The organism is Azospirillum sp. UENF 112521, from assembly GCF_058780665.1.
The window spans coordinates 292,922-347,706 of sequence record NZ_JBSNCI010000001.1 but is presented as its reverse complement, the minus strand read 5'-3'; the positions used below and the strand labels follow the sequence as shown (position 1 = coordinate 347,706).

At 67.7% G+C, this 54,785-nt stretch carries 53 protein-coding genes and 1 tRNA gene (1 of these 54 cut by a window edge); 35 read left to right on the top strand and 19 right to left on the bottom strand.

Annotated elements, in window-relative coordinates:
* Positions 1–196 precede the first annotated feature (196 nt).
* Positions 197–625, bottom strand: a complete 429-nt coding sequence (locus ACWPN8_RS01515) for a YqaA family protein (protein WP_492239669.1) — start codon at positions 623–625, stop codon at positions 197–199.
* Between the two features lie 279 nt (positions 626–904).
* Between ACWPN8_RS01515 and ACWPN8_RS01510 the strand changes: the two genes are divergently transcribed.
* Positions 905–2,776 (top strand): PAS-domain containing protein, encoded by a 1,872-nt coding sequence (locus ACWPN8_RS01510; RefSeq protein ID WP_492239668.1) that lies wholly within the window; start codon positions 905–907, stop codon positions 2,774–2,776.
* An 8-nt stretch (positions 2,777–2,784) separates the two neighbouring features.
* Here the strand turns inward: ACWPN8_RS01510 and ACWPN8_RS01505 are convergent, their stop codons facing one another.
* The gene (locus ACWPN8_RS01505) at positions 2,785–3,699 is read right to left on the bottom strand and encodes a LysR substrate-binding domain-containing protein (RefSeq protein WP_492239667.1); all 915 of its coding nucleotides are present in this window, start codon (positions 3,697–3,699) and stop codon (positions 2,785–2,787) included.
* A 109-nt stretch (positions 3,700–3,808) separates the two neighbouring features.
* On the opposite strand from ACWPN8_RS01505, the gene ACWPN8_RS01500 reads away from it, so the two are divergent.
* The 3 genes from ACWPN8_RS01500 to ACWPN8_RS01490 are packed head-to-tail and all read left to right on the top strand — an operon-like array spanning position 3,809 to position 5,204.
* Positions 3,809–4,210 carry a tautomerase family protein gene (locus ACWPN8_RS01500; protein WP_492239666.1) on the top strand — a complete coding sequence of 134 codons (402 nt, stop codon included), beginning with the start codon at positions 3,809–3,811 and terminating at the stop codon, positions 4,208–4,210.
* Positions 4,207–4,641, top strand: a complete 435-nt coding sequence (locus ACWPN8_RS01495; RefSeq protein ID WP_492239665.1) for a cupin domain-containing protein — start codon at positions 4,207–4,209, stop codon at positions 4,639–4,641. Before ACWPN8_RS01500 ends, ACWPN8_RS01495 begins: the two co-directional genes overlap by 4 nt.
* The gene (locus ACWPN8_RS01490; protein ID WP_492239664.1) at positions 4,638–5,204 is read left to right on the top strand and encodes a DUF4865 family protein; all 567 of its coding nucleotides are present in this window, start codon (positions 4,638–4,640) and stop codon (positions 5,202–5,204) included. The genes ACWPN8_RS01495 and ACWPN8_RS01490 overlap by 4 nt, the downstream gene beginning before the upstream one ends.
* A 101-nt stretch (positions 5,205–5,305) precedes the next feature.
* On the opposite strand, the gene ACWPN8_RS01485 is transcribed toward ACWPN8_RS01490, so the two are convergent.
* Together ACWPN8_RS01485 and ACWPN8_RS01480 are read right to left on the bottom strand one after the other, a co-directional pair.
* A tRNA-Tyr gene (locus ACWPN8_RS01485) sits at positions 5,306–5,391 on the bottom strand.
* Positions 5,392–5,560: 169 nt separating this feature from the next.
* Positions 5,561–6,421 (bottom strand): hypothetical protein, encoded by an 861-nt coding sequence (locus tag ACWPN8_RS01480; protein WP_492239663.1) that lies wholly within the window; start codon positions 6,419–6,421, stop codon positions 5,561–5,563.
* A 486-nt stretch (positions 6,422–6,907) separates the two neighbouring features.
* Here ACWPN8_RS01480 and ACWPN8_RS01475 point away from each other — a divergent pair, with 486 nt between their 5' ends.
* The 5 genes from ACWPN8_RS01475 (at position 6,908) to ACWPN8_RS01455 (ending at position 12,063) form a co-directional block, all read left to right on the top strand.
* Positions 6,908–8,524: a DegQ family serine endoprotease gene (locus ACWPN8_RS01475; RefSeq protein WP_492239662.1), complete on the top strand. Its 1,617-nt coding sequence runs from the start codon at positions 6,908–6,910 to the stop codon at positions 8,522–8,524.
* 114 nt (positions 8,525–8,638) lie between these two features.
* Positions 8,639–9,400 carry a glycosyltransferase family 2 protein gene (locus ACWPN8_RS01470; protein WP_492239661.1) on the top strand — a complete coding sequence of 254 codons (762 nt, stop codon included), beginning with the start codon at positions 8,639–8,641 and terminating at the stop codon, positions 9,398–9,400.
* A 54-nt stretch (positions 9,401–9,454) separates the two neighbouring features.
* Positions 9,455–9,790 (top strand): lipid-A-disaccharide synthase N-terminal domain-containing protein, encoded by a 336-nt coding sequence (locus ACWPN8_RS01465; RefSeq protein WP_109448431.1) that lies wholly within the window; start codon positions 9,455–9,457, stop codon positions 9,788–9,790.
* On the top strand, positions 9,787–11,493 hold the full coding sequence (locus ACWPN8_RS01460) for an ArnT family glycosyltransferase (protein WP_492239660.1): 1,707 nt from the start codon (positions 9,787–9,789) through the stop codon (positions 11,491–11,493). Before ACWPN8_RS01465 ends, ACWPN8_RS01460 begins: the two co-directional genes overlap by 4 nt.
* Positions 11,494–11,664: 171 nt before the next feature.
* Positions 11,665–12,063, top strand: a complete 399-nt coding sequence (locus ACWPN8_RS01455) for a hypothetical protein (protein ID WP_109448435.1) — start codon at positions 11,665–11,667, stop codon at positions 12,061–12,063.
* 7 nt (positions 12,064–12,070) lie between these two features.
* Here ACWPN8_RS01455 and ACWPN8_RS01450 read toward each other — a convergent pair whose 3' ends face one another.
* The gene (locus tag ACWPN8_RS01450) at positions 12,071–13,075 is read right to left on the bottom strand and encodes an ROK family protein (protein WP_492239659.1); all 1,005 of its coding nucleotides are present in this window, start codon (positions 13,073–13,075) and stop codon (positions 12,071–12,073) included.
* A 264-nt stretch (positions 13,076–13,339) separates the two neighbouring features.
* Here ACWPN8_RS01450 and ACWPN8_RS01445 point away from each other — a divergent pair, with 264 nt between their 5' ends.
* The 7 genes from ACWPN8_RS01445 to ACWPN8_RS01415 all read left to right on the top strand — a co-directional run bounded on the left by ACWPN8_RS01445 (position 13,340) and on the right by ACWPN8_RS01415 (position 20,160).
* On the top strand, positions 13,340–14,104 hold the full coding sequence (locus tag ACWPN8_RS01445; protein WP_492239658.1) for a hypothetical protein: 765 nt from the start codon (positions 13,340–13,342) through the stop codon (positions 14,102–14,104).
* Between the two features lie 396 nt (positions 14,105–14,500).
* Positions 14,501–15,406, top strand: a complete 906-nt coding sequence (locus tag ACWPN8_RS01440) for an ABC transporter permease subunit (protein ID WP_109491242.1) — start codon at positions 14,501–14,503, stop codon at positions 15,404–15,406.
* Positions 15,407–15,411: 5 nt separating this feature from the next.
* Complete coding sequence (gene livM / locus ACWPN8_RS01435; RefSeq protein ID WP_492239657.1) at positions 15,412–16,896, top strand: high-affinity branched-chain amino acid ABC transporter permease LivM; 1,485 nt, start codon at positions 15,412–15,414, stop codon at positions 16,894–16,896.
* A complete protein-coding gene (locus ACWPN8_RS01430; protein WP_492239656.1) occupies positions 16,893–17,789 on the top strand; it encodes an ABC transporter ATP-binding protein in 897 nt (298 codons plus the stop codon). The genes livM and ACWPN8_RS01430 overlap by 4 nt, the downstream gene beginning before the upstream one ends.
* 3 nt (positions 17,790–17,792) lie before the next feature.
* Positions 17,793–18,503, top strand: a complete 711-nt coding sequence (locus ACWPN8_RS01425) for an ABC transporter ATP-binding protein (protein ID WP_014189439.1) — start codon at positions 17,793–17,795, stop codon at positions 18,501–18,503.
* A gap of 1 nt (position 18,504) precedes the next feature.
* The gene (locus ACWPN8_RS01420) at positions 18,505–18,858 is read left to right on the top strand and encodes a DUF6867 family protein (protein WP_492239655.1); all 354 of its coding nucleotides are present in this window, start codon (positions 18,505–18,507) and stop codon (positions 18,856–18,858) included.
* Positions 18,859–19,059: 201 nt separating this feature from the next.
* Positions 19,060–20,160: a branched-chain amino acid ABC transporter substrate-binding protein gene (locus ACWPN8_RS01415; protein ID WP_109096193.1), complete on the top strand. Its 1,101-nt coding sequence runs from the start codon at positions 19,060–19,062 to the stop codon at positions 20,158–20,160.
* A gap of 99 nt (positions 20,161–20,259) precedes the next feature.
* On the opposite strand, the gene ACWPN8_RS01410 is transcribed toward ACWPN8_RS01415, so the two are convergent.
* Positions 20,260–20,541, bottom strand: a complete 282-nt coding sequence (locus tag ACWPN8_RS01410; RefSeq protein WP_109096194.1) for a hypothetical protein — start codon at positions 20,539–20,541, stop codon at positions 20,260–20,262.
* Positions 20,542–20,769: 228 nt separating this feature from the next.
* Between ACWPN8_RS01410 and ACWPN8_RS01405 the strand changes: the two genes are divergently transcribed.
* A complete protein-coding gene (locus ACWPN8_RS01405) occupies positions 20,770–20,976 on the top strand; it encodes a hypothetical protein (RefSeq protein ID WP_042696427.1) in 207 nt (68 codons plus the stop codon).
* A gap of 6 nt (positions 20,977–20,982) precedes the next feature.
* Here the strand turns inward: ACWPN8_RS01405 and ACWPN8_RS01400 are convergent, their stop codons facing one another.
* Positions 20,983–22,074, bottom strand: coding sequence for an MBL fold metallo-hydrolase (locus ACWPN8_RS01400; RefSeq protein WP_492239654.1), 1,092 nt, complete (start codon positions 22,072–22,074; stop codon positions 20,983–20,985).
* 213 nt (positions 22,075–22,287) lie between these two features.
* Here ACWPN8_RS01400 and ACWPN8_RS01395 point away from each other — a divergent pair, with 213 nt between their 5' ends.
* Together ACWPN8_RS01395 and ACWPN8_RS01390 are read left to right on the top strand one after the other, a co-directional pair.
* Positions 22,288–23,331: an OmpA family protein gene (locus tag ACWPN8_RS01395; RefSeq protein ID WP_109452392.1), complete on the top strand. Its 1,044-nt coding sequence runs from the start codon at positions 22,288–22,290 to the stop codon at positions 23,329–23,331.
* A gap of 169 nt (positions 23,332–23,500) precedes the next feature.
* Complete coding sequence (locus ACWPN8_RS01390; RefSeq protein ID WP_492239653.1) at positions 23,501–24,169, top strand: response regulator transcription factor; 669 nt, start codon at positions 23,501–23,503, stop codon at positions 24,167–24,169.
* A gap of 12 nt (positions 24,170–24,181) precedes the next feature.
* On the opposite strand, the gene ACWPN8_RS01385 is transcribed toward ACWPN8_RS01390, so the two are convergent.
* Both ACWPN8_RS01385 and ACWPN8_RS01380 read right to left on the bottom strand, forming a co-directional pair.
* Complete coding sequence (locus ACWPN8_RS01385; RefSeq protein ID WP_109096197.1) at positions 24,182–24,901, bottom strand: hypothetical protein; 720 nt, start codon at positions 24,899–24,901, stop codon at positions 24,182–24,184.
* Between the two features lie 198 nt (positions 24,902–25,099).
* On the bottom strand, positions 25,100–26,506 hold the full coding sequence (locus tag ACWPN8_RS01380) for an aminotransferase-like domain-containing protein (RefSeq protein WP_109096198.1): 1,407 nt from the start codon (positions 26,504–26,506) through the stop codon (positions 25,100–25,102).
* A gap of 204 nt (positions 26,507–26,710) precedes the next feature.
* Between ACWPN8_RS01380 and ACWPN8_RS01375 the strand changes: the two genes are divergently transcribed.
* Positions 26,711–27,406 (top strand): response regulator, encoded by a 696-nt coding sequence (locus tag ACWPN8_RS01375; protein ID WP_109096199.1) that lies wholly within the window; start codon positions 26,711–26,713, stop codon positions 27,404–27,406.
* Here ACWPN8_RS01375 and ACWPN8_RS01370 read toward each other — a convergent pair whose 3' ends face one another.
* The 4 genes from ACWPN8_RS01370 to msrB form a co-directional block, all read right to left on the bottom strand.
* Positions 27,407–28,237 carry an alpha/beta hydrolase gene (locus tag ACWPN8_RS01370; RefSeq protein WP_492239652.1) on the bottom strand — a complete coding sequence of 277 codons (831 nt, stop codon included), beginning with the start codon at positions 28,235–28,237 and terminating at the stop codon, positions 27,407–27,409. It lies immediately after the preceding gene.
* Between the two features lie 126 nt (positions 28,238–28,363).
* A complete protein-coding gene (locus tag ACWPN8_RS01365; RefSeq protein ID WP_492239651.1) occupies positions 28,364–28,993 on the bottom strand; it encodes a hypothetical protein in 630 nt (209 codons plus the stop codon).
* A 28-nt stretch (positions 28,994–29,021) separates the two neighbouring features.
* Positions 29,022–29,585 (bottom strand): hypothetical protein, encoded by a 564-nt coding sequence (locus ACWPN8_RS01360; RefSeq protein WP_109096202.1) that lies wholly within the window; start codon positions 29,583–29,585, stop codon positions 29,022–29,024.
* Between the two features lie 241 nt (positions 29,586–29,826).
* Complete coding sequence (gene msrB, locus ACWPN8_RS01355) at positions 29,827–30,243, bottom strand: peptide-methionine (R)-S-oxide reductase MsrB (protein ID WP_376965428.1); 417 nt, start codon at positions 30,241–30,243, stop codon at positions 29,827–29,829.
* A gap of 279 nt (positions 30,244–30,522) precedes the next feature.
* On the opposite strand from msrB, the gene ACWPN8_RS01350 reads away from it, so the two are divergent.
* Positions 30,523–31,716 (top strand): pentapeptide repeat-containing protein, encoded by a 1,194-nt coding sequence (locus tag ACWPN8_RS01350; RefSeq protein ID WP_492239650.1) that lies wholly within the window; start codon positions 30,523–30,525, stop codon positions 31,714–31,716.
* A 7-nt stretch (positions 31,717–31,723) separates the two neighbouring features.
* Here the strand turns inward: ACWPN8_RS01350 and ACWPN8_RS01345 are convergent, their stop codons facing one another.
* Entirely contained in the window at positions 31,724–32,740 is a 1,017-nt protein-coding gene (locus tag ACWPN8_RS01345) for a BMP family lipoprotein (RefSeq protein WP_492239649.1), read from the bottom strand.
* Positions 32,741–32,998: 258 nt separating this feature from the next.
* On the opposite strand from ACWPN8_RS01345, the gene ACWPN8_RS01340 reads away from it, so the two are divergent.
* The 3 genes from ACWPN8_RS01340 (at position 32,999) to ACWPN8_RS01330 (ending at position 35,734) form a co-directional block, all read left to right on the top strand.
* Positions 32,999–34,225 (top strand): Bcr/CflA family multidrug efflux MFS transporter, encoded by a 1,227-nt coding sequence (locus tag ACWPN8_RS01340; protein WP_109096206.1) that lies wholly within the window; start codon positions 32,999–33,001, stop codon positions 34,223–34,225.
* Between the two features lie 109 nt (positions 34,226–34,334).
* Entirely contained in the window at positions 34,335–35,411 is a 1,077-nt protein-coding gene (locus tag ACWPN8_RS01335; RefSeq protein WP_109096207.1) for an ABC transporter substrate-binding protein, read from the top strand.
* Positions 35,412–35,416: 5 nt separating this feature from the next.
* Complete coding sequence (locus tag ACWPN8_RS01330; RefSeq protein WP_199237502.1) at positions 35,417–35,734, top strand: DsrE family protein; 318 nt, start codon at positions 35,417–35,419, stop codon at positions 35,732–35,734.
* A 7-nt stretch (positions 35,735–35,741) separates the two neighbouring features.
* Here ACWPN8_RS01330 and ACWPN8_RS01325 read toward each other — a convergent pair whose 3' ends face one another.
* Entirely contained in the window at positions 35,742–36,782 is a 1,041-nt protein-coding gene (locus ACWPN8_RS01325; protein WP_492239648.1) for a 4-(cytidine 5'-diphospho)-2-C-methyl-D-erythritol kinase, read from the bottom strand.
* A 74-nt stretch (positions 36,783–36,856) separates the two neighbouring features.
* A complete protein-coding gene (locus tag ACWPN8_RS01320) occupies positions 36,857–37,405 on the bottom strand; it encodes an RBBP9/YdeN family alpha/beta hydrolase (protein WP_492239647.1) in 549 nt (182 codons plus the stop codon).
* Positions 37,406–37,573: 168 nt separating this feature from the next.
* On the opposite strand from ACWPN8_RS01320, the gene ACWPN8_RS01315 reads away from it, so the two are divergent.
* The gene (locus ACWPN8_RS01315; protein WP_492239646.1) at positions 37,574–38,800 is read left to right on the top strand and encodes a methyl-accepting chemotaxis protein; all 1,227 of its coding nucleotides are present in this window, start codon (positions 37,574–37,576) and stop codon (positions 38,798–38,800) included.
* Here the strand turns inward: ACWPN8_RS01315 and ACWPN8_RS01310 are convergent.
* Positions 38,785–39,594 (bottom strand): methyltransferase domain-containing protein, encoded by an 810-nt coding sequence (locus tag ACWPN8_RS01310; protein ID WP_109096212.1) that lies wholly within the window; start codon positions 39,592–39,594, stop codon positions 38,785–38,787. The two genes, ACWPN8_RS01315 and ACWPN8_RS01310, sit on opposite strands and share 16 nt — an antisense overlap.
* 54 nt (positions 39,595–39,648) lie before the next feature.
* On the opposite strand from ACWPN8_RS01310, the gene gloB reads away from it, so the two are divergent.
* The 10 genes from gloB (at position 39,649) to ACWPN8_RS01260 (ending at position 54,133) form a co-directional block, all read left to right on the top strand.
* A complete protein-coding gene (gene gloB, locus ACWPN8_RS01305) occupies positions 39,649–40,416 on the top strand; it encodes a hydroxyacylglutathione hydrolase (protein WP_492239645.1) in 768 nt (255 codons plus the stop codon).
* Positions 40,417–40,454: 38 nt separating this feature from the next.
* Positions 40,455–41,060: a glutathione S-transferase N-terminal domain-containing protein gene (locus ACWPN8_RS01300; RefSeq protein ID WP_199237504.1), complete on the top strand. Its 606-nt coding sequence runs from the start codon at positions 40,455–40,457 to the stop codon at positions 41,058–41,060.
* A gap of 283 nt (positions 41,061–41,343) precedes the next feature.
* On the top strand, positions 41,344–43,953 hold the full coding sequence (locus ACWPN8_RS01295; protein ID WP_492239644.1) for a methyl-accepting chemotaxis protein: 2,610 nt from the start codon (positions 41,344–41,346) through the stop codon (positions 43,951–43,953).
* A gap of 200 nt (positions 43,954–44,153) precedes the next feature.
* On the top strand, positions 44,154–45,221 hold the full coding sequence (pstS, locus tag ACWPN8_RS01290; RefSeq protein ID WP_109096215.1) for a phosphate ABC transporter substrate-binding protein PstS: 1,068 nt from the start codon (positions 44,154–44,156) through the stop codon (positions 45,219–45,221).
* A gap of 108 nt (positions 45,222–45,329) precedes the next feature.
* Positions 45,330–46,313, top strand: coding sequence for a phosphate ABC transporter permease subunit PstC (pstC, locus tag ACWPN8_RS01285; protein ID WP_109096216.1), 984 nt, complete (start codon positions 45,330–45,332; stop codon positions 46,311–46,313).
* Between the two features lie 5 nt (positions 46,314–46,318).
* Entirely contained in the window at positions 46,319–47,200 is an 882-nt protein-coding gene (gene pstA, locus ACWPN8_RS01280; protein ID WP_109096217.1) for a phosphate ABC transporter permease PstA, read from the top strand.
* A 2-nt stretch (positions 47,201–47,202) separates the two neighbouring features.
* The gene (pstB, locus tag ACWPN8_RS01275) at positions 47,203–48,066 is read left to right on the top strand and encodes a phosphate ABC transporter ATP-binding protein PstB (RefSeq protein WP_282188099.1); all 864 of its coding nucleotides are present in this window, start codon (positions 47,203–47,205) and stop codon (positions 48,064–48,066) included.
* 368 nt (positions 48,067–48,434) lie between these two features.
* Entirely contained in the window at positions 48,435–49,679 is a 1,245-nt protein-coding gene (locus ACWPN8_RS01270; protein WP_492239643.1) for a TCR/Tet family MFS transporter, read from the top strand.
* Between the two features lie 242 nt (positions 49,680–49,921).
* Complete coding sequence (locus ACWPN8_RS01265) at positions 49,922–52,051, top strand: YgiQ family radical SAM protein (protein WP_492239642.1); 2,130 nt, start codon at positions 49,922–49,924, stop codon at positions 52,049–52,051.
* A gap of 273 nt (positions 52,052–52,324) precedes the next feature.
* Entirely contained in the window at positions 52,325–54,133 is a 1,809-nt protein-coding gene (locus ACWPN8_RS01260) for an ABC transporter ATP-binding protein (RefSeq protein WP_492239641.1), read from the top strand.
* Between the two features lie 45 nt (positions 54,134–54,178).
* Here the strand turns inward: ACWPN8_RS01260 and ACWPN8_RS01255 are convergent, their stop codons facing one another.
* Positions 54,179–54,580: a response regulator gene (locus ACWPN8_RS01255; RefSeq protein ID WP_492239640.1), complete on the bottom strand. Its 402-nt coding sequence runs from the start codon at positions 54,578–54,580 to the stop codon at positions 54,179–54,181.
* Positions 54,577–54,785, bottom strand: the 3' portion of a protein-coding gene (locus ACWPN8_RS01250) for a sensor histidine kinase (protein WP_492239639.1). It continues 1,687 nt past the right edge of the window; the window shows 209 of its 1,896 coding nt (coding positions 1,688–1,896); its start codon lies off the right edge, out of view — the gene reads right to left on this strand; its stop codon occupies positions 54,577–54,579. The genes ACWPN8_RS01255 and ACWPN8_RS01250 overlap by 4 nt, the downstream gene beginning before the upstream one ends.

Here is a 54,785-nt window from a genome sequence, read left to right as displayed (position 1 = left end):
CGACCGCCGATGCGGCGCGTTTGACCTCTGTCAAACAACGTCGATATTCCGAAAAGCCCCGTCAGGTCCGAGGCTTTCCACCGGTTCGAGGGATCCGCGTTTCGGGGTCCGTTAATACTGTGCCGGCCGTCCCGTTCACAAGCTCATTGTTGTCTGATTTCAGCGGTATCACGCACAATGCTTCTACTACACTGTGCTATATTGCAACAATCAGTGCAACGTATCGTCCCAGCTTGCCGACGGTGACCAGCAGCAGAAAGAGGCGCAGGTCGACGCGCAGGATGCCGGCGACGAGCGTCAGCGGATCGCCGATCACGGGTACCCACGCCAGCAGCAGCGACCAGACGCCGAAACGCTGGTACCATCCGGTCGCCCGTTCGACCAGCGGGCGGGAAACCGGGAACCAGCGGCGGTCCTGAAAATGCATCAGATAGCGGCCGAGCGCCCAGTTGATCGTGGAACCGGCGACATTTCCGACGGTCGCCACCAGAATCAGCAGGCCATCGTGATAGTTGCCGGATGCATGCAGCCCGGCGAGCAGAAGCTCGGACTGGGCGGGAAAAATCGTCGCGGCCACCAGCGCCACCAGGAACAGGCTGCCATAGGCCGCGACATCCCCCATCATGCAAATCCTTTTCCCGCCAACGGCTTGACTGTCGCACCCCACGACAGGCGCTGGATTAGGCTTCGTGGTCGCGCAAAATCAAGAGGTCTGTCCGCCGGATTTCTCGGGAGGCATCCCGCAATGGCACTTGCCCGGCAACTTCAGAGATATAAGAATGCGAGAAACTAATCTTTTTTTGCGTTAGAATTTATGAGTATTCCCGTAATCAATGCTATTTGAATTGGGGTCTTCGCGCAAATTTGGTGGCTGGTGGACCGAGCGGAGGGAGTAGGCACGGGCATGGGGGAAACCGGGTTCGCCCGCTTCGACGCCGACGAACGTCTGGTGTGGGCCAATGCCGCCTTCGCGGCCCGGTTCGCCGTGGCCGGCAACACGACGCTGGACGGTCTGTTCGGCAGCCTGCTGGGCGGTGCCATGGCCGATCTGCGCCGTGGCCGGCCGATGACGTCCGCGCTTCCCGACGGCAGCGCCGTCACATTGGCGCTGGGGAGCGGCGGGGCGGGCGAGTGGCTGCTGACGGCGGTCGAGGCGGCCGTTGCCGGCATCCCGGCGGAGCATGGACCGTGGGCGAAGACCAGTTCGGTGCTCGACTGCCTCAGCCAGGGGGTGATGGCCTTCGACCGCGACCTCCGGCTGGTCGCCTGGAACCGGCGCGTGCTGGAGCTGCTCTACATCGATCCCGGATTCCCGCGCTACGCCCAGCCTTACGAGGCGGTGGTCCGCCACATCGCCGAACAGGGCGGCTACGGCCGCGGCAATGTCGACGATCTGGTGGCGCAGCGACTGCACCATATCCGCAAGGCGCCCTGGCCCTTCTATAACGAGCGTGTCCGGCCCGACGGCGTAATCATCGAGACGGTGACCCTGCCGCTGCCCGACGGTGGATTCGTCACCACCTACACCGACATCACCCGCCGCAAGCAGGCGGAGCGGGAACTGGCCTCCAGCCGGGACTTGCTGGAACAGGCGATCCGGGCGGCGCGAGAGGGCATCTCGCAATGGGACCTGCACAGCGGGGAGGTGTGGTTTTCCCCGCAATGGTGGGGCCTGCTGGGATATTCCGAAACGGAAATGGACAACAGCCGCCGCCGCTGGGAGGAGCTGCTCCATCCGCAGGACCGCGATGCAGCGCTGGAGATGGTGGAGGAACTGGCGACCGGCCGCCGGTCGGAAAGCCGCCAGCTCCAGCGTTTCCGCCACCGGTCCGGACAGACGGTCTTCCTGGAAACCCGCGTGCTCGCCGTGGCGGGGAATGACGGCCGGATCGCCCGCATCGTCGGCGCCCACACCGACGTCACCGAAAGCGTCCATGCGGCCGAGGCGGTGCGCGCCGCCAGGGATGAAGCCGAGCGGGCCCTGCAGGATTTGAAGGAGGCGCAGGTCCAGCTGATCCAGGCGGAGAAGATGGCGGCCCTGGGATCGCTGGTGGCCGGGGTGACGCACGAGATCAACACGCCGGTCGGCATTGCCCTGACCGGCGCCTCGCTGTTGGCGGAGAAGACCCGTGCCTTGCGGCATCTCTTTGAAGCCGGCAGCCTGCGGCGCGGCGATTTCGCGGACTACATCGACATCGCCGACGAGGCGACGCAGCTGATGCTGCTGAACATCGAGCACGCGACCCGCCTGATCCAGAGCTTCAAGCAGATCGCCGTCGATCAGGCCAGCGAGGAACGCCGCGTCTTCGAGCTGAACCAGTACATCCACGAGATTCTGCGCAGCCTTGGCATGCGCATCCGCCGCAGCGGGCATTCGGTCGAGGTGCGTTGCCCGGATGGTCTGACGCTCGACAGCTACCCCGGCGCTTTCAGCCAGATCCTGACCAATTTCGTCATCAACTCGCTCCTGCACGGCTATGAGCCTGGCGTCCGCGGCCGGCTGACCGTGACCGTCACGGCGACCGGTGGGGAGGTGGAACTGGTCTATGCCGACGACGGGCGCGGCATTCCGGCTGACCTGCACGGTAAAATCTTCGAGCCCTTCTTCACCACCAGCCGCGACCGCGGCGGCAGCGGGCTGGGCTTGAACATCGTCTACACGCTGGTCACGCGCACCCTGCGCGGGCTGCTGCGGCTGGAGAGCGAGCCGGGGGCGGGGACCGCCTTCACGCTGCGCTTCCCGCGGGTGACGCCGGCCGATCCGCTGCCGCTCTGAGGCCGGCGTCAGCCGGCGTCCGGTGTTTCCGGCATCCAGCCGGCCGGCAGTGTTTCGCGCAAAGCCTGCCGGATGATGGTGGCAAGATGATCGCCAATCGGGTTCGGCCCCCTGTCCGACCGCAAGAGCCGGAGGCCGAGCGACGGAAGTTGCGGCAAGCCGCCGGCGACGGGATCGAGCACGCGGACCGCCGCCGGCCGGCCCACCGGCGTCCTCAGGGCGATGCCGAGCCCCGCCGCCGTCGCCGCCCAGAGGCCGCCAAGACTCGGGCTGACGAAGGCGATGCGCCAGGCAATCCCATGCCGGTCCAGATGGTCGCAGGCGATGGTGCGCAGCAGGCATGGCGCCTCCAATGCGGCGAGCGGCAACGGCTCGGTCCCGCCGGCCCGCCAGACCGGCGCCTCCTCCGCCGCGGTCAGCCAGCACAACGGCAATGACGCGATCCGTTCGGTGGCCGATGCACTGCCGTCGTCCCATGCCAGGGCCAGATCGAGATGGCCGGAGGCGATTTTCTCGGACAGCTCGCTGTTGCGGGCGATGCGCCCCTCGATCCGGACCTTGGGGTGGGCGCGGGCAAAGCGGCCGAGGACCTGCGGCAACACGGTCTCGCCGAAATCCTCCTGGATTCCCAGACGGACCCACCCCTCCAGCCCCGCGCCGCGCACGGCGCTCATCGCCTCGTCATTCAGGTTCAACAGACGCCGGGCATAGGAGAGCAGCACCTCGCCGCCGTCGGTGAGCGTCAAGCCGCGACCCGACTTGCGCACAAGTGCCGTCCCGGCCTGTTCCTCCAGCTTCTTGAGCTGGGCGCTGACCGCCGATGTCGACCGCCCGAGCCGGTCGGCGGCCTGGGCGAAGGATCCGGCGTCGATGCCGGCGACGAAACTGCGCAGCGCATCCATGTCGAGGTTGGTCAGGCGCATTTGCAAAATCCCGCAAAACAGGACGATTCATTCAGAATAATCTGATTATCGGGACGATAATCTCCATCCATACTGGGGCTGTCAATCGCTCAAACAGGAGCGGCATGCCATGCCCTTCACACGGATTTCTTTGCTCGCGGGCAAATCGCCGGCCTATCTCGCGGCCATTTCCGACAGTCTGGACCGTGCGCTGGTCGACTGCTTCGAGGTTCCGGAGAATGACCGCTTCGTGGCCATTCATCAGCACCGACCGGATGAATTGATCTTCGACCGGACCTATCGCGGTGGCCCGCGCTCGGACGACTTCATCGTCTTTCACATCACCACGGGAAAGCTGCGGTCGCCGGAAACCAAGGCACGCTTTTACCGGCGGCTGGTCGAGACCCTTGCGGCATCGCCGGGCGTACGGCCGGAAGACGTGATGATCATGATCGCCGATTCGACCTTCGAGGATTGGTCCTTCGCATCCGGTGTGTCGGCCGGACTGCCGGCGCAGGAGGCCCGGTCATGACCGGCTATTTTGAAATGCAGATGTCCTGTCCGCCGGCCATGACCGTCCGACGCGCCGGCGAAGGCATTGTTGCCGCGCCCGAAGGGATCGCCAACGGCGCCTTCCTCGTCCAGATGCTGCTGTCGAGCCGGACGGAGGGGGAGATGACGGCAATGCGCGCCTTCATCCCGCCGGGCGTCGTGACCCATTGGCACAGCCATCCGTCCGGACAGCTTCTTTTCGTGCTCGACGGTGTCGGCCTCGTGCAGCGCGAGGGCGGCGAAGCGGTCGAGGTCCGTGCCGGGGACGCCGTCTGGTTCGCACCCGGCGAACGCCACTGGCATGGCGCGGCCCCGTCCAGCCCGTTCAGCTATGTCAGCGTCCAGCCGGTGCGGGACGGGACCGCCGTTCACTGGATGGAAGCCGTCGGGCAGGAGGAGATTTCCCAATGATCGCCATGCAATACAGCTTCGTGCTGCCCGCCGATTACGACATGGCGATCATCGACCGCCGCATTCGTCAGAAGGGGCCTCTGCTCGACGGTTTTCCACGGCTGTGTTTCAAAGCCTATCTCGCGGCAAGAAAGCAGGACGCCGGCTTTGCCAGTGCGGAAAACCTCTATGCGCCGTTCTACCTGTGGGATGAGCCGGAAGGGATCGACAGCTTTCTTTCCAGTCCGGGTTTTGCGGCACTGACACGCGATTTCGGCTGGCCGTCGGTGCAGACATGGCTGGTTTGGCATGCGGAACTGACGGGGAATTTGAAAGCCGCGACTTACGCGGCCCGCGACATCGCTGCGATTGCCGCCTATTCGGATCTGGCTTCTCAGCGGGACACTGCCATCGCGGAGGCAAAGTCGGCGATTGACGCCGGTGCATTGGCCGCCATTGCCGCGTTCGATCCGACGGGGTGGAAGATGACGAAAGTCACGCTCTGGCCCGGGCTGCCGCCTGTGATGACGGAGACGATGCAACTTTACACCGTCGGGCATGTCTCGCTGCCGAACGAACAATAAATCCGCGCATCGATGGCGCAGGATTGCTGTAACCAGGAGGGAGTTTTCAGCACAGTCGCCGCCTCAAGCGGCAACCCTGCGGGGCAGTGATTTCGCAGGGATGGTGGAAGGGGCTGGATTCGAACCAGCGTACGCTAACGCGGGCAGATTTACAGTCTGCTGCCTTTAACCACTCGGCCACCCTTCCATCGGGGTGCGGAGGAGTAGCCTTTCGACAGGGGGGCGTCAAGCCCCTTTTGCGCGAAAAACGCAAGCGGAGGCGCGGCAACAAATGCGGCAACAAAAAGCCTCCGTCCCACGGGGGGACGGAGGCTTTTCAAAGGGGCTTTTTCAAACCCGCTTTTTCAAAAGTCCGCTCAGTTCGGGCGGCGCGAAGCCCGATGCGCCGGGATCGGGATCGGGCGGATCGCCTGTTCCTCGCGGCGGCTGGCCGACATGTCGATTTCCACGCGGGCCAAGGCCTTGCGCAGTTCATGCACGGTGTCGGACAGGGACTGGATCGTCGCCTCGCTCGGCTGCTGACGCCAGCCGCGATAGGCGGAGATGCAGGCCTTGGCGGTGTCGCGCAGGCGGCCTTCGATCGCATCCACCGGTGGGGTCGGCTGGCCGGGAGCCCGCGGGGCCTCCGGCGCGGCGGCCACCGGTGCGGCTGGAGCCGGCGTGGGCGCCGGGGCCGCTGGGGCAGGGTCCGGGCGGTTCAGCCGCAGCGTTTCCGTCGGCGCCGGGGCTGGCGCCGGGGCCGCTGCCGGTGCTTCGGCCGGGGCCGGTTCGACAGCCGGTTCCGGCCGGGAGGCACGGGTCAGCGTGGTCCGGCCGGTGCGGCCGGCGGCGCGGCGCGGTTCGGCAGGTGCCTCGGCAGCCGGTGCCGGAGCGGGTTCGGCAGGAGCGGCCACCGGTGTTTCGGCCGGCGTCTCCGGGGTCGCCGCCGTCACCGGAGCAACGGCTTCGCCCGCCGTGTCCGCCGTGGCGGACGTGCCGGCCTCGGCGATCTGTGCATCGTCCTGCGCGTCACCGGAGACGGCGTCGCCCTGGCCGCTCGCGGCCTCCGCCTTCTTGATGATGTAGGAGATGGCGCTGGGGGTGCATTCGAATTCGCGCGCAATGGCCGAAAGGGTTGCACCGCTGCGGTAGCGATCAAGAATTTGGGGCCACGCCGACTGAGGAATGCGCCCACGCTTCTTGGGAGACTCCGGTTCGCTCCCGGTTTCTGAGTTCATTATATCGCTCGGTTGCCAAAGTGAATTTTCAGTCATTCGTCAGCATGTCCACCCGGACCGCACGCTTCAGACGCGGGACCACGCGGGCGCGTGCGTCAGCAGCATCGAGGCTTCACGCTGGCGGGCGATGTTTTCGGTATGGATGACTATCGGAAACTCTTCTCAAAAATGCCAGCATAACTTTGCACGGAATCGTGATTTTGTATCCGGTGTCACAACTGGGCACGATGCTTGGTGCAAGGCCTGCGGTTTTAAAAACTGCGGGCAGCCCGAAACCCAGAGTGGAACGAATCCGCCGCCGGCATCTTCCGGTCGCCGGACTTTTGAAAAGTGCGATGGACCCCGGACGGGGGGTTGCGTGTTTGCAGTTTCAGAACAAACCCGACCGGGGCCCGCCATTCAATGGTTTCTCGCCCAGGGTCTTTTGAAGAGCCGTTGGTCGCGACTCTTCGGCGTTTGCCCAACCGTTTTCTGCGGAGACCGTCCATGCCGCATGCGTCCGTGCCGCGTTCGTACCCGATCTTCCGACGCCTTCCGGCCGCGGCGCTGTGCGCGTTGCTGTCCGGTGCTGTGTTTTTGCCGGCGCTGCCGGCCGCAGCCCAGGACGCGCCCGCCGTCGGGGCGCAGCCGGGGGCGAGCAGAACATACGCGCCGCCGTCCTTCCGCGACCTTGCCCGCACGCAGATCGACACCGTCGTCAACATCTCCAGCACCCAGGCGCCCCAGCCCTCGGCGGGTGGCGGCAGGCTGCCGGAGGGGATGGACATTCCACCCGGCTCGCCGCTGGAGCAGTTCTTCCGTGAGTTCCGCAACCGGCAAAGGGGCGGCCAGGGCAACGGCTCGCCGGAAAGCGGGCCGAACGGCGGTCCGCAGGGGAGCGGTCCGCAAGGGCTGCCCAGCATGGCGCTCGGCTCCGGCTTCATCATCGATCCGTCGGGCCTGATCGTCACCAACAACCATGTCGTTTCCGACGCGGCCGAAATCGCCGTCACCCTGCATGACGGTACCAAGCTGCCGGCCAAGCTGGTGGGGTCGGACGCGCCGACCGATCTTGCGCTGCTGAAGGTCGAGAGCGCCAAGCCGCTGACCGCCGCCCATTGGGGCGACAGCGAAACGGTGGAGGTCGGCGATTGGGTGGTCGCCATCGGCAACCCCTTCGGCCTCGGCGGCTCGGTGACCGCCGGCATCCTGTCGGCCCGTGCCCGCGACATCCAGCAGGGCCCCTATGACGAGTATCTGCAGACCGATGCCGCCATCAACCGTGGCAATTCCGGCGGTCCGCTCTATGACGCCGGCGGCGCCGTGATCGGCATCAACACCGCGATCTATTCACCGACCGGCGGATCGGTCGGCATCGGCTTCGCCATCCCATCCTCGCTGGCCAAGCCGATCATCGACCAGTTGAAGGACGGCGGAAAGGTGCGCCGCGGCTGGCTGGGCGTCCAGGTCCAGCGGGTGACGCCGGACATCGCCGAAAGCCTGGGCGTGGAAGGCGCCGGCGGCGCCCTGGTCACCAGCATCTCGCCCGACAGTCCCGCCGCCTCGGCCGGGCTGCGCCAGGGCGACGTCATCACCGCCTTCAACGGCGACCCGCTGGAGCAGATGCGCCAGCTTCCCCGCCTCGTCGCCTCCACGCAGATCGGCAGCACCGTGCCGATGACCCTGTTGCGCGGCGGCAAGCAGCAGTCGATCCAGGTCACCGTCGGCGAACTGCGCGACGATCCGCAGCAGCTGGCGATGTCGGGATCGAGCGGCGCGCCACGGTCCGCCCAGCCGGAGGAGAGCAAGTCGGCGCTCGGCCTGAAGCTGGCTCCGCTGACCCCCGGCCTGCGCGAAACCTTCGCCATCGGCGAGGATGTCGACGGTCTGGTGGTCACGGAGGTCGACCGCGACAGCGCGGCCTCGCAGCGCGGGCTCGACCTCGGCGACGTCATCGTGGAGGCCGGGCAGGAACCGGTGGCGACCGCCGCCGATCTGGAAACCCGCATCGCCAAGGCCAAGGAACAGGGGCGCAAGACCCTGCTGATGCTGGTCAGCCGCGGCGGCGACCTGCGGTATGTGCCGCTGCCCCTGGTCCCCGAGACCGGTGGCAAGAAGGGGTAGTCCGGCCTCTGCATCCGTATATCGGACGGAAGCGGGGATCTGCCCCGCTTCCGTCTCATCCTTTTCCGCTACCGTTCGCCGCGCCGCGAGAGTAATTTGCCGCCCGTTTGGCGAATGGGATGGCAAACCGTGAGCATTTATCCGGAGAGCGGCCAGCCGGTGCGGCTGTCGGTCGTTGTCCCCGTTTTCAACGAGGCCGAGAACGTGCTGCCCCTGCTCGAAGAGATCGAGCGGGCACTGGCTCCGGTCGGCGGTTTCGAGGTCATCTTCGTCGACGACCAGTCCGACGACGACACCCAGGCGCGTCTTGCCCCGGCGGTCGAGGCCGGCCGGCTGCGCGTGCTGCGTCATGTCCAGCGCTCCGGCCAGAGTGCGGCGGTGCGCAGCGGCGTCAAGGCGGCGCGCGGCGAGTTCGTGGTGACGCTCGACGGCGACGGCCAGAACGATCCGGCCGACATCCCGGCACTGTTCGCTCTGGTGTCGACGGGCGAGGCGGGAGCGCCGGTGCTGGTCGGCGGCTTGCGCAAGAAGCGGCAGGACACGCTATCGAAGCGCTGGGCCTCGAAGTTCGCCAATGCCGTCCGCCAGTCCTTCCTGCAGGACGGCTGCACCGACAGTGGCTGCGGGCTGAAGCTGTTCCGCCGCGACGCCTTCCTCGACCTGCCCTTCTTCGGGGCGATGCACCGGTTCCTGCCGGCGCTGTTCCGCGCCCACGGCCACCCGGTGGCTTATGTGCCGGTGAACCATCGTCCGCGCGAACGCGGCGTGTCAAAATACAACAACTGGCGGCGCGGGCTGATCGGCGTGGTCGATCTGCTGGGCGTTTACTGGCTGAAGCGGCGGACGAAGATGTCGCCGGTCTCCGAACGCCTCTGACGTCTTTTAAAGCCGATCGACCCTCAAGCGACCCATTCGGTACAGGATTCAACGATGCTAGAGCGCGCCGCAGCGTGGTTCCAGGGGCAAAGCACCACCGACCTGATCTGGGTCGGCATCGGCTTTTTCGCCCAGCTGATGTTCACCATGCGCTTCATCGTGCAGTGGATCGCCAGTGAAAAGGCGCGCCGCAGCGTGGTGCCGGAGATGTTCTGGTACTTCTCGCTGGGCGGCGGCGTCATGCTGTTCGCCTATGCCTTCTACCGCTTCGACCCGGTCTTCATGCTGGGGCAGGGCATGGGCTTGGTGATCTACGCCCGCAACGTCTATTTCGTCTGGTCGCACAAGAAGTCGCAGGCCACCGGCGACGCGGTACCGAGCAAGCCGTGACCGCAGCGTCTTCGCCGCAAGGCCGTCTGCCGGCCAGCCGCCTGCCGATCTGGGCCTATGCGCTGCTGGCGCTGATCGCCGCGGCGCTGTTCCTGCCGGGCTTCACGGTGCTGCCGCCCTTCGACCGGGACGAGGCGCGCTTCGCCCAGGCATCGTCGCAGATGCTGGACAGCGGCAACTATGTCGACATCCGCTTCCAGGACGAGACGCGCTACAAGAAGCCGGTCGGCATCTACTGGCTGCAGACCGCAGCGACCGCTGCCGCCGATGTTGTGCGCGGAATTCCGGTCGGTGCCGACAAGGTCATCTGGACCTACCGCATCCCCTCGTTCCTGGGCGCCATCCTGGCCGTCCTCGCCAGCGCCTGGACGGCGGCCCGGCTGTTCGGCGGCCCGGCCGGCTTCATCGCCGGGCTGATGATGGCCTCCTGCGTCGTGCTGGGGGTCGAGGCGCGGATGGCCAAGACCGATGCCGTGCTGCTCTCCACTGTGGTGGTCGGGCAGGCGGTGCTCGCCCAGCTCTATCTCGGCCGCCGTGGGCCGGTCCCCGCCGGGCGCGCTGCCTGGGTGGCTCCGCTGGTCTTCTGGATCGCCGCCGGCATCGGCGTGCTGGTCAAGGGGCCGATGGTCCTGCTGGTGTCCGGCAGCACGGCGCTGGTTCTGGCGCTGTGGGACCGCGAGGCCGGGTGGCTGAAGCGGTTGAAGCCGCTGGCCGGGATCGGCATCGTCGTCGCGATCGCCGCCCCCTGGCTGATCGCCATCGCCATCAAGAGCAAAGGCGCCTTCTTCGCCGAATCCGTCGGCCACGACATGCTGGGCAAGGTGTCGGGCGGTCAGGAGGGCAAGGGGCTGCCGCCCGGCTATTACCTCGGCACCTTCTGGGTGACCTTCGCCCCCTGGTCGCTGCTGGCCCTGCTGGCCGTTCCCTGGGTGTGGGCGCGCCGCCGTCTGGATGCTGTGCGCTTCTGCATCGCCTGGATCGTCCCGAGCTGGTTGGTGTTCGAGGCGGTGCCGACCAAGCTCCTGCACTATACCCTGCCTGTCTTCCCGGCCATCGCCGCCATCGCCGCGGCGGCCTTGATCGACGGTTTCGACCGCAGCCGCGAAAAGCCGCGCCGCTGGCTGGTTGCCGCCGCGGTGGCGCTGGGCGTGATCGGTTTCGGTGCCTTGACGCTGGCGGTGGCGGTGATCCCCTGGCTGGTCGATGGCCGGATCGATCCGGTCGGGATGGCGCTGGTGCCGGCGGTGGGTGGCCTCTTCGCGCTCGCCCTGCGCTCTCTTCTGCGTGGGGAGCGGCGGGCCGGGCTTGCCGCCGGGGTCGGTGCCGCGGCGCTGCTCTATGCCGGGACCTATGCCGCCGTGCTGCCGAGCATCGACGGCGTGTGGGTCAGCCGGCAGGCCGCCCGCGCTGTCGCGCAGGTCCGGCCCTGCCCGGACAGCGTGGTGGCGACCGCCGGCTATTCGGAGCCGAGCCTGGTCTTCCTGCTCGGCACGCCGACCAAGCTGGTCCATGGTGCCGGCGCTGCCGCGCATCTGACGGCGGACCGCGCCTGTGGGCTTGCCCTGGTGGAGGACCGCGAGGCGCCGGCCTTCCTCGACAGCCTGGGCACCGTGACGCCGCTGCCGCTGACCGAGCTGTCGGGCTTCAACTACAACACCGGAAAGCGCCTGCACCTGACGCTCTACCGCCTGCCGGCCTCCTGACGGGGTCTCCCAACGGAATAGCCCCGGCGCCGTATCGCAAGGCGGGACCTATGCCCCGCATGGGCATGCGGCGACCGGGGTGGGTAACGCGCCTCCGCATTGGACGGCGCGGGTGCTTTGCGTTCGACTGCTCCTTCCGATCCGTTTTCCCGGACGAAAGGTGCCTGTTCGATGACCCGCGTTGCCTTCTCTGCCGATACCGCCATCCGGACCGCCGTCGCCGCCGCACTGGCGGTGATGACGCTGTCGCTGCCGGCCCACGCCCAGAAGCAGGAATATGCGCCCTGGGTGTACGACCAGATGGTCCCGACCGGCCCGCTGCTGCGCAACCTGGATCAGGCCCAGCCGCTGCCCGGCCCGGCGCCGTCCCATTGGGGGGCGACGAAGGCGGGCAAGGACCGGGCCGGCATGGCGCGATACGGCACCGACGTGAAGCGGACGGACAAGCATTACTCCGCGTCCCATTCGCTGACGCCGCCGCCGGTGGATCCCGCGGCCGCCAAGCGCGTAATGGCCGCACCGCGCAGCGCCGACGCTCCGCCTGTGCCGCGAACCGCGCGACGGGAGTAAGGACCGGCTACTCCGCCGGCAACTCTCCGGGCCGCCACAGCCATGCCGCACCGCGCACGCCACTGGAATCGCCGTGGCGGGCGCGGCGCACCGGCGTGTCCAGCCGGTCGCTGAAGGCCCAAGGCTGCATCGCCGCCGGCAGCCGGTCATACAGCAGGTCCGCGTTCGACAGGCCGCCGCCCAGCACGATGACGTCGGGGTCCAGCAGGTTGGCGACCGCCGCCAGACCGCGGGCGAGACGGCCGACCAGCCGGTCCGCCGTCGCCCCGCACCCGGCATCTTCGGCCGACGGGTCGGCGGCGCGGACCAGGATGGCCGCGGCGTCCAGCCTTTCGCCGGTTGCGGTGAAATGGTCGGCCGCAACCGCAGGACCGGAGACGAAAGTTTCCAGGCAACCCTGTTTGCCGCAATAGCAGGCCGGCCCCGGCCGCTCCTCGTCGGTCGGCCAGGGCAGCGGGTTGTGGCCCCATTCCCCGGCGATGGCGTTGCGCCCGCCCAGCACCCGGCCGTGAACGACGATGCCGGCGCCGCAGCCGGTGCCGAGGATCGCCGCGAACACCACGCCGCAGCCGGCCCCGGCGCCGTCGGTCGCTTCCGACACCGCAAGGCAGTTGGCGTCGTTCTCGATCCGCACCGGACGGGCGAGCGCCCGGGACAGGTCGCGCGTGAAGTCGCGTCCGATCAGCCATGTGGAGTTGGCGTTCTTCACCAGCCCGGTCGCGGGTGAGATGGCGCCCGGAATGCCCAACCCCACCGTCGCTCTGCTTCCAGCGGGGATTTCCTGTTCCAGCCGGGCCACCAGATCGCGGATCGTGGCGACGGTGCCGTCGTAATCGCCCTTGGGCGTCGGAACTCTGTGGCGCGCCAGCTGGTTTCCCTGACGGTCGAGCAGGATGCCCTCGGTCTTGGTGCCGCCCAGATCGATGCCGATGCGGTGTCCGCTCCGGTATTCTGCCGCGGTCCCTGTTCCGGCAGATTGTGTTCCGGCCGATTGCGATCCGGTGGCTGCCATGCCCTGTCACCTGTCCGACTGTGCTGCGCCAATCCATAGCGTCGCCGGCCCGGTCCCGTCCAGCGACGCACGCTCCCTCCGTCGGGAGGGGAGCAACCTTCGGTCACCCGGCGTTGCCTGCCCGACGCGCCGATGGGACAAAACGCAAGCATCGGCCAAATCTCATTGACCCGTCACGGCGTTCGGGTAGAAGGTCGCCGACTGTCGGGCACTGCAGTTTCCCGCCCGAACCCGTCCTGTCGTACCGCGCCACCGGAGCCCCTGATGAGTCGCCAGCGCGCCGCCCTCCGCCATTCCCTCAAAGCCCTGACCGGCGCCGCCGTCCTCGGCGCGCTGCTCGCCCTGCCGGCGTCCGCCGGCGCTGCCGCCAAGGAGCCGGCGAAGCCGGCCGCCACCAAGGCTGCGCGCCCGGCGAAGTCCAGCGTCCCGGCCACGCCTGCCTGCTACAACCGCGCCGAACATGCGGCCGAGCAGCTGATGCGCATGCACACCGAGATGATGGTGGTCGGCCTGACCTGCCGCACGGTCGTGCCGGACAAGAAGCCGTTCGACCTGTACCAGGACTTCTCGGTCAAGAACCGCGCCCTGCTGTCCAGTTCGGAAGCGTCGCTGATCAACTTCTACAAGCGCTCTGGCTCCGGCGGCAACGCCACCCGCCAGTTCGACATGTTCCGGACCGAACTGGCGAACGAGATCAGCCGCCGCGCCGCCACCATCGGCATCCCGCAATATTGCGCCAACTTCGTCGACCGTTCGGTCGCCGCGAAGGACCTGACGGGGGACGATCTTCGCACCCTGACCAGCGACGAGAAGAACGCCGGCCTGATGCATCTGGCCAGCCGCCCGCTCTGCGACGTGAAGGTGGTCAGCAACCCCGACCCGGTCTTCGCCGTCGCCTCGGCCGCGCCCGCTCCGGCAGCGCCCAAGGCCACGACCGCCAAGGCGAAGCCGGCCAAGGCCGCCGCTCCCGCCAAGCCGAAGCAGAAGGTTGCCGCCGTCCCGACCAAGCAGTCCGTCGCCGTCCGCTGACGGCTTGACGGTCCGCGTCGTCTTGCAAAACGCCCTGCCGGCAACCGCCGGTGGGGCGTTTCGCGTTTCCGGCCCTTTCTCTTCGCCGCGACGCATGCGGACAACACAAATCTGTCTTGCAAAAATCCGTCAGGCTGGTACTACCGAAAAGGTCAGGAGTGGCACTTGCCGGACGGCCCGGCCGGATCGCGGGAGCCGCCTCCGAACAGGAAAAATCTTGGTCCGTCAGACCAATAGACGGAACTCCGGATGATACGGCATTCCGTTTGGTGACTGGACGGGCTGCACCAGACAGAGTGCACCAGACAGGGGGGCTGCTGTTGCGAGACCGGTGTGCCGAGTGTGCCCGTGCCGCCGCACCCTGCCTTTGCGCCGCGCTGAAGGTGGGATGAGGACATGGAATATTTTCTTCAGCAATTGATCAACGGCTTGTCGCTCGGTGCGATCTACGGCCTGATCGCAATCGGCTACACGATGGTGTACGGCATCATCGGCATGATCAACTTCGCCCATGGCGAGATTTACATGATCGGCTCCTTCGTGGCGCTGATCACCTTCCTGGCCATCGGTGCGCTCGGCATCACCTGGGTGCCCTTGGCGCTGCTGATCATGCTGCTCGCCTCCATGCTGTTCACCAGCGTCTATGGCTGGACGGTCGAGCGCATCGCCTACCGGCCGCTGCGCTCCTCGCCGCGCTTGGCGCCGCTGATCTCCGCCATCGGCATGTCGATCTTCCTGCAGAACTACATCCAGATCCTCCAGGGCGCCCGCTCCAAGCCGCTGCAGCCCATCCTGCCCGGCAACCTCACCCTGATGGACGGCGCCGTCTCTGTCAGCTACGTCCGGCTCGCCACCATCATCATCACGCTGGTCCTCATGGTCGGCTTCACCATGCTGATCAACCGCACCTCGCTGGGACGCGCCCAGCGCGCCTGCGAGCAGGACAAGAAGATGGCCGGGCTGCTCGGCGTCAACGTCGACCGCGTCATCTCGCTGACCTTCGTCATGGGGGCTGCACTCGCCGCCGTCGCCGGCATGATGGTGCTGCTGATCTATGGCGTCATCGACTTCTACATCGGCTTCCTGGCCGGCGTGAAAAGCTTCACCGCCGCCGTGCTCGGCGGGGTCGGCTCGCTGCCCGGCGCCATGCTCGGCGGTGTGGTCATCGGCCTGATCGAAGCCTTCTGGTCGGGCTATGTCGGCTCCGAATGGAAGGACGTCGCCACCTTCTCCATCCTCGTCCTCGTCCTGATCTTCCGGCCCACCGGCCTGCTCGGCCGGCCCGAGATCGAGAAGGTGTAAGCGCCATGACCACGCACTCCAACACCCTCTCCGCCGGACGCGGCGCCGCGCGCGGCGTCGACTGGGCCGCCACCGTCAAGGACGCCGGCCTTGCCGCCTTCGTGGCCCTGCTGCTGACCGTGCCGCTGGTGGGCCTGCGCACCGTCGACCGCCCCACCGGTCTCGGCATCGAAGCCCGGCCGGAAGAAGTCATCGCCTCCCTTCTGCTGGTCTTCCTCGGCCGGCTCGGGCTCGGGCTGATCCGCCAGGGCATGGCTCTGCCGGTGCTGATCCTGGCTCTGGCCTGCGCCGGCGTCGGGCTGGTGCTGCCGATGCCGACCCAGGTGCTGCGCCTCGTGCTGGTGCTGGGCGGCGGCGTCATCGCCATCCGCGCCGCCATGACGGTCGCCACCGGCCGCTCCAAGCTCAGCCAGGCCGACCGCGACAAGCGCATGGACCGCTTCGCCGCGAAGGTCCAGCACGCCAGCAAATACATCGGCCCGGTCGCCGTCGTCTTCGCCGCCATCCTGCCGATGACGCCGCTGGCCGACCGCATGCTGCTGGACATCGGCATCCTGCTGCTGACCTACATCATGCTGGGCTGGGGCCTGAACATCGTGGTCGGTCTGGCCGGCCTGCTCGACCTTGGCTATGTCGCCTTCTACGCCGTCGGCGCCTACAGCTACGCGCTGCTCGCCCATTATTTCGGGCTCAGCTTCTGGCTCTGCCTGCCGCTGGCAGGGCTGCTCGCCGCCTGTTCCGGCGTGCTGCTGGGCTTCCCCGTCCTGCGGCTGCGCGGCGACTATTTCGCCATCGTGACCTTGGGCTTCGGCGAGATCATCCGCATCATCCTGGTCAACTGGTACCAGTTCACCGGCGGCCCGAACGGCATCTCCGGCATCCCGCGGCCGAGCTTCTTCGGCATCGCCGACTTCTCCCGCACGCCGGCCGAGGGCATGGCCGCCTTCCACGAGCTGTTCGGGCTGGAGTTCTCGCCGCTCCACCGCATCATCTTCCTCTACTACCTCATCCTGGCCCTGGCGCTGGTGGTGAACCTGTTCACGCTCAGGGTGCGCAAGCTGCCGCTGGGCCGGGCCTGGGAGGCGTTGCGCGAGGACGACATCGCCTGCGCGTCCCTCGGCATCAACCGCACCAACATGAAGCTGGCGGCCTTCGCCATCGCGGCGATGTTCGGCGGCTTCGCCGGCTCCTTCTTCGCGACGCGCCAGGGCTTCATCAGCCCGGAGAGCTTCACCTTCATCGAGTCGGCGATCATCCTGGCCATCGTGGTGCTGGGCGGCATGGGCAGCCAGATCGGCGTGGTGGTCGCCACGCTGCTGGTGATCGGTCTGCCGGAAGCGTTCCGCGAGCTGGCCGACTACCGCATGCTGGCCTTCGGTGCCGGCATGGTGGTGATCATGCTGTGGCGTCCGCGCGGCCTGCTGGCCCACCGCGACCCGACCATCCTCCTGCATGGCGGCAAAAAGCCCGCCGCGGGAGCCGCGAAATGAGCGCCGTCATGACTGAAAAGCCGCTTCTGTCGGTCGAACACCTGACCATGCGCTTCGGCGGTCTGGTGGCGAACAACGACGTGTCGTTCGAGGCGCGGGCGGGCGAGATCACCGCGCTGATCGGCCCCAATGGTGCGGGCAAGACGACGCTGTTCAACTGCGTCACCGGCTTCTACACGCCGACCGTGGGGCGGCTGACGCTGCGCCATCCCGCCGGCAAGGAGTTCCTGCTGGAGCGGATGCCGGGCTACCGCATCGCCCAGCTGGCGGGCGTGGCGCGCACCTTCCAGAACATCCGGCTGTTCAGCGGCATGAGCGTTCTGGAGAACCTGATCGTCGCCCAGCACAACAAGCTGATGCGGGCGTCGGGCTTCGCCATCGCCGGCCTGTTGGGCCTGCCCGGCTTCCGCAAGGCCGAGCATGAGGCGGTGGAGCTGGCGAAATACTGGCTGGACCGGGTGCGGCTGACCGAGTTCGCCGACTGGGAAGCCGGCAATTTGCCCTACGGCGCCCAGCGCCGGCTGGAGATCGCGCGCGCCATGTGCACCGAGCCGGTGCTGCTGTGCCTGGACGAGCCGGCGGCCGGCCTGAACCCGCGCGAGTCGGGGGAGCTGGCCGAGATCCTGACCTTCATCCGCGACGTGCAGACCCCGCAGGGTCACCGCACGGGCGTGCTGCTGATCGAGCATGACATGAGCGTGGTGATGCGCATTTCCGACCATGTGGTGGTGCTGGACTATGGCCGGAAGATTTCCGACGGCACTCCGGAGCATGTGAAGAACGACCCGGCGGTGATCCGCGCCTATCTGGGCGAGGACGAGGACGAGGCGCTGCCGCCGGAGGTCGCCGCCGACCTGCACATCGCGCCCACCGCCGGCCAGAAGGGAGCCTGAACCATGCTGAAGGTATCGGGCGTCCACACCTTCTACGGCGCCATCGAGGCGCTGAAGGGCATCGACATCGAGATCGGCGCCGGCGAGATCGTCTCGCTGATCGGCGCCAACGGGGCCGGCAAGTCGACGCTGCTGATGACGATCTGCGGCAGCCCGCGGGCGCGCCAGGGCCGGGTGTTCTTCGAGGGCGAGGACATCACCGACCTGCCCACCCACGAGATCGTGCGGCGCGGCATCGCCCAGTCTCCCGAGGGCCGGCGCATCTTCCCGCGCATGACGGTGCTGGAGAACCTGCAGATGGGCTCCATCGTGGCGCAGCCCGGCAGCTTCGAGCGCGAGCTTGAGCGGGTGCTGACGCTGTTCCCGCGGCTGAAGGAGCGCATCAACCAGCGCGCCGGGACGATGTCGGGCGGCGAGCAGCAGATGCTGGCGATCGGGCGGGCGCTGATGAGCCAGCCGCGGCTTCTGCTGCTGGACGAGCCCAGCTTGGGTCTGGCACCGCTGATCGTGAAGCAGATTTTCCAGGTGATCCAGGAGATCAACCGGGAACAGAAGATGACGGTGTTCATGGTCGAGCAGAACGCCTTCCATGCGCTGAAGCTGGCGCACCGGGCCTATGTGATGGTGACGGGGAAGATCACGATGACGGGGACCGGGGCGCAGCTCCTGGCCGACCCGGAGGTTCGCGCGGCCTATCTGGAAGGGGGACACTGAGATGGAAACGATCCTCGGCTCCTCCGTTCCGGTCTTCGTGTTCCTGACGGTGCTGGTGTTCGGCGGCTGCGGCGTGCTGACCGGGCAGACGCTGGCAGAGGGGTGGAAGCCGGTCTCCAGCGTGCTGGCCTACTCGCTGCTGCTGGGGGTGGGCGACCGCTTCCTGGCCTGGGGCCTGTTCGGCGAGCAGCTCTTGTCGCTGTGGGGCTTCATCGTCCACACCGTCGTGATCGGGCTGATCACGCTCACCGCACATCGCATCGCCATCGCGCGCCGCATGGTCAACCAGTATCCTTGGCTCTATGAGCGCGCCGGGCCGTTTGCCTGGCGCGACCGCACCGGCACCTCCGGTTGAGCAGGGCCGGTTGAGCAGGGACCACTAGACATAAGGAATTAGACCGTACGGCTGATTGGTGCCCGCGAAACTGTCGCACTGTGCGCCACTCGGGGTATGGTATTCTGGAACCCGCCGGAGGGGACCCGGCGGCAAGGCCCGAAAGGGCCGGGGGTATGTTGCAACAGGGACCACTTCATAGAACAGGGAGCAAGCACACCCATGAAATTCAAGCTGTCCCTTCTCGCCGCGATCGCGGCGACCGCGCTCTCCGCCACGGCCGCCAAGGCTGATATCGCGGTGGCCACCGCCGGCCCGATCACCGGCCAGTACGCCACCTTCGGCGAGCAGATGAAGAAGGGCATGGAGCAGGCCGTCGCGGACATCAATGCCGCCGGCGGTGTTCTGGGCCAGAAGCTGAAGCTGGAGGTCGGTGACGACGCCTGCGATCCCAAGCAGGCCGTGGCCGTCGCCAACCAGCTGGCCAAGGCCGGTGTGAAGTTCGTGGCCGGTCACTTCTGCTCGGGCTCGTCGATCCCGGCCAGTCAGGTCTATGCCGAGGAAGGGATGCTGCAGATCTCCCCGGCTTCGACCAACCCGAAGCTGACCGAGCAGGGCCTGAAGAACGTCTTCCGCGTCTGCGGCCGTGACGACCAGCAGGGCCTGATCGCCGGAAAGTACCTGCTGGACAAGTACAAGGGCAAGAACATCGCCATCCTGCACGACAAGTCGGCCTACGGTAAGGGTCTGGCCGACGAGACGCAGAAGGCGCTGAACGCCGGTGGCCAGAAGGAAGCCATCTACGAAGCCTATACGGCCGGTGAGAAGGACTATTCCGCTCTGGTGTCGAAGCTGAAGCAGGCGAACATCGACGCCGTCTATGTCGGTGGCTACCACACCGAGGCCGGCCTGATCGCCCGCCAGATGAAGGACCAGGGCCTGAAGGCCATCATCGTGTCGGGTGACGCGCTGGTGACCAACGAGTACTGGGCCATCACCGGCGATGCCGGCGAGGACACCATGATGACCTTCGGCCCGGATCCGCGCGAGAAGCCGGACGCCAAGGCCGTCGTGGAGAAGTTCCGCAAGGCGGGCTACGAGCCGGAAGGCTACACCCTCTACACCTACGCCGCTCTCCAGATCTGGGCGAACGCGGTGAAGCAGGCGAACTCGACCGACGCTGCCAAGGTTGCCGACGTCATGCGCAAGGGCAGCTATGACACCGTCATCGGCAAGATCGGGTTTGACGCCAAGGGCGACGTCACCAGCCCGGCCTATGTCTGGTACAAGTGGCACAACGGTCAGTACGCCGAAGTGAAGTAAGCGAAACGCATCTGCGTTCCGCGAGAAAGGGCCGGCACGTCAGTGCCGGCCTTTTTCTTTGATGGTTCAAAGAAGTACCGGGCTTGTCGAACAAGCCGGTCAGGGAATAGGTCGGGGAACATAGGCGACGCGGTGCTGGGCCATGGCTGGCTGCGCCGCAGCAATTGCCTGGGGGGAGAGCCCGGTCGCCACACGCCGGCCCGACCGTTCGGTCAGCAGCCGTTCGCATGTGCCCATCACCTCCCGCCAGAAGGCGGCGGCACGGGTGTGGTTGGCGGCCGTGAGTTCGACAAGACGAACGCGGCTCATTCGAATCGCGGTTTCGCCCAGTTCATCAACCAGGCGGGTCGCGAAGACAAGCACGTCGAGATCGGTGTTCATGACCGCTATGAACTCACAGCCGCGCCTTTTGTTCCACTCTGAAGGGGGCCTGCGGCAAAGGGTCATCGGGGGTGCTCCGGACGTGCTGCGTTGCAACAACGCAAATGCGTCATCGGCAAAGGGTCACCGAACGGACACTCGCCACGGCAGGGGGGTTTTGTGCTTCAATGGCGCCCTTCGCGGCGACTGTGACGGTCGCCGGCATGGGACGGGTTTTGGAGAACGAAAATGCGCAGGAAGCGCGAGGTGGTCGAGGGACAGATTTATCGCAAGCTGTCCCCCAGCGGCGGCTATTGGGAAGTGATCGCCATCCGCAAGGACGGCATGGGCACCCAGCATGCCCAGATGAAGCGCACCGACGACCCGAAGACGTTGAAGACCCTGTCGGTGGCGACGCTGCTCGATCCGCACGAGTTCGAGATCGTCACCGAATAACTGCCGTCAGGCCGCTGTGATGGCTGCCGGCTGGCGGTAGAGGTCGGCCGGCGGAAGCGAAGCCGGCTCGCCAGCCGGTCCGGCGGTCCGCTCCAGCCGCCCCTTGCGGATCAGGTGGTTGAGGTGAGCCACCGCCTCGCCCACGGCGAAGAGCATCTGCTGCGGGTCGAGTGGGCGCGGAAACAGCGCCCGCGTCACCGCCGCGGCGGTCCGGGGGGCTGCACACAGAGTCTCGATCTCGGCCAGCCGCTCCCCATGGTGGAGAGCCAACTCCTCCGCACGCCGGTGCAGGCCGCGGAAGGGACGGCCGTGGGAGGGCAGGACCAGCGTATCCGCCGGCAGGACGCTCCATCCCTCAAGACTGGCAAGATAGTCGGCGAGCGGATCGGCCTCCGGTTCCGACGGCCAGACGCTGATGTTCGGGCTGATGCGCGGAAGAATCTGATCGCCGGAAATCAGCAGGTCCGGGCTGCCGCCGCCGGCCGGCCGGTAGAGGCTGACCGGTTCCGCCGTATGGCCGCTGCCGCCGATCACCGTCCAGTGGCGGTCCCCCACCGGCAGCCGGTCGCCGGCCCGCAGGCGGTTCAGCGTCGCCGGCACGGCGGGCACGCCGCGGCTGTAGGCCCCCTTGCGGGCGAGCAGCGACCGCAGCGTATCCTCCTCCAGGCCGCAGCGGCGATAGAACTGCTCGACCACCGCGTCGGTGGCGGCATCGGTGCCGGCCGACAGGGTGCGGGCGAACAGCCATTCGGTCAGCGAGGTGGCAAAGCCGGCGCCGGTCCGTTCCACCAGCCAGGCGGCGGCGCCGATATGGTCGGGATGGAAATGGGTGACGACCACCCGCTCCACCGGGCGCCCGCCCAGCGCATCGCGCAGCAGCACTTCCCACACCGCGCGGCTGCGCGGATCGCCGAGCCCGCAATCGACGAGCGTCCAGCCGACCGTGCCGCCGTCCAGTGCCCAGACATTGATGTGGTCGAGCTGGAAAGGGAGGGACAGCCGGATCCACAGCACGCCGGGCGTCACCTCCTGCCAGCCGCCGGGCTCGGGAGTGGTGCAGAGGGGGTAATCAACCGAACCGTCCGGGGTAGAGGGCATTGGGGATTCTGTCCAAGTTATTGTTATCGCGCGAGGAAATGCCTCTGAGGCGGCTGAGGCAAATCTGCAACAGGGAAAATGGGCGTGAGGCGGCGGGATTGGAAGCCGCAGGTGCGGAATCCATTGTCGGGGCCGGAGCCCGTTCTGTCACGCATTTCACCGCAGGCCGGGATGTCCCGATCGACCAACGCCGTCAACGATGGGAACAAGAACATGACGATGCGTGGGATTTTGCTGGGCACGGCACTGACCGTCGCTCTTCCTTCGCTGGCCGTCCCGACCGCCGCTTTCGCCGGTACGGAAGGCTTCTATGTCGGTGCTGGCGCCGGCGTGAACTGGACCGAGGATGCGGACCTCAGCAGCTATCCGGCTCCCGGCCTGGGCCTGAAGGAGGAATTCAAGATCGGCGGCATCGGCGACCTGTCGGTCGGCTACGCCACCGCGATGGGCCTGCGCGCCGAGCTGGAGGCCGCCTGGCGGTGGCGCAACAGCGTCGACGGCACCAGCAGCGCCACCCCCGGCCTGAACAATCTGGGCGGCAAGATGAGCTCGGTCGCCTTCATGGGCAACCTGCTGTACGACATCAACATCGGCCTGCCGATCACCCCCTACATCGGTGCCGGTGCCGGTATCGCCGGCGTCAAGCAGTCGCTGAACGGCGCCAGCGACCGCGACTGGGTCTTCGCCTATCAGGGCATCGTCGGCGCATCCTATGCGATCAACGACAATGTCGCGCTGACGCTGGATTACCGGTATTTCGCCACCGTCGATCCGGAATTCGAGCTGGGTCCGGTGACCTCGAAGGGCGAGTACCGCAATCACACGATCCTCGCCGGCCTGCGCTACACCTTCGGTGGTCCGGAGCGTGCGACCCCCATCGCCGCCCCGGCGCCGGCAGCCCCGCCGATGGCCGCCCAGCCGCAGAGCGAGTATCAGGTGTTCTTCGATTGGGACAAGGCGGTCATCACGCCGAACTCCGACAAGATCATCGCCGATGCCGCCGACGGTGCCAGCCGTGCGCGTGCCGTCCGCATCCAAGTGATCGGCCACACCGACACCTCGGGCGCGCCGTCCTACAACCAGAGGCTCTCGCTCCGCCGCGCCGAGGCGGTGCGGCAGGCCATGATCAAGCATGGCACGCCGGCCAACATTATCTCCATCGAAGGTGTCGGCGAGAACCAGCTGATGGTCCCGACCGGTCCGAACGTGCGCGAGCCGTCGAACCGCCGTGCCCAGATCATGATCAAGATCTCCTGAACGGCAAACGGGGGGAGGGGCGGCGGCCTCTCCCCCGCAGGCGCCTGCAATCCTTCCAAGCATCGCGGCAATGGAACAAAGGTGCCGGATGTGCGAAGGAGGTAGCGCGGACCGTTGCGTCAGCGTATGACGATACGGTACCCAAGGCATCTCCGGTCCGAGACGTTACATGCAGGTTCTGATCGCCGACGATCATTCCATCGTCCGCAGCGGCTTGACCCATCTGGTGGGTGAACTGGACGAGCAGGCCACCGTGGTGGCCGCCACCAGCTTCAGCCAATTGAACGCCATCCTCGACGGCGCGATGCAGGACGGCGGGACCGCGTTCGACCTCATCGTGATGGACCTGCGCATGCCGGGTCTCGGCGGGCTGGAGGATGTCGAGGCGCTGGTCAAGCGCGTGGCGCCGGTTCCGGTTGCCATCTTCTCGATGATCGAGTCGCCGGACGAAATGCGCGCGGTGCTGTCGCGCGGCGTCCGGGCCTTCATTCCGAAATCGACCGACGACGTGCTGGTGGTGAACATCCTGCGGCTGGTGATGGCCGGCGGATCCTATGTGCCGCCGGTGCTGGGTATGCCGGGCGCCCCTGCCCACGCGGTCGCCGGGACCCCGCGTGCCGTGGCCCCCAGCATCTTCGACGGGCTGACCCGCCGCCAGTTGGAGGTTCTGGACCTGCTGGCCCAAGGCCTGTCCAACCAGGAGATCGGCGAGCGGCTGGGCCTGAACCTGTCCACCGTGAAGACCCACGTCACCGGTGTGCTCAAGGCGCTGAACGTCGGCAGCCGCACCCAGGCGGTTCTGCTGGTCAAGGAAACGGGGCGCGACCGTCTGGCCTGACGCCTACTGCGATCACAGGATCGCGTTCAGCAGCGATCCGCGCCCGCCATAGCTGCCGCCGGACCCGCCCAGCAGCATCGCCGAGGGGTTGAGCGAGGCGCTGCCCGCTCCCAGGATCGAGGCCAGGCCCTGAAGCTTGGTGTTGCCGCCGAAGGGGTTGTCGCCCTTGGCCGGCTGCTTGGCGATGGTGTCGTAGTCCTTGCTGTAGTTGCCCATGCGCAGCTGGACGCCGTAGCTCTTGGCATCCTTGACCGGCACGTCCTTGTCGCGGGCGACACGCAGGGTGTAGTCGCCCTTGTCCAGCGTCATCTGGCCGGATTTCAGCTTCTGGAAGGCGTCATAGCTGGCGCCGGCATCCTTGTTGCTGTCGGCGATGACCTTGCCGCCACGGTCCATCAGCTGAAGCCGGACGCCGGCATCGCCCACCGTCCCCAGCGTCACGGCGCCGGATGTGGGCACGTTGAACTTGTAGAAATCTGCCGGATCGTTGGAGGCCAGCGAGCTGAAGACGTTCAGCCGGCTGGTGTCCTTTATCAGGGTGCCGATGCCCGTCGCGAAGGGGGCGGCGTTCATCGCCGACTTGTTGACGGTCTGCTCGTACTCCTGGACCTTGCCGGTAGCACCACCATTGCCCGTTGCCTGCTGCTGCACGCGCTTGACCGCGGCGTCGATCGACTGCTGCAGGCTCTGGGCCATGCTGCCGACATCGGCGTAACTGGACAGGCTGACCATGGTGCGCTCCCCTCGTTCCGCATTCCCGTCAGGAAATGACAATCGAGGGGTGTGCAGGATGCGGGCCAGAGCTAAGCCTTTGACCTGACAGGGGCTATGGCAGGCTCATCGGTGCCGGGCGGCAGGTTTGGACCGGCAGGGGCGGCAGGATTTTCCCATCGGTGTTCACATGTCGCCGCCGCGGTGCCTGCACTCCGGTCAGACGATGGACAACATCGCCGCCGCGGGCGCGTCGATCGCATCGGCAAGGGCGCGCAGGCCGCGGGCGGCCTCGTCGCGGCTGCGCGGCATGCACAGGCCGACACGCACCGCATGGGGCGCACTGGCGCGGCCGACGGCGAAGGCGTCGGCACCGGTGACGATCACCCCGCGGCGGCGCGCCTCTCCGATGAAGTCCTCGCGCCGCCAGGGCTCGGGCAGGACCAGCCACAGATGCTGGGCCGCCGGGTGGCCATAGACGGTCTCGGCCGGCAGGATGGATCTGGCGAGCCGCTGGCGCGCCAGATCCTCCTCCCGCTGGGTGGCGACGATGCGGTCGGCGGTGCCGTCCTGGATCCAGCGCGCGGCCACCTCCGCCGGCAGGGCGGGAGCGGAATATTGCAGGGCCCGGATGGCGGTCTCGACACGGGTGCGCAGTTCCGCCGGGGCGACGACGAAGCCCAGCCGCAGGCCGGCGGCGAGGCTCTTCGACACGCTGGACACATAGAGCGTGATGTCGGGGGCCATGGTCTGGATCGGCACGGCATCCGGCACCATGAAGCCGAACACGTCGTCCTCGATCAGGATCACGCCATAGCGGCGGGCGATCTCGACGATCTCGCGCCGGCGGGCGGCGGGCATGACGACCGCCGTCGGATTCTGCAGGGTCGGCACCAGATAGGCTGCCTTCGGCCCCAGCCGGCGGCAGGCGCTGTCGAACGCGTCGGGCACCAGACCATGCTCGTCGATGGCGACGCCTTCCAGATGATAGCCCTGGGTGGCGGCCAGCGCCTTGGTGCCGATGTTGGTCAGCCGTTCCGCCAGGATGACGTCGCCGGGGCGGGCCACGGCGGCCAGCGCCACGGCCAGCGCGTTCTGCGCCCCGGTGGTCAGCAGCACCGACTCAGGCGTCGCCTTGACCCGGTGCTGGCGTTCCAGCCAGGCCGCCGCGGCGGCACGATGGTCGGGCAGGCCGGCATGCGGGCCGTAGCCGATCAGTTTCGCCGCATGTCCCGATGCCGCGATGGCGGACAGCGTCTGGCCGAAGGTCTGCACCGCCACGGCGTGTTCGGGATGGACCGTGGTCATGTTGACGATGGCGGGGCCCGCCGAGATCTCCCCGGCCGGCGGCCAGCCGAGCGGCAGGGGGGTGGTTGGCGGACGCTGTCCCTGGACGAAGGTGCCGCGGCCGACCTCGCCGCCGATCAGCCCACGCTTCTCGGCCTCCGTATAGGCGCGGGTCACCGTTCCCACCGTCACGCCGAGGCGGAAGGCGAGGTCGCGGTGCGTCGGCAGCCGCGTGCCGGTGGGCAGCACGCCCTCCGCGATGTCGTCGGCCAGCGCGTCGGCGATGACGCGATAGAGCGGGCCGGGACGGCCCTCCAGGTTCGGGGTCCAGTTTGTCATGGGGACAAATGTGGCATTGTCTCGACCTTCTGGCAAGATCGCCCGCAATTGTCCCTATCGGCCACTGTGGCGGGGCGGAACAATCTGCCACTGCCCGTCGCAGTTCCGTTACTCTCCAGCTTGTGTCAAATTGCCGGAACCGATAGTTTCGGTGCTGGGTGTGGCAGACAATCCGCCACCCGTCTCAGTCCGGTACGGGGGACAATGCACACCATCGCGGTGGTCGACGACGATCCCATCACCCGCGAGACCCTGAAGGCCTACCTGGAAGGGGAGGGCTATCGGGTGATGCTGGCGCGGGACGGCGACCAGCTGTCGGCGCTGCTGGCGCGGGGGCGCATCGACTTGCTGCTGCTGGACATCCGGTTGCCCGGCAAGGACGGTCTGGCGGTGACGCGGGAAATGCGGGCTGCCTCCAACATCGGCATCATCCTGATCACCGGGCGGTCCGACCGCATGGACCGGCTGATCGGGCTGGAACTGGGCGCCGACGACTACATCACCAAGCCGTTCGAGCCGCGCGAGATCCTGGCGCGCACCCGCAGCCTGCTGCGCCGCATCGCCAAGCCGACCAGACCGGCCGGCGGGCGGGTGAAGCGGTTCGACGGGTGGGAGCTTCATCTCGACAAGCGTCGGCTGCGCGGTCCCGATGGGGAGGACGCCCGGCTTACCTCCGCCGAATTCGAGCTGCTCGCCGCCTTCGTCGAGAATCCAGGGCGGGTGCTGAGCCGCGACGACCTTCTCGATCTGACCTTGCGCGGCGACTCGGTGCCGTACGACCGTTCCATCGACCGGCTGGTCCGCCGCCTGCGCCGGGTGGTGGAACACGACCCTGCCGACCCCACCCGAATCGTCACCGTCCACGGCATGGGATACATGTTCCAGGCCGCGGTGGATTGATCAGCTTCCGGTTTCCGGCAGCGATTTCAGGAAACCATCGACATCGTCCAGCACCGGGTTCAGCCAGCGCAAGGGTGCGGCGAGGGCGGCGACGATACGGATGTGGCCGATACCGTCATATTCCACCGTGCGCACGCTTCCGCCGCCCTCGCGCGCCTTGGCCGCCAGATTGCGGCTGTTGCGGGGCAGGACCGTTTCGTCTGCGGTGCCGGTGGCGAGGAACAGGGGCGGCAGCGGGGCGGCGACATGGGCGATCGGCTGGGTGTCCGGCCGCGTCTCCTCCGGGCCGAACAGATCTTTCAGCATGTCGCTCTGCAGGGGCAGGAAATCATAGGGGCCGGACAGCCCCACCGCGGCGCGAAGGTCGCGGGCGGGGTCCAGCCCCTGTCCGGCGAGCCAGCGCCGGTCCACCGCCAGCATCAGGGCGTTGTAGGCCCCGGCGGAATGGCCCATCACCGCAACCGGTCCGGGCTGGGCACCATATTCGGCGCCGTGGCGCCGGACCCAGGCCACCGCCGCGGCGGAGTCGCGCAGGAACTCCGGGTAGCGCACCTGCGGATAGAGCCGGTAGTCGGGGATGGCGACGCTGTAGCCGCGGCTGGTCAGCGCCTGGGCGACGAATCGGTACATGCCCTTGTCGCCGGCCTCCCAATTGCCGCCATAGAAGAACACCACCGTCGGTGCCCCCGGCTCCGGCCGGTCGGGCCGGTAGAGATCCAGGCGCAGGCGCGGATCGTCCGCAAAGGGCAGGTCGGTCGTGACCGTGTAGCCCGATCGCGGAGTGAGCGCGTCGACGATCTGCGGGCCGGAACAGGCGCCCAGAAACGGCATGAGCAGGAGAGGGGCGAAAACCCAACGGTTCGGTTTTGGGCGTTTCAGGGCAAATCTTGGCATGGCCCGACAGCAGATAGGGCGCAGCCACCACTGGGAAAGGGTGTTTGGAAAGGAGAGACGGACTCAGGACTGCGCGGGCGAGGTCCGGCGTTGCGGGCGGGCGGGCGCCGCGCCTTCTTCCTCCGGCTTGGCCGGCTTGCGGAAGGTGCTGAGTTCGGAAATCCGGTTGACGGTCAGGCCGTTGATGCGGCAGCCCGCAACCTCGACGATTTCGAAACCGGCCTTGCGCGGATAGCGGGCGGCCACCCGTTCGCGGGCCTCGCGCTCGCCATCGGCGATCAGCAGGAAGCGGCGCACCCCGGTCCAGCCGCGGTATCCCCGCTGGTCGGACAGGCTGACGCCGATGGGCTGGCAGCGCACCGCGACCTCCCAGAAGCGGCCGGGGCGCGGCTCGTTCCGGTCGAAGACGACGTAGCGCTGCATCGGGGCCGACTTCTTCTGGTCCAGCTCCAGAATGGCCGCCTGCATGTCGATCTCCGCCTTCTGGACGCGCTTTTCCATCTCCGCATAATGGTGCGCCAGCTGGGCATAGTCGGAGGCGACGTCGGCGACCTCCTTGGTCACGTCCTCCACCTTCTCCTTCAGCTTGGACATGGCGATCCGCGTCACGACCAGCTGGCGGCGCCAGTAGCGGTTGGACAGGACGGTCAGCACCATCAGGCCCAGCGCGAAATACAGCATCATGCCGGTCATGGCGCCGTTCCCCTCATGCGATCCCCGATCATGCCGCGTCAGCCTCGACCTCGGGGTCGGGAGCGAGCGCCAGGGGGACCACGGGAGAGCAGATCACGCCGTTGCGCTGGGAAAAGCTGCTCCGCACCGTGGCATGGGCCTGTTCGGCGGACGGAGCGGTGATGTGGGAGACGTTGCGGTATTCCCAAATCTGGCGCGAAAAGACGATCTCCTTGCGGTCCAGCTCGTTGAAATTGGGACCGACCGCCAGCTGTGCCCAATAGATGTCGCCGTCGCTGTCCTGGTCGCCCAGTTCGTGGACCAGTTCGATCTTGGAGAATTCCAGAGCGCGCGACTCGGTCAACGCCTTCTGGCGCCGGCCGTTGAATTCGGTCAGGCGGGCTTGCAGGGTCGTCAGATCGACGCGCTTGCGCTCCGTCTTTTGGCGCCATTCGGCGAGTGCGGCGCGTTTCTTGTCGTACTGGCGCTGGTTTATCGCCTCGCGGGTCTTTTCCGCGCTGACGCGGCCGACATCGACGACGATGGAAAGTCCGAGCGCGGCGGCGCTGGCGATCAGTAGCAGCATCCCCAGGAATTCGGCCGAAATGACCATTCGCCCTCCGCCAGCCGCACCGAATGCCTGCGTCTGTCCATCGACGCATGGTGCCACGACCGGCGAAGGGCGGCGATGCCCTCGCGACAACCCGTCGCACGGAGCGGATCATACCATCGCGCTCCGTGTCGGGGTTGTCATTTTTAGCCGAAATAGGGGCAAACCCGCCTTTTTCATTAGGGTTTATGACCGAACGCCGATCCGTCGAAGGAAAGCCGGCGGCCGGTCATAGTTCTGCCGGTCAGTCGGACTTTTCCTCGGGCTCGAAGCTCATGGCGACGCCATTCATGCAATAGCGCTTGCCTGTCGGCCGCGGCCCGTCGTCGAAGACATGGCCGAGATGGCCTTTGCAGGATGCGCAATGGACTTCGGTGCGCGGGTAGGCCAGCTTGTAGTCGGTGGAGGTTTCGACCGCTCCCGGCAGCGGCTCCCAGAAGCTGGGCCAGCCCGACCCGCTTTCGTATTTGGTGTCGCTGGCGTACAGCGGCTGGCCGCAGCCGGCACAGCGGTAGACGCCGTGGCGCTTCTCGTCGTTCAGCGGGCTGGTGCCCGGATATTCGGTGGCGTGCTCGCGCAGAACTTTGAACTGGTTGGGCGACAGGTCCTGCTTCCACTCCTGTTCGCTCTTGGCCGATGCTGTCTTGTCCGATTCGGGCATGCCGCCGGTCTCCCATGCAGATGATCGATGTTCTGAGCCCAGTATATTGGGTCGCCATTCCCCCTACCCAAGCCGGGGGAGGCATCGATCACGCGGTCGTGACCGGCGGGCCGGCCTATGTCGGACCGGAAATGTCCATGCAACAAAAGATTCTTGCCGATCGGGCGAAGGTTCGACGGCTGGCATCTTCCGGAATTCAACCGGTTTCGGTAGATCCAGCACGCCAACAGTCCGGGACAGTGTGTCCGGGACGGAAATGCCGGGGCAACGACGCGCCGCATGATGGATGAACGCTACCTCCGGGCGGTTCGCGATGCGCTGGTACGCCACCAGCAATGGCTTCTGCGCGACCCGGCAGGGAAAGGGCGGCGCGCCAACCTCAGCTTCTACGATCTGGCCGGGCTCGGCCTCAACCGCGTCAACCTGTCGGGCGCCAAGCTGACCGGTGCCAGTCTCACACGGGCGCGGTTGGTCGGCACCCTGCTGTCCAAGGCCGATCTGTATGGCGCCGACCTGTCGAAGGCCGACCTGACCGGGGCGCAGTTGCAGGGGGCGGATTTGCGCGGCGCCAGGGTGGATGGCGCCCGGCTGCAGAATGCCAACCTCCAGGGCGCCGACCTCCGCCGCGGCATGGTCCTGGACAGCGGCGAGTTCCGGGCGGCCGGCAATACGGACGGCACCACCACCTTCGTCGGCTGCACCCTGTCCGAGGCGGTGCTGACTGATTGCCGGATGGCGCAGTGCGATTTCAGCGGCAGCGACCTGTCCGGCGCCGACCTCACCGGCAGCGACCTCAGCGGCGCCATCCTGATCGGGGCCGACCTGACCGGGGCGACCATGCGCAAGACGACGCTGGACGGCGTGCTGATGTGCGGCGCCCGGCTGAACGACGAGCTGCGCACGGCGCTGGAGCGGCACGGCATCGATGTCGACGGCACCGGCTTGACCACCACCGCGGCGCGGATGAGCGAGCTGATCGCCGAGCATCAGATCTGGGTCGACAAGTTCGGCAAGGGCGGCGACCGCATCCAGCTCCAGCGGGTCGATCTGCGCGGCTACAACTTTGCCAACCAGCTGCTGTGCGGGGCGGTGATGCGGTTCTGCGGGCTGCGCGGGGCCGATTTCTCGGGCGCCAAGCTGATGATGGCCGATTTGTCCTACAGCGACCTGCGCGATGCTGACTTCACCAGCGCCGACCTGTCCGGCTGCAATCTGGAAGGTGCCAATCTGGCCGGAGCGAAGCTGTGGCGCGCCAAGTTCCGCAGGGTGGATCTCAGCGGCGACGGCAGCCGGCTGTGGCCGACCAGCTTCGCCAAGGCGCGGCTGAACGGCGCCGACCTGCGCGACGCCAGCCTTGCCGGCGTGGTGCTGCGCGGCACCGACCTGACCGCGATCAAGACCAGCTTCGCCACGCTGAAGGGCGCCGACCTGACCGGGGCCCGTGGCTGGCAGCCGTTCGAGGCGCCGGCATAGCCGTGGCTCAGCTTCCGTCGGCCACCGGGATGCGGCCGGCGATGATGCCGCGGCGGGCGGCCTCCACCGCCTCCACCATCGCGGTCGTCACCAGATCGCGGTTGTTTTCGTCGAGCGCATAATCGACCGCCGACTCGGCAAGGCCGAGCGCCACCGTGCCGGCGCTCCATCGGCCCTGACGGGCAGCCTCGAAACTCGATTCCACGGCCATATCGACCCGCTTCAGCATCGAGGTCAGGATGGAGCCGGGATAGAGGTAGTTCTGGTTGCTGTCGACGCCGATGGCCAGCCGCCTTGCCTCGTTCGCCGCGGCGAAGATGCCGAAGTTGGAGACGCCGGCCCCGGCGAACACCACGTCGGCGCCGCGCTGGAACTGGCTGCGCGCCACCTCGGCCCCGCTGGCGGGATCGTTGAAGGCGGCCGGCGTGGTGCCGACAAAATTCACCAGCACCTTGATGTCGCCGCGGGCATGGCGGGCGCCCTGCTCGTAACCGGCGATGAATTTGCGGATCAGGGGGATGTCGAGCGCGCCGATGAACCCGACGGTCCCGCTTTTCGATGCCAGCGCCGCCAGCACGCCGACCAGGAAGGATCCCTCCTGCTCCTTGAAGGTGACGCAGCGGATGTTCGGTCCCTCCGCCACCGCATCGATCAGCGTGAAGCGGACCGCCGGGTGCGCCGGGGCCAGCCGCGCCAGCGGTGTCGCGTAGTAGAAGCCGATGGCGACCAGATCGGTCACCCCGCGCCGCAGCAGCGAGGCCGCGCCCTGATCGAACTGCACGGGCGTGGAGGGCAGATATTCGGTGACGGCGATGCCGGTGGCGTTCCTGAACCGCTCCGCCCCGGTGAAGGCGCCCTCGTTGAAGCTCTTGTCGAATTTCTGCCCGGCGGCATAGACCAGCCCAGGGACGAGGGCGGGCTGGGTGGACTGGATGGCTGCCGCATGCGCGTGGTGCGGAAGCAGCGCCAGGGCGGTGCCGGCGGCACCGAGGGACAGGACCGACCGGCGGGTGGGGTGCGGCATGGCGCGGCCTCTGGCTGGGTGGAAGCCTGTGAACCGGGTTCAATTTTAGGCATGGATTACTGGAGCGAACCAGAATTTTATTGCGCCGTAACCGCGGTGATTTGACCTGAACCCAGATTGTCGCGGCGGCGTTACGTCGCGGCTTGCTCAACGCTGCCATGCCGAGACAGGACTTTGCGTCGGGCAATGAAGGGATCAGCTTGAAAGCTGCGGATTCCGTCCGGCCGACTCCCCATTCCTTCATATCCGGATTTCCCGATGCTCGCGCGCCTTGCCGCCGTCCGTTCCCGTTCGCCTGCCGAAAGCCCGTTCTTCATCGCAGCACTGGGCGTGCTGATGTCGTTCGGGCCGATGGGCACCGACATGTATCTGCCCGGTATGCCGGCGATCGGCCGGGACCTGCATGCGGCGCAGGACCAGGTGCAGTGGACGCTGTCGGCCTTCTTCCTGGGGTTCGGCGTCGGACAGCTGCTGTGGGGGGCGCTGAGCGACCGGTTCGGCCGGCGGATTCCGGTGGCGACCGGCATCCTGCTTTACGCCATCGGCTGCGTCGGCTGTTCGATGACCGTCGATGTCGGCCATCTGGCGGCATGGCGCTTCGTGCAGGCGGTGGGGGCTTGCGCCGGGCCGGTGCTGGTCCGCGCCATGATCCGCGACGTCTTCGAGCGCGACCGGGCGGCCAGCGTCCTGTCGATGATGATGCTGGTGATGGGGGCTGCCCCGATCATCGCGCCGCTGATCGGCGGCCAGATCCTGGTGTGGGCGAACTGGCGCTGGATCTTCTGGGCGCAGGCCGCCTTCGGCATCGTCGCCTTGCTGGCGCTTGCCAGCCTGCCGGAAACCCATCCCGACTCGCGGCGCACCAGCCTGCGCCCGATGGTGCTGGGAGAAGCCTACCGCAAGCTCCTGACCGACCGCCGTTACCTGGGCTATGCGGTGGGATCGTCCTTCATCTATGCGGGGATGTTCGCCTTCATCTCCGGCTCGCCCTTCGTTTACATCGAGCTGTTCGGCGTGCGGCCGGAGAATTACGGTTTCCTGTTCGGGTTGAACATCGTCGGCATGATCATCGTCAACACGCTGAACAGCCGCGCCGTGATGCGCTTCGGCTCGGACGTGATGTTGCGGATCGGCGTCTGGCTGGCCGCCGCAACCGGCATCCTGCTCGTCGCCTGCGTGTTGAGCGGCTGGGGCGGGCTGTGGGGGCTGGTCGGCTGCCTGTTCCTGTTCATGTCGGTGACCGGATTCTGCTTTGCCAATTCCATGGCCGGGGCGTTGCAGTCCTTCCCGCAGATGGCCGGCACCGCGTCGGCGCTTGCCGGCATGCTGCAATTCAGCACCGGCGCGCTGTCGGGCTGGGCGGTCGGGTTGATGGCCGACGGCACCGCCATGCCGATGGCAGGGGTGATCGGCGGCGCAGCGTTGGTTAGTCTGGCACTGAACCTGTGGCTGATCCGCCCGGTCCGTCGCCGGTTGCCGGCCTGACGGTAAAACAAATGTGCAGTGTTGATTCGGGGTTCCTCCTGTCGGGACCGGCCGTGAATTGAAATTTGCGGCTGGCCCTACTAGGTTGGCGCGGCAAAAGGAGACCGTCATGCCGCAGACCAACCCGAGCCAGTTCACCGATTCCGACCGTCCGACCGCTCCCGACGTCAGCCGGCGCGAGCTTCTGCTGGGCGCGGCGGCCTTGGGCATCGCCGCCGCTGCCGCGTCGCTGCCGGCCTTCGCGGCGACCGGCCTGCGGGTCGGCTATATCCCGATCATCCCTATGACGCAGCTCTATGTGCTGACGGGCGAGGGTTGGGCGGCGGATGCCGGTCTTGCGCTGCAAACCACCAGCTTCCAGTCGGGGCCGGCGATGATCCAGGCGCTCGCGTCCGGGACGCTGGACGTCGCCTATGTCGGCATCGGACCGGCGATGATCGCCCGCTCGAAAGGGGTGAAGCTGAAGGTCGTCGCCGCCAACGTCATCGATCAGGTGGCGCTGATCGGCCGTGGCCCGCTGGTGAAGGCGATGGCCGGCGCCGCCAGCCCGGCCGAGGGGGTCAAGGCCTTCCGCGCCGCCAACGGCCGGCGGCCGAAGATCGGCTCGCTGCCCGCCGGATCGGTGCCGGATACGGTGCTGCGCTATTGGATGGCGGAGATCGCCCGCATCCCCTCGGAGGATATCGAGATCGTCGGCATGGGCGAACAGCCCTTGCAGCAGTCTCTGCTGACCGGCGCCATCGACGGCGCGTCGATCCTGGAGCCGATCCTGACGCTGGTGCAGTCGCGTCTCCAGGATGCGGCGATCATCGCCAAGGCCGGCAGCATGTTCCCAAAGCAGCCGGGTGCGGTGCTGGTGGTGACGGAGGACGCCATCGCCAAAAACCGCGACGCGGTGGCCGAACTGGTCAAGCTGCACATCCGCGCCACCGCCTTCGCCAAATCCAATCCGGACCGCACGGCGGAACTGGTGACCGACATCATCGGCAAGGGACTGGTCGAACGCGACGTGATGCGGGCGGCGCTGACCTCGGACGCGACGACCTTCATCGACGACCCGCGGGTGATCCTGGACTCCACCAAGCGGATGCAGGCCTTCCAGCAATCGCTGGCCCAGATCACCGAACCGGTGGATGTCGATGCGCTGTTCGACTTCACCTTCCATGACGCGGCAAAGAAGAAGTGACGGACATGGCATCTCCGCACATGGCATCTCCCCTGCGGCTGGTCATCCACGCCCCCACCCCGGCCGCGCTGGAGCGGGCGCGGAACAATGCCCGCAACCTGCTGAAGGCGCGGCCGGATGCGGAGGTGCGCATCGTCGTCAATGCCGGTGCGGTCGCCGCGGCCCTCGACAGCCCGGATGCGGAGACCGACCGGCTCCTGCGGGTCTGCGGCAACACGCTGGCGAAGACCGGCCGGACCGCCGAGGGGCTGACGGTGGTCGCCGCCGGCGTCCTCGACATCGCCGAGGCGCAGGCGGACGGCTGGGGCTACATGCGGGCGTAAGCGCTCGTCAGCCCACGCCCCAGCCGCCGGTGTCGGGGAAGGGGACCGGAGGCGGTGGGACGGCCGCCGCCGGATCGGCGACGATCCCGCGCGGCAGGGCGGGGGCGCCGGCTGGGGTTGGGAGCAGCCGGGTCGGCCTGACCCACCAGCCAGGCGATGCAGCGGCGATGGATTTGGCCGCGGAGTCGGCCGCCGCCGCCGTGGCGTAGAGACCGAAGCAGGTGGCGCCGCTGCCGGACAGGCGGGGCAGCAGGCAGCCGGCGCTGCGCTCCAGCGCCGCCAGCACCTCGGCGATCACCGGTGCCACCGTCAGGGCCGGGGCGGTCAGGTCGTTGTTCCGCTCCAGCAATAGGGCCGCGAGGTCGGCCGCGTCGGCCGGTTTGCGGGTGAAGCGGGCAGGGGTGGAGAAACCGGCGCCGCTTTTGGCGCGGGCGGCGGCCATCGCCTTGAACACCGCCGGGGTCGGCACCGGGACATTCGGGTTGACCAGGACCACATGGGTTTCCGGCAGGTCCGGCGCCTCGTCCAACTCATCGCCGATGCCGCCGAAATAGCAGCTTCGCCCAGCGACGCAGACCGGCACGTCGGCGCCCAGCCCGGCGGCCACCGCAAACAGCGCCGCGTCGTCCGGCGCCACTCCCCAGAGCCGGGCGAGCGCCCGCAGGCAGGCGGCGGCGTCCGCCGATCCGCTGCCGATCCCCGATGCGACCGGCAGCGCCTTGGTCAGGGCGATCATCACGTCGGCCTCGCGCCCCAGCCGGACGGCCAGGGCATGGGCGGCGCGCATCACCAGATTGCTGGCGGGGGACTCGCCCATCAGGGCCGGGCCGAAAGGACCGGCGATGGCCAGGCGCGGGCCGGCCGGCGGCAGGTCGGCACCGCGCAGGGCCACCCGTGCCGCACCCGGCGTCAGGGCGATGCTGTCGCCGAACTCGGCGAAGGCGACGAGGCTGTCAAGCTCGTGATAGCCGTCGGCGCGCCGGCCGGTGACATGCAGGTAGAGGTTCAGCTTGGCCGGGGCGGCCTCGACGATGGGAAGACCGGTCATAAGCTCCAATCCGCTGGCGGGCGCGCGACGACGCTCCTGTGTCGCACCCTTTCGCCCGCAGCGGCAAGGGGAGGTTAGATCTGGGCCAGCATGTCCTTCAGCAGCGTCTCACCCATCGGCCAGGGACCATGGCCGCTGGCGCCGTTGATGTGGCCGACCTCGCCCGCGTCGATGAAGTCGGCGCCCCACAGCGCGGCGAAGCCGCAGGCGCGGGCGGCGGTGCAGTAGGGGTCGCTGCGGCTGCCGACCACCACCGCCGGGAAGGGCAGGGGATCGGTCGGCGCCGGGGCGAAGCGGCAGGCCTCGGCCGGCACCGTCTGGGGTGATTCGACGTCGGGCGGGGCGACCAGCAAAGCGGCGGCGACCGTTTCCGTCCTGTCGCTGGCCGCGGCCCAGCGGGCGACGAGGATGCAGGCAAGGCTGTGCGCGACCAGCACGACCGGACCGGGCGCGGCACGCACCGCCTCGTCGAGCCGCTCCACCCAGCGGTCCGGCTCCGGCGCATCCCAATCGCCCAGATCGACGCGGGTCAGGGCCGGCAGACGGCCTTCCAGCCAGCTCTGCCAATGATCGGTGCCGGAGTTGCCCAAACCGGGAAGCACCAGAACGGTCGGCTGCGTCATTCTTTCAACTCTTCGTTCGTAAATGTTGTGTGTACTGTCTGAACATTGCGTACGGGCGAAAGAGGTGCTCGCAACGCGGTAGTTGGGTGGCCGGCATGCCCCGTCATGGCGGGTGGTGCCGCAGGACTCCAATTGAAAACCATAAACGGGAAGAAGGGGAGAAGCGTCTTGGACATCAGCGCCACCATCGCACAGGATCTTTGCGACTCCATCGGCCGGGAACTGGACTCCGTCGTCTCCATCGCCGGCAGGAGCGGTGCCGTCATCGCCTCAACCGCGCGGGAGCGGATCGGCACCGGCCATCCGGTCGCCGGCGACATCGTGGCCCGCCGGCTGGACGAGCGTGCCGTCACCCGCGATGAGGCGGCCAAGTCGGGCGGCACGATGCGGGAAGGCTATGCCATCGCCATCGAGCTGGACGGGGAACGGGTCGGGGCGCTCGCCATCGCGGCGCCGGCCGATCAGGCCCGCCGCTTCGCCCGCCTCGCGCGCCATTGGGTGCTGGCGACCCTGCGGGCCGAAACGGCGGAAACCCGCCGGGTCGCCCTGATGCGCGAATTGTCGGAACGGGTCGAGCGCGAGGTCGGCGGGTTCGCCACCGAACTGGCCGATGCCGGGCGCAAGCTGGAATCGGCGGTCGCGGCCGTCCGCTCCGCCGGGACGGATGGGTTGCGGCAGGCCGCCGACGCCGCGGGGGCGGCGCGTGCCGTGGATGGCTCGGTCAGCGCCATCGCCGGCATGCTCGACCGGCTGGCCTCGACCTCCGACCAGATTTCCGGGGACACCAGCAAGGCGCGCGAGATCAGCCTTGCCGCGGCGTCGGACAGCGACCGCGCCACCACAGTGATGAACTCGCTGCGCTCCGCCGCGGAACAGATCGCCAGCGTGGTGAAGCTGATCAATGCCATCGCCAGCCAGACCAACCTGCTGGCGTTGAACGCCACCATCGAGGCGGCGCGGGCGGGAGAGGCCGGGCGCGGCTTTGCCGTCGTCGCCAACGAGGTGAAGGCGCTGTCGCGCCAGACCGCCGACGCCACCAAGCAGATCGCCGATCAGGTCGCCAATCTGCAAAAGGAAACCGCCGCGGTGGACGAGGCGCTGGGCCGCATCCATTCCACCATCGGCTCGATCCAGGCGATCAACGGCACCGTCGCCGCCGCCATCGACGAGCAGGCGACCCTGACCTCGGAGGTCGCGCGGTCGCTCGACCGCTCGCGTCAGGACGCCATGGCGGCGGAACAGCGGATCGGCGACGCCGAACAGACGCTGGGGGGCGTGACCCGCAATCTTGAGGAGCTGACCGCGCTGAGCCGCGGCATCGCGGAGCGGGCCGGCAGCCTGGGCAGCGGTCTCGCCGGCCGCGTCACCGACGCGCTGCGTCAGACGCGCGGATAAGGCTGCTGGCAGTCGACGGAGTCGCCGCCGGCGATGGTGGTGCGGGGGGTGCCGCTTCTGGCGGCGGGGGCCGCACCGCCCGGCAGCGGCACGATCAGCCGGCGCTTCACCGGCTGCTGTGCCGCCCGGCGCGACACGCCGGCGAAGATCTGCTTCGACGCCTCGATCATCGTCACCCCGGCGAAGGCCTTGAACCAGCGCCCGCCGACCTCTTCCCAGGCGGGTGCCGTCTTTTGCAGGAAGTGCGAGCGGAGCGGCGGCATGAACAGGGCGTGGCGGGTGCGTTCCGGCACGAACATGGTGTCGCGCAGCACCTGCTTCAGCTGCGAGGCGGAATAGGGAAAGCCGTGGCCGAAGGGCGTCCAGTCGGCGCGCGCCCACAGGCCGCGGCGGTTCGGCACCACCGCCAGCACCCGGCCGCCGCCGGCCAGCACGCGCCAGATCTCGCGCATCATCGGGCGCAGCTGCTCGGTGCCCTCGAGCCCATGGACCAGAAGCACGCGGTCGATGGTGTTGTCGCCGAAGGGCAGGTCGGCCTCGTCGCCCAGCGCCACCATGCCGGGCCCTTCCGCCGGCCAGAAGCTGACTCCCTGGCTGGCCGGCATCACCGCCACCACCCGGTCGGCCTCGCCCATGAAGGGTCGCAGGTAGGGTGTGGTGTAGCCGACGCCGAGAACGATCTGGTCGCGCACGTCCGGCCAGATGGTGCGGATGCGCCGCCGGATCATCCGCTGGGCCGTCTGCCCCAATCCGGACTCGTAGAACTCCCTCAGATCGACGATATCTGTGTACATGGTATCCCAAGCGTAACACGGGTTTCGTATCGCAACAGCAGGGAGTCCGCTGCCGTGGAGGTCATTCTCGTTCCGGCTTTCGCCGACAACTATATCTATGTGCTGCGTGACGCGGCATCCGGCAAGGTCGGTGTGGTCGATCCCGGCGACGCTGCCCCGGTGCAGGCCGAGCTGGATCGGCGCGGTTGGTCCCTGACCCACATCTTCCTGACCCATCATCACGACGACCATATCGGCGGAGCGGCAGCGCTGAAGGAGGGCTATCGCGCCAGCGTGGTCGGCGCCCGTGCCGACGCCCACCGCATCCCCGGCATGGATGTGGCGCTCAGCGACGGCGACCGGACGGTGTTCGGCGAGCAGACCGCCCGCGTCTTCGCCGTGCCCGGCCACACCAGCGGCCACATCGCCTTCTGGTTCGAGGCGGCGGAAACCCTGTTCAGCGGCGACACGCTGTTCTCGCTGGGCTGCGGCCGTCTGTTTGAAGGCACGCCGGCGCAGATGTGGGAGTCGCTGCAAAGCCTGCGGGCGCTGACCGACCGGACCCTGGTCTATTGCGGCCACGAATACACCCAGTCGAATGGCCGCTTCGCCCTGACCGTCGATCCCGCCAACGCCGCCCTGCATCAGCGGATGGAGGAGGTTGCGGAACTGCGCGAGCGGAACCGGCCGACGCTTCCCACCACCATCGGCATGGAACGGCGCACCAACCCCTTCCTGCGCGCCGACGATCCCGGTGTCCAGGCCGCCATCGGCATGACCGGCGCCCCGTCGGTGGAGGTGTTCGCCGAACTGCGCCGGCGCAAGGACCATTTCCGCGGGTGAAGCTTGCCGACAACCAATCGAATGCGGAAGGAGCGTCCATGTTGAAGCTGCGCTGGAGCCCCACCTCGCCCTATGTGCGCAAGGTGATGATGGTCCTGATCGAACGCGGGCTGGAGGACCGGGTGGAGCGGGTGACGACCGATCCCTGGTCGGCCGACACCGATCTGCCGACGGACAACCCGCTGGGCAAGGTCCCCGCCCTGACGCTGGAGGACGGCACCACGCTGTTCGACAGCCCGGTGATCGTCGAGTATCTCGATTCGCTGGGCGACCGGGCGCCGCTGTTCCCGCCGGCCGGCCCGGCCCGTTGGACGGCGCTGCGCCAGCAGGCCGTCGCCGACGGCATCTGTGATGCCGCCATCCTGCGCCGGCTGGAATCCATGCGTCCGGACGGCGAAAAATCGGCCAACTGGATGGAACGCCAGCGTAAGGCGGTGGCCCGTTCGCTCGACCTGCTGGAGGCGGAGGCCGCGTCGCTGGAGGGTGAGGCGACCATCGGCATCCTGTCGGTGCTGGTGGCGCTCGGTTACCTCGATTTCCGGTTCGGGCACGAGGATTGGCGCGTGGGGCGCCCGGCGCTCACCGCCTGGTTCACCAAGGCCTCTGACCGGGACAGCCTGCGTCGGACGGCGCCGCCGGTGTAACGGCGGCATTCCTTCCAGATTCTACGCGGTATGCGTGCAGTAACGCGGCGTCCGGCCCAGTCGGGCGCCGCTGTTCGTTTCACGCGCTGTTTACGTTCGATTCACCATGACCGCCTGCGCGACCGATGATTTCCGGCCTCCGGCAATCTTTCGATTGTGCGTAGCGAAAACTTCATCCAACCGTCACCGATTCATCCAACCAGAAGGGCTACCCATGGCACCGGCCGGCTTGCGGAGAACCGCGGGCGCGGTACGGACAACCTCCAAGCCACGGGTGGCCCATATGGCAAAGCCTATCGACCAGCGCCGGCGGTCCGGCATCAAGTCGAAGATGCTGATCGCCTTCGGAACCGTGGCGGCACTGCCCTGCATCGCGGCGGTGGTCGGCTGGATGTCCTACGGCGCCGTCCGCGGCCATGTCGCCGACATCACCGGCACCCAGGTGCCGGTGCTCAGCGCCGCCCATGGCCTCGCCACCACCACGGCGCGGGTGCTGGCGCTGGGGCCGCTGATCGACGCCGCTTCGTCGGAGGAGGATCTGGTCCGGCTGCGCAATGCGGCGGGCGAGCAGCGCCGGGCGCTGGACGGTCAGCTCGCCCAGCTGGCCGGCGGACAGGGCCATGCTGGTGGCGATGCGGCCCGCGTCGCCGACCTGACCGGAACCGCGCGCTCGCTGCTGGGTACCATCGATGCGCTGGGGACGGCGACCGGACGGCGGCTGACCTTGCAGGAGCAGCGCAGCGGCCGGCTGGCGGAGCTGAGCGATGCCCATGCCCGTCTGCTCGCCGCGCTGAAGCCGGACATGCAGGCCTCGCGCGAACAGCTGGCCCAGGCGATTTCCGCGATGGTGCAGGCGACCTCCGAATCCTCCGCGGTGATCGGCGCCGAACTGGGGCAGACGGTGATCCCGCTGTTCCAGCTGCGCGGTGCCGAAGCGGCCCTGGCAAAATCGCTGCTGATCGGCGCCTTCGAGACCAACCGGTCCAAGGTGATGTCGCTCTCCACCGACTTCGACTCCGCGCTGTCCGACCTGCAGGGCGCACTGCGTCCGCTGGCGAAGAGCGAGGCTGCGGCCCCGGTGGTGGCGACGATCAACGAGCTGGCCGCCTTCGGCGATGGCGATGCCAGCGTCTACACCCGCCGCGTCCGTCAGCTGAGCCCCGGGATTCCGGAGGCGGAAGGGCAAAAGCTGACCGAGTCGCTAAACGCCAGCGTCGACGACATCGTCCGGCTGGACCGCGACGCCAACGCCCGCATGCTGCCGCTGATGCTGAATTCGCGCGGCCGCATCGCCGAGGCCGGCAATGCGATCGCCGAACGGATGCAGGATTTGTCCACCAACACGGTCCCGGCGGCGCAGCAGCGCTACACCGTCCTGAGCGGCCTGATGGCCGACGCCAACCTGCTGGCCGGCAAGCTGGCGGAGGCCGGCAACGCCGAGACGCCGGCCCGTCTGGCTGCCGCCCGCCGCACGCTGGCCCCGCTGGCGGCAACGATCCGCAGCACCCTGGCCGCGTCAGGCGACGATCTGGGGGCGGAGGTCCGCCGGCTGGCGGAGCGGCTGCTGGACCTTGGCTTCGGCAACGACGGCATCCTGGCGCTGCGGGCCGGCGAGCTGGCGGCCTATGCCGAGAATGCCGCGCTGATCGACAGCAATCGCAGCACCGGCGCCACCCTCACCGCCATGGTCGACGGGCTGGTCCAGGCGGCGGAAAAGGCGACCGCCGACGGGGCCGCCGCCGCCCACGAGGCGCTGGAACGCACCAATCAGGTTCAGATCCTGCTGGCGACCGCCGGCGTGCTGCTGGCCGGGCTGATCGTCTCGCTCTATGTCGGCCGCCGCGTCGTCGGCCGGATGGAGGCGCTCGCCGACGCCATGCGCCGGGTCGCCGGCGGCGACCTGACGGTCGAGCAGAAGGCCGACGGCAATGACGAGATCACCGACATGGCCCGCGCGCTGTTCGTCTTCATCGCCAACGCCCGCGCCATGGAAGAGGCGCACGAGAAGGTGGAGATCGAGCGCCGCAACGCCGCGTCGGCCCGCCGCACCAGCATGCTGGAGATCGCCGACCAGTTCGAACGCAACGTGCTGAGCAGCGTCGAAACGCTGGCCGAGGCCGCGCGCCAGATGGCCGCCCGCGCCCGCTCGCTGACCGACATCGCCGCCAACGCCAACGACCGCGCCGAGGCCGCGATGCAGCTGTCCGGCGAGATGGCGGCGGGCATCCAGCAGGTGGCGACCGCCGCTTCGGAAATCTCCCAGTCCATCGCCGAGATCAGCAAGCGCACCGGCGAATCGGCCCGCATCATCGGCGACACCGCCGCCGGAGCGGAGCAGGTGAAGGCCACCGTCGCCGACCTGTCGAGCACGGCGGGAGAAATCGGCACCGTCGTCGGGCTGATCGACGAGATCGCCGGCCAGACCAACCTCTTGGCGCTGAACGCCACCATCGAGGCGGCGAGGGCAGGGGAGATGGGCCGTGGCTTCGCCGTGGTCGCCGGAGAGGTGAAGGCCCTTGCCGGCCAGACCGCCCAGGCCACCGCCGAGATCGCCCGCCAGATCGCCGCGACCCAGGCGGCCAGCCGCGAGACGGCGGAGGTGGTGGCGGCCATGACCGGCAGCGTCCAGCGCATCGAATCCAACGCCTCGGCCATCGCCGCAGCGGTGGAGGAGCAGGCGGTGATCACGTCGAGCATCGTCGACAGCTCGCACCGCGTGGCGGTCGGCACCCAGGCGGCGTCGGACCATGTCGCCGGCCTGTCCGAGGCCGCGGCCAAGGTGCGTACCCAAGCCGGTGACGTGCTGCTGGTGGCGGAAGGCCTGTCGCACGAGGCGACCAACCTCGGCTCCGCCGTGCATCTGTTCCTCCAGGAAATCCGGGCCGCGCGATGAGCCTTGCCAGGACTTCGCGTTCCCAGTCTCGAACGGGTCGGTTTCATAAAACTGACACGTAAACAAAACAAACCCGTCACCGGCGGCGGCTATGGTCACCGCGACGAAGAAGGCGGGTTCCGACATCCGGCCAAGGCCGGGCTTTTCCGAAAAACCCAACCAAACCGTCCAAACCTATCGGGAGTTTAGCCGTGAAAACCATGACCTCGGCGTTCGTTCGCTGCGCTGCCTTCGGTGCCCTGGCCGTCCTGTCCGTGTCGGTCGCCCCGATTTCGGTCGCCTCGGCCGCCGACATCTCCGGCGCCGGCGCCACCTTCCCGTACCCGATCTATGCCAAGTGGGCCGACGCCTACAAGAAGGAGACGGGCACGGGCCTGAACTACCAGTCGATCGGTTCGGGCGGCGGCATCAAGCAGATCAAGGCCAAGACGGTCACCTTCGGCGCGTCGGACATGCCGCTGAAGCCGGAAGAGCTGGAGCAGGCCGGCCTGATCCAGTTCCCGATGATCATGGGCGGCGTGGTTCCGGTCGTGAACCTGAAGGGCATCAAGGCCGGCGAGGTCAAGCTGTCGGGCACCGTTCTCGCCAACATCTACATGGGCGAGATCACCAAGTGGAACGACGCGCAGATCAAGGCGCTGAACCCCAACGTCAACCTGCCGAACACCGCCATCGCCCCGGTCTACCGCTCTGACGGGTCGGGCACCAACTTCCTGTTCACCGACTACCTGTCGAAGACCAGCCCGAAGTTCAAGACCCAGATCGGCGCCAACACCTCCGTCCAGTGGCCGGCCGGCATCGGCGCCAAGGGCAACGAGGGCGTGGCCAACATGGTCAAGCAGACGGACGGCTCGATCGGCTACGTCGAATACGCCTACGCCAAGCAGAACAACATCACCCATCTCGATCTGCAGAACAAGGACGGCAAGACCGTCTCCCCGAAGATCGAGGCCTTCCAGGCTGCCGCCGCCAACGCCGACTGGGCCAATGCCAAGGGCTACTACGTCCTGCTGACCGACGAGCCGGGTGCGGAGAGCTGGCCGATCACCGGCGCCAGCTTCATCCTGATGTACAAGACCCCGCAGGACGTGGCGTCTTCGGCCGAAGCGCTGAAGTTCTTCGACTGGGCCTACAAGAACGGCTCCAAGATGGCGACCGAGCTGGACTATGTCCCGATGCCGGACGCCGTGGTGTCGCTTGTCCAGAAGACCTGGTCGCAGACCATCCAGGCCGACGGCAAGCCGGTCTGGACCGCGTCGGCCAAGTAACGACGGCCAACCGACCCCGGGCGGGCCGCTGGTTGGCGCGCCCGGGGGCATGATCGCCGGAGGGGACGGAAATTGCGCCGTCCCCACCGCACGCCTCACGGAGCGGCCATGACCGAGATCGCGCTGACCTTGACCGACGCACACGCCTCCACCGCCCGACGGGCCCGCCGCCAGCGCCTGCAGGATGCGGCTTTCCGCAACGCCACCCTCGCATTCGCGCTGCTCGTCCTGCTGATTCTGGGCGGCGTCACGGTTTCCCTGATCGACGGCGCGCTGCCGGCACTCCGCGCGTTCGGCTTCGGCTTCGTCGGAACCGAAGTCTGGAACCCGGTGTCGGAGGAATTCGGCGCGCTCGCCCCCATTTACGGCACGCTGGTAACGTCGGTCATCGCCATGGCTGTCGGCATTCCCGTCAGCTTCGGCATCGCCCTGTTCATCACCGAGATGTGCCCCGCCTGGCTGAAGCGCCCGCTCGGCGTCGCCATCGAGCTGCTCGCCGGGATCCCCAGCATCATCTACGGCATCTGGGGCCTGTTCGTCTTTGCCCCCTTCATGCAGTCGACCATCCAGCCCTTCCTGATCAATACGCTGGGCCAGATCCCCGGCATCGGCAACCTGTTCATGGGGCCGCCCTACGGCATCGGCATCCTGACCGCCGGCCTGATCCTGGGCATCATGGTTCTGCCCTTCATCACCTCCATCACCCGCGACGTCTTCGAGACGGTGCCGCCGATGGTGCGTGAATCCGCCTACGGGCTGGGTGCCACCACCTGGGAGGTGGTGTGGAACGTGGTGCTGCCCTACACCCGCACCGGCGTCGTCGGCGGCGTGATGCTGGGGCTGGGCCGCGCGCTGGGCGAGACGATGGCGGTTACCTTCGTCATCGGCAACGCGCACCGCATCAGCTCCTCGATCATGGCGCCGGGCACGACGATCTCGGCCTCCATCGCCAACGAGTTCACCGAGGCGGTTGGCGACGTCTACACCTCCTCGCTGGTGGCGCTCGGCCTGATCCTGTTCCTGATCACCTTCGCCGTCCTGTCGATCGCCAAGCTGATGCTGCTGCGCCTGCAGCGCAAGGCCGGAGTTTGAGGCCCATGACGATGTCCAATTCCGCGACGCTGGCGACCCCCATCGGCGGGCTGTATCACCGCCGGCGCATCGCCAACAAGCTGGCGCTGTCGCTGGCGCTGGGGGCCGCCGGCTTTGGCCTCTTCTGGCTGGTCGCCATCCTGTGGACGCTGCTCTACAACGGGCTGTCGGCCATCAACCTCAGCCTGTTCACCGAGAACACCCCGCCGCCGGGCGGCGAGGGCGGCCTGCTGAACGCCATCTTCGGCAGCGTCGTCATGACCGCGGTCGCCACCGCGGTCGGCACCCCGGTCGGCGTCATGGCCGGAACCTATCTGGCGGAGTTCGGCCGCAACACCAAGCTGGCCGAGGTGGTGCGCTTCATCAACGACGTGCTGCTGAGCGCGCCGTCGATCATGGTCGGCCTGTTCGTCTACGAGGTGCTGGTGATCCGCATGGGCCATTTCTCGGCCTGGGCGGGTGCCATGGCGCTCGCGGTGCTGGTGATCCCGGTCGTCGTCCGCACGACCGAGGACATGCTGAAGCTGGTGCCCAACAGCCTGCGCGAGGCCGCCGCCGCGCTCGGTGCGCCGCAATGGAAGGTGATCACGATGGTCGCCTACCGTGCCGCCCGCAACGGCATGATCACCGGCATGCTGCTGGCCGTCGCCCGCATCAGCGGCGAGACCGCGCCGTTGCTGTTCACCGCCCTGAACAACCAGTTCTGGAGCGCGGACATGAACGCGCCGATGGCCAACCTGCCGGTGGTCATCTTCCAGTACGCGATGTCGCCCTATGAGGACTGGCGCCAGCTGGCCTGGGGCGGCGCGCTCCTGATCACGGTCGCCATCCTGCTCCTCAACATCGGCGCCCGGCTGCTGGCCGGTCTCGGCACGACGAGAAAGTAACCATGACGATGACCCACATGGACGCCAACAGCCAAGCCCACGGCAGCCACCCGATGCCCCCCGGCATGATGGCCGGCGCCGCCGCCGACCGTGCCATCGCCGGTGCCGGCCTGCCCGAGAAGATCACCGTCCGCAACCTGGACTTCTTCTATGACGGCTATCGCGCGCTGAAGAGCATCTCGCTGCCGCTCTACGACCGCCAGGTCACCGCCTTCATCGGCCCGTCGGGCTGCGGCAAGTCGACCCTGCTGCGCATCCTGAACCGGATGTACGACCTCTATCCCAAGCAGGTCGCCACCGGCGAGGTCATGCTGGACGGCGTCAACATCCTGTCGCCCAAGCAGGACCTGAACCTGCTGCGCGCCCGCGTCGGCATGGTGTTCCAGAAGCCGACGCCGTTCCCGATGTCGATCTACGACAACATCGCCTTCGGCGTGAAGCTGTACGAGAAGCTGTCGCGCGCCGACATGGACGAGCGTGTGGAGTTCTCGCTACGCCGCGCCGCCTTGTGGGACGAGGTGAAGGACAAGCTGCGCCAGAACGGCATGAGCCTGTCCGGTGGCCAGCAGCAGCGCCTGTGCATCGCCCGCGCCATCGCGGTGAAGCCGTCGGTCCTGCTGCTGGACGAGCCGACCTCGGCGCTCGATCCGATCTCCACCGCCAAGTGCGAGGAGCTGATCGACGAGCTGCGGTCCGACTACTGCATTGCCATCGTGACCCACAACATGCAGCAGGCGGCCCGCATCTCCAACTTCACCGCCTTCATGTATCTGGGCGAGCTGATCGAGTTCGGGAACACGGAAGAGATCTTCACGAATCCGACCAAGGAAAAGACCTCCGAATACATCACCGGCCGCTTCGGCTGACGCTGGCTGCGCCGTGTTCGGCAAGCGCGAAAAGCTCCTGTCACCGGATGGTGACAGGAGCTTTTTTGTTTCTCCCTCAATCAGGATTCGGCAGGCTATGAAGCCCTGGAGGTTTAGCCGACCGTTCAGGAAATTTCCATAATCGAACTTATGTGTTTTTCTCTTGTAAGCGCATGTAAGGGCAATGTCAGCGCTTTGATAGCCCGCCGCGAAAAATCATCCGAAGTCGGAAATATTCCGCTTCCAAATCGCCTTCGCTTCCTCTATGATCCGCCCCACTTCGCGATGCCGTCCGGCCCGCCCATTCCGGCCGGGGTCCGCCTGCGTCCCTTTTGGACGCTTGCATTTTTTGATTCCAAAGGTTTTCAATGTCGTCCGTTCGTCCGCGCAAGGCCGCGATAGCCTTCATTCTCGTCACCGCCGCACTCGACATCGTGGCGATGGGCATCGTCATTCCGGTGCTGCCGGCGCTGATCGAGGAGTTCGCCGGGGCCGATGCGCAGGCCGGCACCATCAACGGTGCGCTGGTGGCGCTGTGGGCGCTGATGCAGTTCTTCTCCTCGCCGGTGATCGGGTCGCTGTCGGACCGCTTTGGCCGGCGGCCGGTGATCCTGCTGTCGGCGCTGGGGCTGGCGGCAGACTATGTGCTGATGGCGGTGGCGCCGAATTTGTGGTGGCTGGTGTTCGGCCGTGCCGTTGCCGGCATCACCTCCTCCAGCTTCACCACGGTCTTCGCCTATATGGCCGACGTGACGCCGCCGGAGCAGCGGGCGCGCGCCTATGGCCTGATCGGCGCCGCCTTCAGTGCCGGCTTCATCGCCGGACCGCTGCTGGGCGGAGTGCTGGGCGAGATCTCGCCGCGGGCGCCCTTCTGGGGGGCCGGCCTGCTCAGTGGACTGGCCTTCCTCTATGGTCTGGTGGTGTTGCCGGAATCGCTTCCGCCGGAAAACCGCATGGCCTTTTCCTGGCGCCGGGCCAACCCGTTCGGAGCGTTCCAGCTGCTGCGCTCGCACCCGGAACTGTCGGGTCTGGCGATGGTCAATTTCATGCTGCATGTCTCCCACCAGATCTTTCCCGCCGTCTTTGTGCTCTATGCCGCGCACCGCTATGGCTGGAGCGCCTGGGATGTCGGTCTTCTGCTGTCGATGGTCGGTGCGCTCGACATGGTCATGCAAGGTTTGGTGGTGCCGCGCGTGGTGAAGTGGCTGGGCGACCGCGGCACCATGGTCGTCGGCCTGTTCGGTGGGGCGTTCGGGCTGGCCTGCATGGGGCTAGCGCCGGATGGCGGCTGGTTCGCCTTCGCCATCGTGCCGAACGCGCTGTGGGGGCTGGCGATGCCGACAATCCAGTCGTTGATGACACAGCGGGTCAGCCCATCCGAACAAGGCCAGTTGCAGGGCGCCAACATGAGCGTGGCGAGCGTCGCCGGCATCCTGGCTCCGGTCTTCTTCGGCACGGTCTATTCCGCCTCGGTCGGCAGCGATCCGCTGTTCCCGCATCCGGGCGCCGCCTTCCTGATCGCGGCCCTGGTGATGCTGATGGGCGCGCTGATCGGCTGGGTGGTGGCACGGCGCAACGGCCGGACGGGTGAAACGGGCGGCGTTGCCGCCTGACTCTCCACCGCGCCCTGCCCTCTCCCGTGCCCACACGCGCGCCTTGTCTCCCGGTCGGCTCCCTGGTCATCCCCCTGGCCACGCCCCTTGCACGGGCTGTGGGGCGTCCCACATAGCTGTCGCGCCACCCCGCACAATGTCCCATTGCTCCGCTGCGTTATCAGCGGTGGGAATTTGCCGGCCGACAAGGTAAGACTGTCGGCTTATCCATCCGCATTGTTGATCGAGACCCGGAGAACGCGATGCTCGCGGCCCCCAACCTGTTCACTCACCGCCCCGACCGCAGCGTGCGCCCCAAGGCGGCGCCCTTTCTGCCGATGTCGCGCGCGGAAATGGACCGGCTGGGCTGGGACCAGTGCGACGTGATCGTCGTCACCGGCGATGCCTATGTCGACCATCCCAGCTTCGGCATGGCGATCATCGGCCGGCTGCTGGAATCGCAGGGCCTGCGGGTCGGCATCATCGCCCAGCCGGACTGGAGCAGTGCGGAGCCGTTCAAGATCCTGGGCAAGCCGCGGCTGTTCTGGGGCGTGACCGGCGGCAACATGGATTCGATGGTCAACCACTACACGGCTGACCGCCGCCTGCGCCACAACGACAGCTACACGCCGAACGACGAGGGCGGCAAGCGGCCGGACCGCGCCGTCATCGTCTATTCCCAGCGCTGCCGCGAAGCCTTCAAGGACGTTCCCATCGTCCTCGGCGGCATCGAGGCCAGCTTGCGCCGCATCGCCCAGTACGATCATTGGAGCGAGAAGATCCGCCGATCCGTCCTGGTCGATTCCAAGGCGGACATGCTGGTCTACGGCAATGCCGAACGTGCGATCATCGAGATTGCCCAGCGTGCGCTGACGGGGGAATTGCCCAAGGCGATGACCGACATCCGCGGCACCGCCATCATGCGCTCGTCCCTGCCGGACGGTTGGACGGTGGTGGACAGCAGCTCCATCGACGATCCGTCCGCGCCGGTGTCGCCGCGCGCCGCCGGTGCCGACCGCATGGCGGTGCGGCTGCCCAGCTACGAGCAGGTGACGGCCGACAAGGTGCTCTATGCCCATGCCAGCCGCGTGCTGCACCAGGAGAGCAACCCCGGCAATGCCCGCGCGCTGGTCCAGCGCCACGGCGACCGCGACGTCTGGCTGAACCCGCCGCCGATCCCGCTCGAAACCAACGAGATGGACGGCGTCTACGACCTGCCCTATGCCCGCGCGCCGCATCCGTCCTACGGCGATGCGCGCATCCCGGCGTGGGAGATGATCCGCTTCTCGGTCAACATCATGCGCGGCTGCTTCGGCGGCTGTTCCTTCTGCTCGATCACCGAGCATGAGGGGCGCATCATACAGAGCCGGTCGGAAGGGTCGATCCTGCGCGAGATCGAGCATATCCGCGACAAGACCAAGGGCTTCACCGGCGTCATCTCCGACATGGGCGGGCCGACCGCCAACATGTATCGCCTCGCCTGCAAGGACAAGGAGACGGAGTCGGTCTGCCGGCGCCCGTCCTGCGTCTTCCCGGACATCTGCAAGAACCTGAACACCGACCATTCCTCGCTGGTCCAGCTCTACCGCAAGGCCCGCGCGGTGCCGGGGGTGAAGAAGATCCACATCGCGTCGGGCCTGCGCTACGACCTCGCCGTCCGTAATCCGGAATATGTGAAGGAACTGGTGACCCACCATGTCGGCGGTTACCTGAAGATCGCGCCGGAACACACCGAGCCGGGGCCGCTGGGCAAGATGATGAAGCCCGGCATGGGGGCCTACGACGAGTTCAAGCGGATGTTCGACAAGGCCGCGAAGGAGGCCGGGAAGAAGCTCTACCTGATCCCCTACTTCATCGCCGCCCACCCCGGCACCACGGACGAGGACATGATGAACCTCGCCTTGTGGCTGAAGCGGAACGGCTTCAAGGCGGATCAGGTACAGACCTTCCTGCCCTCGCCGATGTCGCTGGCGACCGCGATGTACCACAGCGAGCGCAACCCGCTCCGGCCGGTCCGCCGCGTCGGATCGGAAATCGTTTCGTCGGCGAAGGGGTTGAAGCAGCGCCGCCTGCACAAGGCCTTCCTGCGCTACCACGATCCAGAGAACTGGCCGATCCTGCGCGAGGCGCTGAAGCGCCTGGGCCGCGAGGATCTGATCGGTCCGGGCGAGGAGCATCTGATCCCGGGCTGGCAACCGGTCGGCGCCACCGCCAAGCCGCGGGAGAAGGGGGGCAAGACCTTCTTCACCCAGCAGGCCGGCCAGGGCCGCCGCGTGGTGCCGCCGGTGGGCAAGGCGCCCGTTGGCAAGGCGCCGGGGGCGAAGCCGGCCGCTGGGGCTGGCGGCAAGCCGTCCGGCATGAAGCCGCGCCAGACCAATTTGAAGGGTCGGTGACGGTAAAGCGCACAGGCCCAATTCCCCTCTCCCCCCGGGGAGAGGGTCAGGGTGAGGGGGATGCACTGCGAGGATTATCGCAATGTCCCGCCAGGCATCCCCCTCACCCTCCCCACTTCGTGGGTCCCCTCCCTCTCCCCGAGGGAGAGAGGGCGATGACCGCCACGTAATGCCTTCGCGCCGGCTGCCTGAAGCCACGCACCGTCACCTGTTCGCATTTCTCCCAACGGCGCCGCCGCCCGCATGGCCGGCCCCTGCCCCGGTTGGATTCCCATGGCACAGTCGAAACGCACCCCGCGGCCGAACGCCATCCGCAGCGTTCTGGCCTTCACCTTCCGTCACTGGCGCCGCCAGACACCGCTGGCCGTCGGCATTGCCGGCGCCATCGCCCTGTCGACGCTGGCCGACGTCTTCATGCCGCTGTTCGCCGGCCGGCTGGTCGATGCCCTCACCCTGCTGCCGGGCGACCGCGACGCCGCACTGCATGCGGCGCTGACCGCCTTCGGCGCCATGGTGGCACTCGGCGTCGGCATGGTGGTGATGCGCCACATCGCCTGGAGCTGCGTCATCCCCTTCACCTTGCGCATCATGGCCGATGTCGGCCAGGACAGCTTCCACCGCATCCAGCGCTTCTCCACCGACTGGCACGCCAACAGCTTCGCCGGATCTGTGGTGCGCAAGATCACCCGCGGCATGTGGGCGCTCGACACGCTGGACGACACGCTGCTGCTGGCGCTGTGGCCGTCGCTGGTCGTGCTGATCGGCACGATGGTGACGCTGGGGCTGCATTGGCCGGCGATGGGACTGGTGATCGCGCTCGGCACCGCAGTGTACATCGCGATGACGGTGCTGTTCTCCACCCTCTACATCGCGCCGGCCGCCCGGCTGTCGAACGCCTGGGACACCAAACTCGGCGGGACGTTGGCCGACGCCATCGGCTGCAACGCCGTGGTCAAGGCCTTCGGCGCCGAGCCGCGCGAGGACGACCGCCTGTCCGGCGTCGTCGGCAAATGGAGCCGGCGCACCCACCGCACCTGGACCCGCCACACCCGCCACAGCACCGTGCAGCTGGTCGTGTTGCTGCTGATCCGCAGCGCCGTGGTCGCGACGGCGCTCTGGCTGTGGTGGCGCGGGCAGGCGACGCCGGGCGACGTCGCCTATGTGCTGACCACCTATTTCGTCGTGCATGGCTATCTGCGTGACATCGGCATGCACATCAACCACCTCCAGCGCTCGGTCAACGAGATGGAGGAGCTGGTGGCGATCCATGCCGAGCCGTTGGGGGTGGAGGACCGGCCGGAGGCCACCCCGATCCGCATCCGGGCGGGCGAGGTGCGCTTCGACCGCGTCACCTTCCAGTATGGCGGCCACACCACACCGCTCTACCGCGACCTGTCGCTGACCATCAAGGCGGGCGAGCGGGTCGGGCTGGTCGGGCCGTCGGGGTCGGGCAAGACCACCTTCGTCAGGCTGATCCAGCGCCTCTATGACGTGACCGACGGCCGGGTGCTGATCGACGGGCAGGAGGTGGCGGGGGCGACGCAGCACTCCCTGCGCTCCCAGATCGCCATCGTACCGCAGGAGCCGATCCTGTTCCACCGCACGCTCGCGGAGAACATCGCCTACGGACGCCCCGGCGCGTCGATGGCGGAGATCGAGCGGGCCGCCAAACTCGCCAACGCCCACGACTTCATCGTCCGCCTGCCGAAGGGCTATGCGACGCTGGTTGGCGAGCGCGGCGTCAAGCTGTCGGGCGGCGAGCGGCAGCGGGTGGCGCTGGCCCGCGCCTTCCTGGCCGACGCGCCGATCCTGATCCTGGACGAGGCGACCTCCAGCCTGGATTCGGAATCGGAGGCGCTGATCCAGGAGGCCATCGAGCGGCTGATGCAGGGCCGCACCGCCATCATCATCGCCCACCGCCTGTCCACCGTGCGCACGCTGGACCGCATCCTGGTCTTCAACCAGGGCCGGGTGGTGGAGGAAGGCAGCCACGCCGTCCTGCTCCACCGGCCGGGTGGGCTCTATCGCCGTCTGTTCGAGCAGCAATCGGCGCCGGAGCCGGTCCGGCGGATCGGGGGGTAGAGTCTGCCCGGCGCCTCTACAGGCACCGGGCAGACGCAGACGCTCTCACACGAACAGTTCCATCGTCTGCGGCACGTTGCGCGGCGTCTCCCCCGCCAGGATGGCGCGGGCGACATCGACGGCGGCGAGCAGGCCGCTTTCGGTGAAGGGCTTGGGCAGGCAGCCGATGCCGGTCAGCGGGCCGTCCTTCTTCAGCTCGTCGCGGAAGGAGGTGATGAACAGGCAAGGCACACCCAGCTTGGTCAGTCCCCGTGCGGCGTCGATGCCGTTGGTGCCCATTCCCAGATGCACGTCGACCAGGGCGAGATCCGGCTTGTCGTCCGCGGCGATTTCCACCGCCTCCACGGCCGTGACTGCCGGGCCGATGACGCTGTGGCCGACATTCTCCAGATACAGCTGCTGTTCGAGCGCGATCAGCACCTCATCTTCAACCAGCAGGATCTTCATCCCGAGATCTCCTCTGGCGAAGAGGTCTCAAGCAGCGGCACCTCGTCCGGCACCGCAAGCTCGATGCGGAAGGTGGTGCCCTGGGCGGTGGTGTCGATGTCGACGCTGGCCCGGATCTGGCCGGCGAGGCTGGAGATCAGGCGCATGCCGAGGCTGCGGCTCTTGCGGATGTCGAAGTTGGACGGCAGGCCCGGACCGCGGTCCG

Coding starts and splice junctions, on each gene's coding strand:
- ACWPN8_RS01515 (WP_492239669.1), bottom strand. CDS start 625: ATGATGGGGGATGTCGCGGCCTATGGCAGCCTGTTCCTGGTGGCGCTG.
- ACWPN8_RS01510 (WP_492239668.1), top strand. CDS start 905: ATGGGGGAAACCGGGTTCGCCCGCTTCGACGCCGACGAACGTCTGGTG.
- ACWPN8_RS01505 (WP_492239667.1), bottom strand. CDS start 3,699: ATGCGCCTGACCAACCTCGACATGGATGCGCTGCGCAGTTTCGTCGCC.
- ACWPN8_RS01500 (WP_492239666.1), top strand. CDS start 3,809: ATGCCCTTCACACGGATTTCTTTGCTCGCGGGCAAATCGCCGGCCTAT.
- ACWPN8_RS01495 (WP_492239665.1), top strand. CDS start 4,207: ATGACCGGCTATTTTGAAATGCAGATGTCCTGTCCGCCGGCCATGACC.
- ACWPN8_RS01490 (WP_492239664.1), top strand. CDS start 4,638: ATGATCGCCATGCAATACAGCTTCGTGCTGCCCGCCGATTACGACATG.
- ACWPN8_RS01480 (WP_492239663.1), bottom strand. CDS start 6,421: ATGAACTCAGAAACCGGGAGCGAACCGGAGTCTCCCAAGAAGCGTGGG.
- ACWPN8_RS01475 (WP_492239662.1), top strand. CDS start 6,908: ATGCCGCATGCGTCCGTGCCGCGTTCGTACCCGATCTTCCGACGCCTT.
- ACWPN8_RS01470 (WP_492239661.1), top strand. CDS start 8,639: ATGGGATGGCAAACCGTGAGCATTTATCCGGAGAGCGGCCAGCCGGTG.
- ACWPN8_RS01465 (WP_109448431.1), top strand. CDS start 9,455: ATGCTAGAGCGCGCCGCAGCGTGGTTCCAGGGGCAAAGCACCACCGAC.
- ACWPN8_RS01455 (WP_109448435.1), top strand. CDS start 11,665: ATGACCCGCGTTGCCTTCTCTGCCGATACCGCCATCCGGACCGCCGTC.
- ACWPN8_RS01450 (WP_492239659.1), bottom strand. CDS start 13,075: ATGGCAGCCACCGGATCGCAATCGGCCGGAACACAATCTGCCGGAACA.
- ACWPN8_RS01445 (WP_492239658.1), top strand. CDS start 13,340: ATGAGTCGCCAGCGCGCCGCCCTCCGCCATTCCCTCAAAGCCCTGACC.
- ACWPN8_RS01440 (WP_109491242.1), top strand. CDS start 14,501: ATGGAATATTTTCTTCAGCAATTGATCAACGGCTTGTCGCTCGGTGCG.
- livM (WP_492239657.1), top strand. CDS start 15,412: ATGACCACGCACTCCAACACCCTCTCCGCCGGACGCGGCGCCGCGCGC.
- ACWPN8_RS01430 (WP_492239656.1), top strand. CDS start 16,893: ATGAGCGCCGTCATGACTGAAAAGCCGCTTCTGTCGGTCGAACACCTG.
- ACWPN8_RS01425 (WP_014189439.1), top strand. CDS start 17,793: ATGCTGAAGGTATCGGGCGTCCACACCTTCTACGGCGCCATCGAGGCG.
- ACWPN8_RS01420 (WP_492239655.1), top strand. CDS start 18,505: ATGGAAACGATCCTCGGCTCCTCCGTTCCGGTCTTCGTGTTCCTGACG.
- ACWPN8_RS01415 (WP_109096193.1), top strand. CDS start 19,060: ATGAAATTCAAGCTGTCCCTTCTCGCCGCGATCGCGGCGACCGCGCTC.
- ACWPN8_RS01410 (WP_109096194.1), bottom strand. CDS start 20,541: ATGAACACCGATCTCGACGTGCTTGTCTTCGCGACCCGCCTGGTTGAT.
- ACWPN8_RS01405 (WP_042696427.1), top strand. CDS start 20,770: ATGCGCAGGAAGCGCGAGGTGGTCGAGGGACAGATTTATCGCAAGCTG.
- ACWPN8_RS01400 (WP_492239654.1), bottom strand. CDS start 22,074: ATGCCCTCTACCCCGGACGGTTCGGTTGATTACCCCCTCTGCACCACT.
- ACWPN8_RS01395 (WP_109452392.1), top strand. CDS start 22,288: ATGACGATGCGTGGGATTTTGCTGGGCACGGCACTGACCGTCGCTCTT.
- ACWPN8_RS01390 (WP_492239653.1), top strand. CDS start 23,501: ATGCAGGTTCTGATCGCCGACGATCATTCCATCGTCCGCAGCGGCTTG.
- ACWPN8_RS01385 (WP_109096197.1), bottom strand. CDS start 24,901: ATGGTCAGCCTGTCCAGTTACGCCGATGTCGGCAGCATGGCCCAGAGC.
- ACWPN8_RS01380 (WP_109096198.1), bottom strand. CDS start 26,506: ATGACAAACTGGACCCCGAACCTGGAGGGCCGTCCCGGCCCGCTCTAT.
- ACWPN8_RS01375 (WP_109096199.1), top strand. CDS start 26,711: ATGCACACCATCGCGGTGGTCGACGACGATCCCATCACCCGCGAGACC.
- ACWPN8_RS01370 (WP_492239652.1), bottom strand. CDS start 28,237: ATGCCGTTTCTGGGCGCCTGTTCCGGCCCGCAGATCGTCGACGCGCTC.
- ACWPN8_RS01365 (WP_492239651.1), bottom strand. CDS start 28,993: ATGACCGGCATGATGCTGTATTTCGCGCTGGGCCTGATGGTGCTGACC.
- ACWPN8_RS01360 (WP_109096202.1), bottom strand. CDS start 29,585: ATGGTCATTTCGGCCGAATTCCTGGGGATGCTGCTACTGATCGCCAGC.
- msrB (WP_376965428.1), bottom strand. CDS start 30,243: ATGCCCGAATCGGACAAGACAGCATCGGCCAAGAGCGAACAGGAGTGG.
- ACWPN8_RS01350 (WP_492239650.1), top strand. CDS start 30,523: ATGATGGATGAACGCTACCTCCGGGCGGTTCGCGATGCGCTGGTACGC.
- ACWPN8_RS01345 (WP_492239649.1), bottom strand. CDS start 32,740: ATGCCGCACCCCACCCGCCGGTCGGTCCTGTCCCTCGGTGCCGCCGGC.
- ACWPN8_RS01340 (WP_109096206.1), top strand. CDS start 32,999: ATGCTCGCGCGCCTTGCCGCCGTCCGTTCCCGTTCGCCTGCCGAAAGC.
- ACWPN8_RS01335 (WP_109096207.1), top strand. CDS start 34,335: ATGCCGCAGACCAACCCGAGCCAGTTCACCGATTCCGACCGTCCGACC.
- ACWPN8_RS01330 (WP_199237502.1), top strand. CDS start 35,417: ATGGCATCTCCGCACATGGCATCTCCCCTGCGGCTGGTCATCCACGCC.
- ACWPN8_RS01325 (WP_492239648.1), bottom strand. CDS start 36,782: ATGACCGGTCTTCCCATCGTCGAGGCCGCCCCGGCCAAGCTGAACCTC.
- ACWPN8_RS01320 (WP_492239647.1), bottom strand. CDS start 37,405: ATGACGCAGCCGACCGTTCTGGTGCTTCCCGGTTTGGGCAACTCCGGC.
- ACWPN8_RS01310 (WP_109096212.1), bottom strand. CDS start 39,594: ATGTACACAGATATCGTCGATCTGAGGGAGTTCTACGAGTCCGGATTG.
- ACWPN8_RS01300 (WP_199237504.1), top strand. CDS start 40,455: ATGTTGAAGCTGCGCTGGAGCCCCACCTCGCCCTATGTGCGCAAGGTG.
- ACWPN8_RS01295 (WP_492239644.1), top strand. CDS start 41,344: ATGGCAAAGCCTATCGACCAGCGCCGGCGGTCCGGCATCAAGTCGAAG.
- pstS (WP_109096215.1), top strand. CDS start 44,154: ATGACCTCGGCGTTCGTTCGCTGCGCTGCCTTCGGTGCCCTGGCCGTC.
- pstC (WP_109096216.1), top strand. CDS start 45,330: ATGACCGAGATCGCGCTGACCTTGACCGACGCACACGCCTCCACCGCC.
- pstA (WP_109096217.1), top strand. CDS start 46,319: ATGACGATGTCCAATTCCGCGACGCTGGCGACCCCCATCGGCGGGCTG.
- pstB (WP_282188099.1), top strand. CDS start 47,203: ATGACGATGACCCACATGGACGCCAACAGCCAAGCCCACGGCAGCCAC.
- ACWPN8_RS01270 (WP_492239643.1), top strand. CDS start 48,435: ATGTCGTCCGTTCGTCCGCGCAAGGCCGCGATAGCCTTCATTCTCGTC.
- ACWPN8_RS01265 (WP_492239642.1), top strand. CDS start 49,922: ATGCTCGCGGCCCCCAACCTGTTCACTCACCGCCCCGACCGCAGCGTG.
- ACWPN8_RS01260 (WP_492239641.1), top strand. CDS start 52,325: ATGGCACAGTCGAAACGCACCCCGCGGCCGAACGCCATCCGCAGCGTT.
- ACWPN8_RS01255 (WP_492239640.1), bottom strand. CDS start 54,580: ATGAAGATCCTGCTGGTTGAAGATGAGGTGCTGATCGCGCTCGAACAG.